A 57,671-nucleotide genomic window follows, 5' to 3' on the forward strand; every position below is an offset into this window, starting at 1 on the left:
GAACGGACGAACGGGCGAATTGACGAGCGGACGAACCGACGAACCGACGAACGGTCACCCGGAAAGCCACCCGAAAGGTCACGTGCGATGAGGCGACTGCCGACCAACGAGCCCGTGTGGGACCTCACCTTCGACGAGAAGGGGGTGCTGACCGCACCGGCGGCGGGTGACTTCCTCGACGAGGTGACGGCCGAGGAGGTGACGGACCTGTTCGTGTTCAGCCACGGGTGGGGCAACTCCGCACAGCAGGCCCGCGAGCTCTACGACGCGATGTTCCCGCTGATCCGGGAGGCCGGAAGCGGCGCGGCGAAGCTCGGCACGGTGGGGTTCGCGGGCGTCTACTGGCCCTCGCTCTGGTTCCCGCCCACCCCGGCGACCCCGCCGACGGCGGTCGCCGCGCCCCAGGCCGGCGGCGGCGCCGTGGCGGGCCCCGACGCCGGAACGGCCGCCGTGTCCGGGACGGACATCGCGCTGTCGCTGGCCGAGGGCTTCGCCGACCCGGTTCAGCGGCGGACGGTGACGGAGATCGGCCGGCTCATCGACGAGGGGGAGGCGGCGGCCGGTACCGGGGAGACCGACCCGGCCAAGGAGCAACGCCTGGCGCGGATCCACCAGTTGATCCAGTCCCTGGTGCCGCCGCCCGCGCCCCACGGCGAGTTCGAGGACTCGGGCGAGACCGCGCTGCTGCTGGACACCGATCCGAAGACGGCGTACCAGGCCGCCGCCGAGGCCTTCGGCAGCGCGCCGCCCGGCTCCTCCACCCAGGGCGTCGGCGACTGGTTCCGCAACGCCGTGAACGGGGCGAAGGACGCGCTGCGGGTGCTCTCGTTCTCGATCATGAAGGCCCGGGCCGGGGACATCGGCCGGGGCGGCCTCGGGCCGCTGCTCGGCACCCTGCACGGCCGCTCGCCCGGCCTGCGGGTGCACCTGGTCGGCCACAGCTTCGGCGCCCGGCTGGTCTCCTTCGCCCTGGCCGGCGTCGGCGCGGCAGCCGACAGCCCGGTGGCCTCGCTGCTGCTGATCCAGGGCGCGTTCTCGCACTGGTCCTTCGCCCACGCCCAGGACAACCCGTTCGGCAGCGCGGGCGCCCTGAACACCCTCGCGGACCGGGTGCACGGCCCGCTCGTCGCCACCCACACCGTCCACGACTGGGCGGTCGGCGTCTGGTACCCGAAGGCCTCCTTCCTCGCCCGGCAGGACTCCGAGGCCGATGTCGCCGGGCGCTGGGGCGGCATGGGCGCGGACGGGTACCAGGCCGTGGCGCCGGCCGAGGACCGGCTGATGCCGGCCGACGGCGGCGGCGACTACGGCTTCGCGCCCGGAACCTTCTACCGGGTGAACGCCGCCGCCGTCATCAACGACGTGGAGGGCCAGCCCTTCGCGGGGGCGCACTCCGACATCCGCAAGCCCCAGGTGGCCGCGCTCGCGGTGGCCGCCGCGACGGCGGGCGCGTAGCGGGGGCCGTGGCGGCGGGGGCCGGGGCATCAGAGGGTCTCGGGAGGGGGCGACCGGGTGAGCGCGGCCCGGCCGGGCGGCCCCGGACCGGTTCAGCCGGATGCGGGGGCGAGGGTGCCGGTGAGGTGGTCGAGGGCGACGTGGGCGTGCAGCCGGACGCCGGTGACCAGGGTGTCGTCGTCCACGTAGAAGCGGGGGTTGTGGTTGACGGCCGCGCCGCGGCCGCCGGGGGTGGGCCGGAGCCCGCCGTCCGAGGTGAACTCCAGGTCCTGGACGCCGAGGAGGACGTAGAGGCCGCCGTAGGCGTTGACGAATTCGGAGACGTCGTCGTAGCCGAGCGTGGGAGGGGTCGGTACGACGCGGTCCGGGCCGACGACGCGGCGGAAGGTGGGCAGCGCGGCGTCGAGCCACTCCCTGCGGTTGTGCACGGCGGGCACCTCCTGGAGGTAGTCCACGGTAGCGGTGCAGTGGTAGGCGGCGGCGGTGTTCTCGGCGAGGGTCGTCAGCCGTTTCCGCAGGTCGGCCATGTCGGCCTCGACCGAGCAGCGGATGGTGCCCCACAGGGTGACGGTCTCGCCGATGATGTTGAAGCGGCCGACGTCCTCGATGTGGCCGATGGTGACGGTGACCGGGTCGACGGCCGGCACCTGCCGGTAGAGCTGGCCGATGCCGGTGAGCACCGCGCCGGCGGCCGGCATCGGGTCGATGCCCTCCCACGGGGTGGAGCCGTGGACCTGCCGGCCGCTGATGACGATCTTGACAAGGCAGGAGGCGCCGAACTGGTTGCCCTCCCGGTAGCCCACGTACCCCTTGGGCAGCGGGACGACGTGCAGGCCGAAGACCATGGTGGGGGCCGGGTCGGTGAACACGCCCTGGCGCAGCATCTCCCGCGCCCCGCCCGGCTCGTCCACCGGCGGCCCCTCCTCGGCGGGCTGGAAGACGAACACCACCGTGCCCGGCAGCTGCTCGCGGACCCCGGCCAGCACCGTGGCGGCGCCCAGCAGCATCGCCGTGTGCGCGTCGTGGCCGCAGGCGTGCGAGACCGGGAACGGGCCGCCGGGGTAGTCCGCGTCCACCAGGGCGGAGGCGAAGGACTCCCCGCACAGGTCCCTGACCGGCAGCGCGTCGGTGTCGGCGCGCAGCGCCACTACGCGTTCCCCGGGCGCTCCACCGCGCAGGACGCCGACGACGCCGTGACCGGCGATGCCGGTGCGCACCTCGTCCAGGCCGAGGGAGCGCAGGTGCTCGGCGATGAGGCCGGCGGTGTCGCTCTCGCGGTTGGAGAGCTCCGGGTGCTGGTGCAGGTGCCGCCGCCAGGCCACCACCTGGGCGGCTCCCCGGGCGGCGCGGCGGTCCAGCTCGGCGTGGACGGCGTTGATCGGGTCGGGCATCTGCGGCCTCCGGCGGGGGTTGGCGGTCGACTCGACGCTAACCGAGCGCGCCGCCCCCGGCACTGCCGGAGGCCGCTCGACGTGCGGGGCCTCAGGATGCCCTGGGGTGATTGGTCCAGACCTCAAATGGTCCAGACCTATTGACGCGCCTTGCCGCCCCTCCTACGATCCGGACCGGCACAGCCCCACCTGTTTCCCCCACTTCACCCAGAGCCGGGCGTCACGCCCCCACGCGTCGGTCATGTCCATGACGCTCGGCGGAAAGGGAGCACCATGTTCCGTCGGAGGTCGCGCACTCCACGCCCGTCGGGCGGGTTCCGCCCCAGCTCGGACCCCGGCCGCCTCGACGCCGACCAGGCCGGCGGCGGGCCGCTCCCGGCTCCTCGCCCGCGGCGGGCGGCCGTGGAGCGCGCGGCGCGGGTGAACCGGACCGGTCGCGCCGCGTCCGGGCCGACCGTCCTGCGGCGCTCCCTCGCCGGGGTGAGCGCCGCCGCCCTGATCGGGGCGGGCATCGCCGTGGCCGGGACCGTCACGGCCGGGGCCGCCACCCCCGACCTGGTGGCCAACCCGGGCTTCGAGAACGGGCTTTCCGACTGGAGCTGCACGGGTGGCTCCGGCACGGCCGTCGGCAGCCCCGTCCACTCCGGGGCGTCCGCGCTCAAGGCCACGCCGACCGGCCAGGACACCGCCCAGTGCACCCAGACCGTCAGCGTGCAGCCCAACTCCCAGTACACGCTGAGCGCCTACGTCCAGGGCAGCTACGTCTACCTGGGCGCCACCGGCACCGGCGTCACCAACGCCTCGACCTGGACGGCGAACAGCGCGTCGTACGGCCGGCTCAGCGTCGGCTTCACCACCGGGGCGAACACCACCTCGGTGACCGTCTACCTGCACGGCTGGTACGGGCAGCCCGCGTTCTTCGCGGACGACGTTTCGCTCACCGGCCCCGGCGGCAGCAGCCCCTCGCCGACCACCACGCCGACCAACACGCCGACGGCGACCGCCACGCCGACCACCACGCCCACGCCGACGGCGACCGCCACGCCGACCACGACCGCCACGCCCACGTCGACGCCGACCACCACGACGCCGCCGAACGAGACCTGCCCCACGAAGCCCAAGCCGTCGGGCAAGGTCCTCCAGGGCTACTGGGAGAACTGGGACGGCGCCCTCAACGGCGTCCACCCCGGCATGGGCTGGGTCCCCATCACGGACAGCCGGATGGCCGCGCACGGCTACAACGTCATCAACGCCGCCTTCCCGGTGATCCTCTCGGACGGCACCGTCCTGTGGCAGGACGGCATGGACGCCAACGTCAAGGTCTCGACGCCCGCCGAGATGTGCCAGGCCAAGGCGGCAGGCGCGACGATCCTGATGTCGATCGGCGGCGCCGCCGCGGGCATCGACCTGAGCTCCAGCACCGTCGCCGACCGGTTCGTGGCGACCGTGGTCCCGATCCTCAAGAAGTACAACTTCGACGGGATCGACATCGACATCGAGACCGGCCTGTCCGGAAGCGGCAACATCAACACGCTCTCCGCCTCCCAGGCCAACCTGATCCGCATCATCGACGGCGTACTCGCCCAGATGCCCGCGGGCTTCGGCCTGACGATGGCCCCCGAGACCGCTTACGTCACCGGCGGCAGCGTCAACTACGGGTCGATCTGGGGCGCCTACCTGCCGATCGTCAAGAAGTACGCCGACAACGGGCAGCTGTGGTGGCTGAACATGCAGTACTACAACGGCAGCATGTACGGCTGCTCCGGCGACTCCTACCAGGCGGGCACCGTCCAGGGCTTCACCGCGCAGACCACCTGCCTGAACAACGGCCTGACCATCCAGGGCACCACGATCAGGGTGCCCTACGACAAGCAGGTGCCCGGCCTGCCGGCCCAGCCCGGCGCGGGCGGCGGCTACATGGATCCGGGGCTGGTCGGCCAGTCGTGGAACGCCTTCAGCGGTTCGCTGAAGGGGCTCATGACGTGGTCGATCAACTGGGACGGCTCGAAGGGCTGGAGCTTCGGCGACAACGTCAGGCGCCTCCAGGGCCGTTGAGGTCCCATAGGCCGTCCCCCGGCCGACCACTGATCCACTGATCCACCGCTGACACGCATCCCGCGCCCCGGCCGCAGCCGGGGCGCGGCCGTGTTCAGGGTGCGGGCGGGCGCTCGAAGAAGGTCTCCAGGACGACGGTCGCCTGGGTGCCGCTCACGCCGTCGATCGCGTAGAGCCGCCGCAGGACGCCCTGGAGCTGTTCGGTGGTCGCCGTCCGCACCTTCACCAGCACCGAGGCGCTGCCCGCGATGACGTGGGCCTCCTCGATCTCGGGTATCGCGGTGAACGCCTGCGCCGAATCGCCCATCCAGGCCGTGGAGTCCACCATCACGAAGGAGAGCACCCCGAGCCCGAGGCTCTTCGGGTCGACCTCCACCGTGGTGCGGCGGACCACGCCGCGTTCGCGCAGCTTGCGCACCCGCTCGTGCGCCGCCGCCGTGGAGAGCCCGACGGCCCTGCCCAGCGCCGCGTAGGGCTGTCCGGCGTCCTCCTGTAGCAGGGCGAGCAACGCGCGGTCCGTGTCGTCGAGCTGATCGGAAGTCATGGTGGGACCATACCGCGTTCTGTCATACTGCGACTCGCCGGAACAGATCCGGCAGAAGTCGAAACGTGGTGAACGATGTCTGGCTCCACCGAGTTCGGGCTGTACGAGGTACTGGACGACCGCTTCCGCCGCTGCGCCAACGGCGACATCCGGCTGGAGAAGCTGTACGGCGACTGCCGGTGGGCCGAGGGCCCGGTCTACCTGCCGGCCTGGCGCCAGGTGGTCTGGAGCGACATCCCCAACGACCGGCTTCTGCGCTGGGACGAGGCCACCGGAACGGTCGGCGTCTTCCGCTCCCCGGCCGGCCACCCCAACGGCAACACCCTCGACCGCGAGGGCCGACTGATCAGCTGCGAGCAGGGCAACCGCCGGGTGACCCGCACCGAGCACGACGGCCGGATCACCGTCCTCGCCGAGCGCTACCGGGGCAAGCGGCTCAACTCGCCCAACGACGCGGTGGTCCGCTCGGACGGCGCGATCTGGTTCTCCGACCCGGACTTCGGCATCACCTCCGACTACGAGGGCCACCAGGCCGAGTCCGAGATCGGCGCCCGCAACCTCTACCGGATCGACCCGCACAGCGGAGAGGTCCAGCTCGCCGCCGACGGCTTCGACGGCCCCAACGGGCTGGTCCTCTCGCTCGACGAGCGGCAGCTCTACGTCAACGACAGCCGGGCCGGGCACATCCGGCTCTTCGACATCCAGGAGGACGGCACCCTCACCGGCGACCGGATCTTCGTCAAGGGCGTCGGCTGCCGCTTCGACAACATCCGCTTCGACCGCGACGGGCGGCTCTGGGCGGCGGCCTTCGGCGACGGCGTCCACTGCTACGCCCCCGACGGCACCCTCATCGGCCGCCTCCTCGTCCCCGAGCCCGTCTCCAACCTCACCTTCGGCGGCCCGAAGAACAACCGGCTGTTCATCACCGCCACCACCTCGCTCTACTCCCTGGTGGTGTCCGTGACGGGCACCCACCGGGTCTCCTTCCGGTAGGGGACAGGCCCGAGGTTGTTCGGCGTTTTGTTCAATGACCGAGGGCCGAACCAGAACAACCCCGGTGCGCTACACCGGTAGCGCGCGCCACACCCGTGTCGCGCGTCGGACACCGGCCCATGGGGATTTCACCAGATGACGACGCTCTGCATCGCGAACAACCGCACCGAGGAGATGGTCGGGGACCTCACCGGCATGACGCCGCTGGAGCAGCTGCTCGCCGGATGCGGGGCGCAGCGGATGCTCTGGTGGGCCCGGGACGGCGACGTCCTGGTGCTGCCCTGGGGCCCCGACCCGGAGTTCCTGGCGTACGTCACCGGGCTGACCGGCGTGCGGGCCGACAGCCTGACCTTCGTGGTGCCGCCGCCGGGCGCCCGGGGCGACCAGGTGCTCACCACCGACCGGCTGGCCGACCCGGGCTTCCGCGCGGAGCTGCGCCGCGCCCTGAAGGGCCGCTCCGTCGACGAGGTGCTGGCCATCTCGCCGAACGCCGCGGTGGCCGAGCTGGCGGCCGCGCTCGGCGTGGCGCACGCCATGCCGGGCCTGCCCTTCGCCGCGCAGGGCGGCAACGCCCTGGTGAACAGCAAGGCCGGGTTCCGGGCGCTGGCCGCCGGCGCCGGGGTGCCGATCCCGCCCGGCACGGTGGCCGGCTCGCCCGCCGAGGTCGAGGCCGCCGTCGAGCACCTGCTGGCGCAGGGGCACAGCGTGATGGTGAAGGTCGAGTACCAGGCGGGCGGCCTGGGCAACGAGATCCTGGCCCGGGACGAGCGGGTGGAGGCGGTCGGCGCCGAGCGGGTGGTGCCGCTGCCGGACCGGGCGGCGGTGGCCGCGTACGTGGCCGAGCGGTGGACCTGGCTGACCGGCGGGCGTGGCCAACGGGTGGTGGTGGAACGGTACTTCGCCGACTCCGCGCCGCTGTACGCCCAGTTCCTCCTCGACGACGCGGCCGTGGTGCTCGCCGGCTGCGGCGAGATGGTGATGCGGCCGGTGGTGGCCGGGGAGATCACCCCGCCGGTGACCCCGGACGCCGACGCCAGGGCCGAACTCGTCCACCAGGGCGCCCGGTTGTGCGAGGCGCTGCGGGCGATCGGCTACCGGGGCACGGTCAGCGCGGACGCCGTGCTCACCCCCAAGGGCGAGATCTACTTCCACGAGACCAACGCCCGGCTCACCGGCTCCAGCCACCTGCACGACGTCTACCTCGGCCGCCTGCTGCGCGAGGAGCACCGCGGCTCGCGCTCCTTCCTGGAGCTCGGCGGCCTCCGGGTGCCCTCCTTCGCCGAGGCCCTGGCGGCGGTCGGCGCGGCCGGGCTGGCCTTCGACCCGCGGTCCGGCACCGGGGTGCTGTTCAGCAGCGACTTCGGGCCCGCCGACGGCTCGGTGATGTACTGCGTGGTCGCCGAGAGCCCGGAGGGCGCCCGCGCCCTGGAGACCGCGCTGCTCGCGCTGTTCGCCGGGACGGAGCCCGTGGCGGACGGGGCCGTGGTGGACGGGACCGAGTCGGAGGCGTCCGAGGCGGCCGTGGACGGGGTGGCCGTGGCGGACGGGGGCGGGACCGGGACCGGGATGCGCGCCGTGGTGATCCACCGCTACGGCGGCCCGGAGGAGCTCCGCACCGAGACGGTGCCGGAGCCGGTGGCCGCCCCTGGCCGGGTGCTGGTGGACGTCACCCTGGCCGGGCTCAACTACGCCGACCTGGAGATCCGCGCCGGCGAGTACCTGCGGCTCCCGCTGCCGGCGGTGCTCGGCGTCGACGTGGTCGGGCGCCGCCGCGCGGACGGGAAGCGGGTCGTCGCGCTGCTGCGCACCGGAGGCGGGTACGCCGAGGCGGCCGTCCCCGAGGCGGCGCACACCGTGGAGGTACCGGACGGCGTGGACGACGAGCAGGCGCTCGGGCTGCTGGAGCAGGGGGCGACGGCCTACGGCGCGCTGACCCTGGCGGGGCGGCTGCGGGCGGGCGAGTCCGTCGCGGTGACCGCGGCCGCGGGCGGGGTCGGCCACCTCGCGGTGCAACTGGCCAGGGAGCTGGGCGCGGGCCGGATCGTCGGCCTGGCCTCCACCCCGGAGAAGCGGGAGTTCGTGCGCGAGCTCGGCGCCGACCTCGTGCTCGACCCGGCGGACCCCGACCTGGCCGCGCGGCTCGCGGAGTCGGGCGGGGTGGACCTGTACCTCGACTCGGTCGGCGGCCCGCTGCTGCGCGCCGGGCTGGCCGGGCTGGCCCCCTTCGGGCGGCTGGTGTCGGTCGGGGCGCGGGGCGGGGTGGAGGACGGCTTCACGATGAACGAGCTGACCGAGCGCTCGGCGGGGGCGCAGGGCTTCTGGCTCAAGCACGTCCTGGCGGACCGGGCGCTGTTCGAGCGCGTCGCCGACCACATGTTCCGGCTCGCCGCCGAGGGCCGGCTGGTGGCGCGGATCGACCGGACCGTACCGCTGTCCGGGGTGGCCGCGGCGCACCGGGCGATGGCCGCGCGGCAGACCATGGGCAAGGTGCTGGTGGACGTCCGCCGCGAGGCGTGAGTGACCCGCGGGGAGGGCGGTCGGCCGCCCTCCCCGCAGGTCGCGGCCGCCGTCCCCGTGGACGCGACCGGGCCCGACGGCGGAGACCGTCGGGCCCGGTGGTGCGTCAGTACCCGGCGACCTCGTCCAGGCCGTGGCCGCGCAGCGGGACGAGGAAGCTGCGCTCGAACACCACCACGGCCTCGCCGGTGGACTTCGTCCCGGTGGTGCGGCAGCGGACGATGCCCTGTCCGGGGCGGCTCTCGGACAGCCGCTTGGCGAGGGTCTCGGTCTCCGCGTAGAGGGTGTCGCCGGCGAACACCGGGTGGGTCATCCGGATGTTCTCCCAGCCCAGGTTGGCGATGGTGCGCCCGCTCGTCGAGCGGGCGGTCATCCCGCCGACGATGCTGAGCGTCACCAGGCTGGAGACGATCGGCTTCCCCCAGGGGGTGTGCGCGCTGTAGGCGGCGTCGATGTGCAGCGGGGCGTCGTTCATGCTCAGCATGCTCATCAGCACGTTGTCGAGCTCGGTGACGGTCCGTCCGGGGCGGTGCTCGACCACCTCGCCGACCTCGAACTCCTCGTAGTAGCGGCCGACCACCTCGCGGTAGCGGCGATCGCCGATCCGTCGGTAGCCGGCGGGTTCGGTGCTGTCCATCGCGGCTGCTCCCAGGTCCTAGAGGTCGGCGGTGAGTTCCTTGACGTGGCCGGCGAACTCGCGGATCAGCCGCTCGTCCATGTCGGCGCGCAGCATCAGCCGCAGCCCGGCCTCGCCCTTGGGCACGATCGGGAAGAACACCGCGGAGCTGTAGAAGCCGCGCTCGAAGAGCTGGGCGGACAGCTTGACCGCCCGCTCGCCCTCCCCGACGTCGACCCGGCGCACCGGCAGGCCGTTGCCCGCGAAGGTGGTCGGCAGCAGCTCGTCGAAGAGCTCGATGTTGCGGGCCAGCTTCGCCTGCAGCTCGCCCAGTTCGGGGGAACGGTGGATGGCGGCGCTGGCCAGCGAGGCGCCGACCATCGGCAGCGGGATGTTCTGCGACCAGCCGATCGGGCCGGCGTGCCGGTGCAGGAACTCGAACTGCTCGCGGTTGCCGAGCATCGCGACGCCGCCGCTGGTGCCGAAGGCCTTGCCGAGGCTCGCGGTGATCACCGTCAGCGGGTTCATCTCCAGCCGGGAGCGGACGTAGCCCTCGCCGCGCTCGCCCGCGATGGACAGCGAGTGGGAGTCGTCGATGTAGAGGAACAGCCCGTAGCGGTCCTGGAGTTCGAGCAGCCCGTCGAGGGCCGCGGTGCCGCCCATCGAGTAGGCGCCGTCGGCCACGTAGGCGACGCGCGGGTACTTGCGGCAGACGTCCTCGAGGTAGTTCAGGTCGTTGTGCGGACAGGTCAGCACCAGCGACTCGTCCCCGCAGACCGGCTTCATGTACGCCATGCAGAAGTGGCAGAAGCGGTCGAAGACCATCACCCGGGGCCCGCCGCCGCCCTGACAGGTGCCGTCCAGGTGGCCGGAGGCGATCAGCGGCAGGATGCCGGCGGTGAGCGTGGTACAGGACGCTCCCGGCAGGATGTGGGCGCCGAACAGCTCGCCGAGCTCCTCTTCCAGCCGCACCAGCAGGTTGTGCCGGATCCGGGTGGTGGAGAGGACCAGCGAGGTGCTGCGGGTCTCGGTGAGCGCGTCCACCGCGCCGGCCAGGACCGCGGGGTGGTTGTTCAGGCCCAGGTACGAGCAGGAGACCATGTTGGCGAACTCGTGGCCGGTCTCGCGGACGATCAGCCGGTTGTTGGACTCCGAGTCCGCGGTGATGCCGATCAGGCCGTTGGCGGCGGCGGCCTGCCAGACCGGGTCGGCGGCGGCCAGCATGGCCTCGGCGTTGCGGTACCGGCGCGGGCCGAGGACGGTTTCTTCGGTCATCGTCACTTCTCCGTCATGGTCGGGATGTCGGTTGGCGGGTCGCCCTGAGGGTGGTGCGGACCGTCGGGCCGGGCCGGGACGCCGGACTGGGCCGGGATCTCGGGCCGCGGCGGGTCGAACTGCTCGATCAGCCGCTGCGAGGCCTCGAAGAACGGCATGCCGACCATCACCCCGTCCACCACGGTGACCGAGCGGCCGTTCTCCAGGCCCGCCGCGACCACCCGGCGGGCGCGTTCCAGCAGTGCCTCGTCCGGGCTGAACATCTCGTTGATCAGCGGTAGCTGGCGCGGGTGGACGGCGATCTTGCCGCTGAACCCGAAGTCCCGGGCGAGCCCGGCCTCCCGGCGCAGCCCGGTGAGGTCGGAGACCTCGAAGAACGGCGCGTCCATCGCCTCCACCCCCGCGGCGCGGGCGCTGTTGACCACCCGGGCGCGGGCGTGGGCCAGGGCCTCCCAGGAGAGCCGGGCGCCGACCGCGAAGGCGTAGTCCGCGGAGCCGAAGACCAGCCCGCGCAACCGGTGCCCGGCGGCCGCGATGGCGGGCGCGTGCTCGATGCCCAGCGGGGTCTCCACGACGGCCAGGAACTCCGTCTCCGGGCAGTCGGCGGCGAGCGCGCCGGCGGCGATCTCGACGTCCCGGGGGGACTCCGCCATCGGGATCAGCACCAGGTCCGGTTTGACCCGGTACCGGGCGATGGCGATCAGGTCGCGCAGGCCGTCCGGCCCGGACAGGGTGTTGATGCGCACCGCACTGCGCGCGAGCTTGGTGGACGGGAGCGCGAAGAACTCCTCGGCGAGCCGACGGGCCTGCTCCTTCCGGGTGGGTGGGACCGAATCCTCCAGATCGACCATGGCGATGTCGGCCCCGGACTGGTGGCTCTTGGTGTACCGCTCCACCGCCATCGCGGGTGTGGACAGGAGGGAACGGCAGTACCGCGTGAACCTCATGGATATCTCCGAAGTCAGCGAGGGCTGCGGGTTCCGGTTCTATCCCACCGGCTTTGTTCGGCGCCGTGCGGCTGGACATTGAACATCAACTCGGAACAACCGACCCGCACGCACCATTGTTTGATGCCAATGGTGCTGTGCATGATGAATCAACGGGGGGGATGGAAACGAGGCATGCGCGTCGTGTGTGGCGCGTGTGGTGTGTGTGGCATGTGTGGCGAACGGGAAATCCGGGGTTTCAGGACACAGCTTCAACGGAGAAGGGGGGCCGTAGTGCCGCGTCGGGAGAGTCCACTGGACCCTGGGGACGGGCCGCTGCTGCGCTTCGCGGGCGACCTACGGGCTCTGCGGGCGCGCGCCGGGAGTCCGCCGTACCGTCAACTCGCCCTCCGGGCGCACTGTTCGGCGGCCAGCCTGTCGGTGGCGGCGGGCGGCCGGCGGCTGCCCAGCCTCGCCGTCACCCTCGGGTACGTCCAGGCCTGCGGCGGGGACGTGCGGGAGTGGCGGCACCGCTGGCAGCTGCTCGCCGCCGAACTGGCCGCCGACACCGCCGCCCGGCGGCGCGCCCAGGACGTCGGACGGGCCCCCTACCCCGGTGCGGCGGCGTTCGAGGCGGTCGACGCCGAGCGGTTCTTCGGCCGCGAGGCGCTGCTGGAGCGGCTGGTCGCCCTGCTGGCCGAACGGCGGCTGGTGATCCTCGCCGGGCCGTCCGGGGCGGGCAAGTCCTCGCTGGTCAGAGCCGGTCTGCTGGCCCGGCTCGGCGGGGCCCCGGCCGCCGCCGGTGCGGCTGCCGCGAGAAGCGGGGCCGGGGGCGGGACGGGCCGGCCCCCGGCCGAGGGCGGTGTCCCGGTGGCGCTGCTGACCCCCGGTGAACGGCCCATGGAGGCGTACACCCTCGCGCTCGCCCGGCTCGGGCAGCGCGCCGGGGAGGCGCGGCGCGGCGCGTCCGGACCGACGGCCGGCGACCCGGTGCTGGTGGTGGACCAGGGCGAGCAGCTGTACACCCGCTGCCGGGACGGTGCCGAGCGGGCGCGCTTCCTGGACGCCCTGGTGGCGACCGCCGGAGGCGGCGCGGGCGAGGCGCCGGACGGGCTGCCGGTGGCGGCGCCGGCCCGCTGCCGGGTGGTGCTGGTGCTCCGCTCGGACCACTGCGGGCCGCTGTTCGCCGAACACCCCGGACTGGCCGGGGCCGGCCGGCACGCGGTGCTGTCGGTGGGGCGCCCGGCGCCGGACGAGTTACGGCGGGCGATCACCGAGCCGGCGTTACGGTCCGGCTGCACCGTGGAGGGTGCGCTGCTGGCGGTGCTCATCTCGACCGCCGCGCAGCAGCCGGGCGCGCTGCCGCTGGTGTCCACGGCCCTGCTGGAGACCTGGCGGCGGCGCAGCGGCAACGCGCTGACCCTGGCCGGGTTCCAGGCCACCGGAGGATTCGAGGGCGCGCTCGCCCGGACCGCGGAGTCGCTGTACAACGGGCTGGAGGCGTCCGACCAGGCCCGGGCGCAGGCGGTGTTCCTGCGCCTCGGGGGCGAGTTGCTCGGCGCCGGGGAGGAGGCCGCCGGCGGGGCGACGGCCCTGGGCGACGGGCTGGGGCCGGCCGGCGACCTGGGGCCCGGTGGCGACGAGGGCACCCGCAAGCCCGTGCGGCGGGCCGAGTTCGACGACCCCGGGGTGCCCGAGGTGATCGAACGGCTGGTCCGGGCCCGGCTGGTGGTGGTGGACCGGGACACCGTCGAGCTGTCCCACCACGCGCTGCCGCAGGCCTGGCCCCGGCTGCGCGGATGGCTGGCGGAGGACCGCGCGGCGCTGGGGGAGCAGTGCAGGCTCAGCTCGGCCGCCCGGGGCTGGGCGGCCGCCGACCGGGATCCGGAACTGCTCTACCGGGGCGTCCGGTTGGAGCAGCTGATGCGGCGGGTGGCGGCCGGGGAGCTGGCCGCGGCCGGGGTCGAACGGGCCTTCCTGGCGGCCTCGGCCCGGGCGGCGGTCGCCGACCGGCGCCGGGCGCAGCGCCAGAACCTGGCGGTGGCCGGCGTCGCCGCGGCGGGCGGGGCGCTGCTGGCGCTGGCGGGCGGGAACCGGATCCGGCGGGCCTGGCGGTGGTGACGCCGGAACCGGGCCACCCGGGTGTTGATCGGCCTCGGACGGGGGGAGTTGAACAACGGGCGGCCCCTCGCGGGCTCGTCCCGGCGGCGCGTCCGGTGCCGATCACGGTCCTTGCGCCGCCGTCGGTCGTCCGGGTAGCTTGACAGGCGATCCCGGCCCTTCGAAAAGCGAATTCGGCTGCCCGGCCGGGGATTTACCGTACGCCGTGGTCGGCCGGAGCCGGCCGGGGATCAACGGGTTCCGATTTCCGTCGCCGGCTCCGCACGCCCAGGGGGGGGATCTCACCGCGCCGACGGCTCGCGGTGGTTCGGCGCCGACCGGGCCCCGTCCGTCCTGCGGTGCGGTTCGAAACCGTCGTGTTCGCAGTCCTTTCTCCGCGTTTCCTCGACCCTTGTCAAGGGGGAGTCATGTCCGATTCGGCCCGTCCGGTCCACAGCTGGGACGAATTCACCACACTGCGGGAGATCGTGGTCGGGACCGCCGTCGGCGCCCGGCTGCCCGAGCAGACCGAGCCGTCCTCCTGGCTGTCCTGCTTCCCGAAGACCAGTGCCGCCGAGCTCGCCTCGATCGAGGCCGGCCCCTACTCGCGGCAGGTCGTGGAGGAGACCGAGGAGGACCTGGACGCGCTGGTCGCCACCCTGCGCGGCCTCGGCGTCACCGTCCACCAGCCCGGAACGGTCGACCACGCGGCCGAGTTCGCCTCCCCGCTCTGGCGGGCCGACGGCGGCTTCCACTCCTACTGCCCGCGGGACCTGACGCTGGTGGTCGGCGAGACGCTGATCGAGGTGGCGAGCCCGATGCGGCAGCGCTACTTCGAGGTCTTCGGGCTGCGCGGACTCTTCCAGGACTACCTGCTCCGCGGCGCGCGCTGGCTGGCCGCTCCCCGGCCGCAACTGGCGGACGAGCTGTTCGAGTTCGACGCGGACGGGCTCCCCCTGCTGGGCGAGGCCGAGCCGGTCTTCGACGCCGCGAACGTGCTGCGGCTCGGCCGGGACGTGTTCTACCAGGTCTCCCGCAGCGGCAACGAACTCGGCCTGCGCTGGCTGGAGTCCACCCTCGGCCTGCTCGGCGACGGCGGGCTGCGGCTGCACCCGCTGCGCGACGTCTACGGCTACACCCACATCGACAGCACCATCGCGCTGCTGCGGCCGGGGCTGGTGCTGCTCAACCCGGACCGGATCAGTCCGGAGACCGTCCCGGAGCCGCTGCGGGGCTGGGACGTCCTGTGGTGCCCGCCGGCCGAGCCCTCGGGTGACGCGCCGGAGCACGCGCTCAGCGAGAGCTGGATCAGCATGAACCTGCTGATGGTCTCGCCGGACACGGCGATCGTCGAGGCCGGCCAGGAGGGCCTGATCAAGCTGCTGGAGCACGCCGGGATCACCGTCCTGCCGCACCGGCTGCGGCACTCCCGGGTGCTCGGCGGCGGCTTCCACTGCGTGACCCTGGACATCCGGCGCGACGGCGGGCTGGAGGACTACCTGTCCTGACCCAGGTCCGCGCGGGGCCCGGTCGGCGGCCGAGGGCGGGCGGCCGGGCCCGCGCCGGTCAGGGTTTGCGGGCCAGCCCGCAGGAGATCAGCCGCTCCCACACCGGCAGGTCGCCCTCGCCCACGGGAACCGCCCGCGCCGCTTCGGTCCCCGTGTCGGGTTCCGGTTCCGGACGCCACAGCGGGCAGGGGACCAGCCCCGGTTCGAGCAGTTCCAGGCCGTCGAACAGCGCGAGGATCTCCTCGTCGGTGCGCCAGCGGCCGCGGCCGAAGCTCTCCTGCAGCTTCCGTTCCGCGCGTCCGACCTCCGTGTTCCCGCCGGTGTCCCCCGGGGAGCGGAAGTGGGAGAGGTAGACCAGGCTGCCCGAGGGCACCCGGTCCACCCACCAGCGCACCAGGTCGGCGGGCCGCTCGGAGTCCTCCAGGTGGTGCAGGACGGCGCTGAAGACCACCCCCACCGGCTCGTCGAAGTCGATCAGCCGCCGGACGTCGGGGTGCCGGTGGATCTCCGCCGGCTCGCGCAGGTCCGCCCGGACCAGCGCGGTGCGGGGGTCGGCGGCCAGCAGGGCACGACCGTGGGCGAGGACGGTCGGATCGTTGTCGACGTAGGCGACCCGGGCGCCGGTGTCCTGCCGCCGGGCCGCCTGGTGCACGTTCTCGGCGGTGGGCAGACCGCTGCCCAGGTCGACGAACTGGTGGATGCCGTCGCGGGCCATGGCGCCCACGGCGCGGATCAGCGCCCGGCGGTTGGCGAACGCCATGGCCGCCGAACCGGGCAGCTGCCGGAGGAAGAAGTCGCCGACCTCGCGGTCGACGGCGTAGTTGTCCTTGCCGCCGAGCAGGTAGTCGTAGACCCGGGCGATGCTCGGCTTCGACTGATCGATCCTGGCGGTGTGATCGGGCATGGGAACCAACCCGTCCCTGGGAGCCGTTGTCGCCTCGATCGTAGGAGAGCCGTCCCGGCCCGGCTCGTCGGCGGCGGGTGGCCGGGTGAGGCCGCCGGGCCGCCGCGGGACGGGACAAACCGCGAGCGACCACCCGCCCCCGTGGCGCAGACTGGGGGAGATGACTTTCCGGAGCGAAGGATGGACCACATGGCTGACCGGCCGTTGACCCTGATGGCGGTGCACGCCCACCCCGACGACGAGGCCACCGGGACCGGAGGTGTCCTCGCCCGCTACGCGGCGGAGGGCATCCGCACGGTGCTCGTCACGTGTACGGACGGCAGGTGCGGTGACGGACCGGGCGGGGCCAAGCCGGGCGAGCCCGGCCACGACCCGGCGGCCGTCGCCGCGATGCGCCGGCAGGAACTGGAGGCCAGCTGCGAGGTGTTGAAGGTCAATCACCTGGAGCTGCTGGAGTACGCCGACTCCGGGATGATGGGCTGGGCCAGCAACGACGAGCCCGGGTCGTTCTGGCGCACCCCGGTGGCGGACGGCGCCGCCCGCCTCGCCGAACTGATGCGGCACTACCGGCCCGACGTGGTCGTCACCTACGACGAGAACGGGTTCTACGGCCACCCCGACCACATCCAGGCCCACCGCATCACGATGGCGGCCCTGGAGCTGACCGACCTGGCGCCGAAGGTCTACTGGACCACGGCGCCGCGTTCGGCGATGCGGCGCTTCGGGGAGGTGATGCGCGAGTTCGGCGCCGGCGGGGAGCAGCCGGATCCTGCGGAGGCGGAGGAGATGCCGGACATGTCCGAGATCGGCCTGCCCGACGAGGAGATCACCACCTGGGTGGACACCACCGCCTTCGGCGGGCAGAAGTTCGACGCCCTGGCCGCGCACGCCAGCCAGGGCGAGAACATCTTCTTCCTGAAGATGGGGAAGGAACGGTTCACCGAACTGATGGGCGTGGAGACGTTCCTGCGGGTCAGGGACACCACCGGCGCGGCCGTCCCCGAGAACGACCTCTTCGCCGGCCTGCGCTGACCCCGGGCCTCGGCACGGTGCGCCGGCCGCGGGGTGGAAGGGCCTCGCGGCCGGCGCGGCGCGGACTCGGTGTCCGCGGGTGGATCCCGTCAGAGCAGCAGGCCGCCGGCGATCGGGGCCACCGTCTTGACGACGCTCCAGGCGTCGTCCCAGAAGCTGTCGGCCTCGACGCCGGGGGAGTCGCCCAGGGCGCCGCCGGTGCGGCCGGTGCGGTCGATCGGCGGGGCGAGCCTCGGGAGCTGCGGGGTGGGGGACCACGCCCGGTGTTCCGCGCGGACGTCTTCCATGGTCATGGTCGTTCTTCCCTTCGTGTGTGCGGGGACCGCCGGCAGGGGTCAGTGGAGGCCTCCGATGGCGGGGGGCGGTGGCGGCATGCAACCGGGGGTGGGGGCACCGCCGCAGGCCCAGGGGGACGGGTCCGCGAAGCTGGGGCCGTAGAGCCCCCCGGGGCCGTCCATGATCAGTGTGGTCGGGTGCGCGGTGGACGCCGCGCCCGCCCGCGAGACGGGGGCCACGACGGCCGCCGGCCGCGGGCCACCGGTGAATCCGACCATCGCCCTCATCGGCGACCTGGCCGCGTTCCGGTCCTCGCCGACGTCGACGGTCTCCTTGTACACCTTCAGGTACGCCTCGTAGCCGACCGTGCGGTCGATCGACGGCACCTGGGGCGGCGGCTGCTCGTACATGGTCGTGCCTCTCCTGTCCGGTGCTCCGGTGAGCGGTCGTGCGTGGCCGTGTCACCGGGCGGGGTGGCCGGCGCCGGACCCTTTGGGGCCCGTCGCCGGCGCTTGGGCGGGTCATCAGAAGAGCGTCCCGAGCAGGTCCGCGCCGCCGCTGATGAGCTTGCCCCAGTTGATGTCGGCCTCGACGCCGGGGGAGTCGCCCAGGGCGCCGCCGGTGCGGCCGGTGCGGTCCACCGGCGCGGCCAGCTTCGGGAGCTGCGGGGTGGGGGACCAGGCCCGGTGCTCCTCACGGAATTCTTCGTTGGTCATTTCTGCTCATCCCTTCTCGTCGTGCTGGTTGCACCCCGTCCTGCGGCAGGCCCGTCGGGGCGGGCCGTCAGAGGGCGGCGTAGCACATGCTCCTGGCCGGGCCGGTGAGACCGGCGCAGGCGGACCGGGCCGGAGCGACGCCCGGGTCGGCGGGCAGCCGGCCGGCCTCGTCCCGGCCGTCCCTGCGGACCGGTGCGGCGAGGACCGGCAGTCTGGGTGTGGGCCTGGGGGGTGCTGCGGGGGTTCTCATGATCCGCCTCCTCCTGACGGATGGCGTGGGGTCGTCCCGTCGGCGTGGGCACCGACGGCGCCGGGTGTTCAGGACTCGAGGAACTGGTGGGCCGGTGCCAGGGTGACGGGGAACTCGTCGCTGACGTCCACCGTGAACAGCATGCTGACCCGCGCGTGCCGGTCGTCCTCGGGGTCGAAGAAGGTCACCTTCACGTCCTGGCAGTCCGATCCCATGCGGCAGTACGGGCTCTTCGCGACCGAGATGGTGTCGATGCAGTAGAGCGAGACCGGGGTGTCGGGACGCCTGACGTTGCTGGGGACGCTCTGGCCCAGCAGCATGGCCTTGCTGATCGGGCCGGCGATCGAGAACGCGTTCGTCCCGGCCGAGTTCAGCGCCCGGTCGGCGGAGGTCTGCCCGAGGTTGCGGAACTGGTAGTAGACCTTGTCGAGGAACGCGTCCATGGTCTTGCGGACGTAGTCCTCGTCGATCGTCAGCGACTCGTGCACCGCCTGGCCCAGGACGGCCTTCACCACGGCGTCCACCAGCTGCTTCTGGTACCAGATGTAGACGCCACGGCTCTTCACCTCGACGACGGGCACGACCTGTCCGGAGAACAGCCGGACGGTCCGGTCGGTCAGTCGGCCGGGTACCGAGATCCGGGAGATGTAGCCGTCCTCGTCCTGGGTGTACCTGTTCTGGCCGAGGTACGCGTCCCGGAACGACCGGTAGACCGTGGACACGGGCGGGGCGGGCGAGGCGAGTGCCATCAGGGCGTCCGCGAGCTTGCCGCGATCGTTGATCATCGCCTCCACGTCCGCCTTCGTGGCCCCGAGCTGCACGAGGGGCGTACCGCTCCAGTCCATGCCCGCCGCGGGTTCGGCCTCCAACGCGTAGACCGGCGTGCTCTCCAGGTTCAGGGTCCAGGTGACCTTGTCGGAGGCCCACGGGTTGACGGTCAGGTACCTGTGCAGCTGCTCGGCGTCGTAGGGGTTGGCGGGCACTTCCCTCGTCACGCCCGGCTGGCCCTCGACGGGCTTCTCGACCGGGTCCATCAGCTGGCGGAAGCTGTCCCGGCGGGCCTCGGTCCGGAAGTCCACGCCGACCTGGCCGATCGCGAACACCAGCGGGCGGTTGTTGGTGGAGGCACAGGACGGCCGGACGCCGCCGCCGGCCGGTGCGCCGCCCGACGGCCCGGCCCCCGCGGCCCCGCCGCCCTGGCACGCGCAGGGGGCCGCCGGGGCCTGGCCGAGCGCCGTGGCGCCGACCGGCGGCGCGGGCGCGGCCGGGGCGGGCGGTGGGACGGGGACGGGGCTCACGGGCGGCACGCCCGCGGCGGTGGCGCCCGTCACCCCGGCGGCTGCGGCCGGGGCGACGGCTTCGAACGGTGCTGCCTGAGCTGCCGGTACGGCCTGGAGGGCCTGGACGGCCTCCTGGCCCGGTGCGGCCTGGGCGACAGGGGCCGGCTGCGCGGCCGGTGCGAGCTGGGCGGCCTGAACGGCCTCTGCGGTGGCGGCGGGAACACTCTGGGTGTCCATGGTGCTGGCTCCCTCGTGCGAGTCGTAAGGGGAGGTCCCGAGCAGCGAGGGTGCGCCGGCCGTGGCGACCCCGACCTCGGGGGAGAGGGTGGTGCGGCGGACGCCGTCCGCCGTGGGCCCGGTGCCGGCCGGACGTTCCGTCAGGTCTCCACGGGTGATCAGCTCGTACGCCCGGGCCGCGTCCAGGTGGCCGACCAGCCGGCGCCGGCACTCCGGCGCGTCGGCGGGTGCGCAGGGTACGGACCGCGCGCCCCGCAGCAGGGCCTGGCCGGCCGCCCGCGGGTCGGGCCGGTGCCCCGCCCGCAGCTGCGCGCCGACCAGCAGGGCGGCGACCCCGGACACCAGCGGTGTGGCGAAGCTGCTGCCGGTCAGGACCGCGGTTCCGCCGCCCGGGGCGGCGCCCTCGACGTCGCGCCCGGGGGCGAGCAGGCCGTGGGCCGCGTACGCGGAGCCCCAGTTGCTGATGTCCAGCGGCTCGCCGTCCGGGCCGGCCGCGCCGACGGCGAGCACCGTCGGGACGGAGGCCGGCACCTGGGCGCAGTCGCAGCCGTCGTTGCCGACGGCCGCGACCACCAGGACCCCGCTTCCGTCGCACAGCCGCAGCGCCCGCTCCAGCATGGGGTCCGGCTGGGTGTCCCGGCCGAGTTCGCCCCCGCTGATGTTGATGATGTGCGCACCCTCCTGCACGGCGCGTTCGACGGCCCGGGCCAGGTCGAGTTGGGGCACCCGGCCCTCGCCCGCGTCCGTGAAGACCGGCAGGACCAGTCCGCGGCAGCGCGGGGCGATCCCGGCGACCGGGCCGCCGGGCCGGCCGAAGAGCAGGCTCGCGACATGGGTGCCGTGCAGGGACATCGGGCCGTTGCCGGCCGGTTCGGCGACGAGCGTGTCCAGCCGGGTGAGGTCCGCGCCGTCGAAGCAGGGGTGTGACAGGTCGACGGGACCGTCCAGGACGGCGATGCACACGGCCGGGTCGCCGAGGAGTCCGTCCTCGGGGGCGGGGACACCGCGCAGCACCGATCTGGCCTTCATGGGGGATCGCCTTCCGATGGCGGGCGGGGCGTCGGGTGCGCTCCGCCGTTCAGCAGGTGCTGCCAGTCAACGGGCCGGCCGTCGCGCGGGTGTGCCGGGGAGCGTCACAGCCGGTGCGGGGGCGCCGTCGCGGACGCGTCGCGTCCTCGTGGCGGATCCGCCGTGGCCCTTGTCCGCGCCACGGGCCGGTGGATGCACGCACCGTGACCGCCGGCGCGTCCGCGGACCGGACGGTGTGTTCGCGGTGGACCGACGGTTGCTCCAACACCCGTTCGGGGGCGGCCCATTAGGGTGTCGGGCGGTCGGTCGCGGGGCGTGGTCGTGACGGTCGGCGACGACGGCCGTGACGTCCGGGCGGCGTCACGGCGACGTGGTCGCAACATCCGTGCGACGCACGCGCGACGGAGGACCGGGGCCGGACGGACACCGTCGTGACGGGCCCCGGCCGCAACCGGATCGCGTCCGAACGGGTGCGGGCGGCGGTGTGCCGCGCCAGAGTGGGGGTGTGTTGTGGGACGGTCCGAGCATCGAACTGCTCCGGGGCTTCGAGGCCACCGGTGAGGGACACCGCATCGCCCTCCCGATGAGTGCGCAGCACCTGCTGGCCTTCCTCGCCCTGCACGACGACGGTGTGCCGCGCGGCGCGGCCGCCGAGCGGCTCTGGCCGGACTGCACCCAGCGCCGCGCGGCCGCGAACCTGCGCACCGCCCTCTACCACGTGCGGCGGCGCGCGCGTGCCGTCCCGGTCGAGAGCCCGGGGCAGTGGCTGCGCCTGGCGCCGTCGGTCCGGGTGGACCTGCGCGCCGCCCGCCGCTCGGCACGGCAAGTCGTCGCCGGGCTCGACCAGTTGCCGACGAGCTGTGACACGATCGTGGACGACCTCGCCGCCGAACTGCTGCCGGGCTGGGAGGAGGAGTGGCTGACCCTGGAACGCGAGCGGTGGGATCAGCTGCGGCTGTACGCCCTGGAGAGCCTGGCCCACCAACTGTGCGACGCGGAGCACTACCTGTCGGCGTTGCAGACCGCGCTGGCGGCGATCGCCATCGACCCCGTCCGGGAGACGGCCCACCGGATCGTGGTCGAGGTGCACCTCGCCGAGGGCAACCTCGCCAGCGCGCTGCGCTCCTACCAGCACTACCGCTCGTTCCTGCAGCGGGAGCTCAACGTCGCCCCCTCGCCGAAGATGACCGGGCTGGTGCGGAACCTCCTGCGGATGTGAGCGGCGCCGGGCCCGGCGCCGCCACGACCCGGCCCGGACGGAGTCGCTACAGCCCGGCCAGGACGGCGAGCAGGCGGTCGACCTCCTCCGGGGTGTTGTAGACGTGCAGGCTCACCCGCACCGAGCTCTCGCTCTCCCCGGCCCGCCCCTGGCAGTGCCCGTCGGCGCGCACCATCAGGCCGTGGCTGGCGAGGACGAAGCCCAGGTCGTTGGAGCCGATCCCGTGGTGCCGGAAGGTGACGATGCCCTCCCGCCGCTGGACCACGGAGTCGGCGGCGAGGCTCAGTTGGCAGCCGAGGACCTCGTACGGGGCCAGCGTGCGCAGCCCCTCGGTGAGCCGGGCGGCCAGGGCGGTGTTCCACCGCTGGATGCGCTCCGGCCCGGCGTCGTCGAGCCAGTCCAGGGCGGCCTCCAGGCTGGCGATGCCGCAGGTGTTGGGCGTGCCGCTCCAGCCGCCGGGGGTGAACTCCGGGCCCCGGGTGTTGCGGGCCCACACCGCGCCGGTGCCGGGCAGGGCCATCGCCTTGTGCCCGGAGAAGACCACGAAGTCGACGTCCAGCGTGCCGACGTCCACCGGCAGGTGGCCGACGCTCTGCGCGGCGTCGAGGCAGATCGGCACCCGCGGCCCGACGGCGGCCCGGACGCGGTGGACGTTCATGTCGCCGCCGTACACGTGGTGCACGTGGGTGGCGGCGACGAACGCCGTGCGGTCGGTGACGAGTCGGGCCAGCGCGACGTGGTCGTAGTCGTGCGAGGCCGGGTCGTACGGCAGCTCGCGGATCGTGATCCGCACGCCCTGACGGGCCAGCAACCGCTGGGCCTCCAGCCAGGGCAGGGCGTTGGCCTGGTGGTCGGCGAACGGCACGATGATCTCGTCGCCGTCCCGCAGGTGGTGGGGCAGCCAGTCCCGGGCCACCGTGCGCAGCCCCTCGGTGGCGCCGCTGACGAAGTGGACGCCGGAGCGCTGCTGCGGGGCCGGGTCGCCGAGGAAGCGGGCGACCCGGGCGCGGGTGCGGTCGACCAGGGCGGTGGTGGCGTTGGCCCAGGTGTAGGTGCCGCGTCCGGCGTTGGCGTTGGCGGTGGTCAGGTAGCGCTGGACGGTGTCGAGCACCGCCCGGGGCTTCTGCGAGGTGGCCGCGCTGTCCAGGTACGCCTGGTCCGGGTTGCCGGTGACGATGGGGAACTGCGCCCGCAACCCGCGGTGCCAGTCGTGGAGTTCGGCGAGCGGTCCGTCGATGGTGGTCATGGCCGTCCCCGCTCAGTCCCGGACCAGCGGGGCGCCCGCGTCCCGCCAGGCGATGACGCCGCCGGTCAGGCTGCGCGCGTCCCGGTGTCCCATCCGGGTGAGCAGCGCCGCGTACCGGACGGACTTCTCGCCGACCGGGCAGGCCAGCAGGACCGGCTGGTGGGTGCCGAACGGCAGCCCGCCGTAAAGGAGTTCGTCGAAGAGCTCGTCGACGATGTTGATCGATCCCTCGATGTGCAGCGCCGCGAAGGCGTGGGGGCCGCGCAGGTCGACCACCAGCGGCCGCTCCTCGGCGATCCACTTGCGCGCGGCGTCGACCTCGACGGTCCGGGCGGCGGCCAGTTCGGCCGGGGTCACCGTCTGCACCGAGTCGGGCCGGGCGGGCCGGTGGAACAGCTCGGGCCGCCGGTGGCGGACGTAGCTCAGGTAGCTCTCCACCCGGTCGCAGACGATGAAGACCGCCGTGTGCCGTTCGCCGGTCGCCCGGGCCGCCAACTCGGCGTCCACCGTGCGCAGGTGGCGCAGCGCGCCGTGGAAGGCGCCGCCGCCGGTCGGGCCGGCCGGCAGGCCGCAGCGGCGCACCAGGGTGAGCATGCCGTCGATGGCCTGGTCGGCGGTCACCGACTCGATGGCGTCGTAGGTGGCGGGGTCGAACAGCCCGACCTCGTGGACCTCGTCGATGGTGCGGATGCCGGGGATGAAGTCGGACTTGTGGGCGACCAGTCCGAGCACGTCGACGGCCGGGTTGTGGGCGCGCAGCACGGCCGCCACGCCGGTGGACGAGCCGGCGGTGCCGACGCAGGCGATGAAGTGGTCCGGGGCGCGGCCGTCGAGGTCCCGGACGATCTCGGGGCCGGTGCCGGTGAGGTGGGCGTCGACGTTGAGCCGGCTGTAGTACTGGTCGGTGTGCAGGTAGCCGGAGTCGGCCTCGGAGAGCATCCGGTGGATGCGGGTGAGCGGGTCGTCGGTGTCGGTCGGGTCGAGGCACTCGGTGCGGCCGGGCAGTTCCTCGATCTCGGCGCCCAGCAGCAGGAGCAGGTCCTTGATCTCGGGGACCCGCATCCGGTTGGTGACGCTCCTGAACGGCAGTCCGTGCAGGCCGGCGATCAGCGCGAGCGCCTTGGCGGTGTTGCCGCTGGACAGCTCCACGACGGTGTCGCCGCGTTCGACGGCGCCGGGGAGCGCCTCGCGGGTCATGTTCCAGGCGGCCCGGTCCTTGACGGAGCCGAAGGGGTTGAGCATCTCCAGCTTGGCGTACAGGTCGATGTGCCGCAGGCCGGTGACCGCCGGGTCGATCCGGAGCAGCGGGGTGTTGCCGATCGCGTCGGTGATGCTGTCGTACCTCATGCCCGTCCGTCCCCCCGGTGTCCTGCGGCCGCCGTCGCGTCGACGGGCCAGTACTGCTCGTCCAGGCGCCACCGCCAGGCGCCGTCCTGCCGGTACGCGGCGACCTTGCGCGCCACGGGCTGGCGGAGCGCCCGGCCCGCGCTGAAGTCCATCAGGTAGCCCGCGGTGTTGGCGAAGGCGAGCAGGTCGCCGGGGGCGGGGAGGCGGGGCAGGAAGACAGTCCGGCGGGTGATCAGGTCGGTCTCCAGGCAGAGGTTGCCGATCAGGTACACCCCCACCGGGCCGTCCGGGCCGTCCGGGCCGTCCGGTGCGGCCGGGCCGCCGGGCCGGGGGATCAGCAGCGGGTCCATCAGCACCCCGTGCTCCTCCAGGCCGACGTCCCGGGCGTTCATCTCCAGCCGGACCAGGCACTCGCCGGCCGGGGTGTGCCGGACCTCCAGGACCCGGGCGAGCGTCGCCCCGCACTGGTCGGCCAGCGCCCGGCCGGGTTCCACCACCAGGTCGTACAGGTTCTCCAGCAGCAGGGTTCCGAGCGGCCGTCCGAGCGTGGGCGCCGGGTACGAGAGCAGCTCGTCCAGGTAGGCCTCGGCGGCCACCGGGCGGTGCGCCGGGTAGAGGCCGAGGGAGCCGCGCAGCCGGCCGGACTCGGCGCGCAGCCCGTAGCCGTGGCCCTGCCAGGTGAGCGGGGGCCGCCGGCCCAGGACGGCTTCGGTCAGCTCGGTGGTGTACCGCTCCCACTGGGCGGCGTCGGCCAGGTAGTCGACGCCGAAGCCGCCGCCGATGTCGATGGTGCGCGGTCGCAGGCCCCGGCGCCGGCACTCGTTCAGCACCGTGACGCAGGTCTCCAGGGCGACGGCCTTCTCGGCCACGCCGGTGGTGTCCAGGTGGTAGGCGACGCCGGTGGTCTCGACGGCGTCCCGGTGGCGTTCGAGCGCGTCGAGCAGCTCGTCGAGCTCGCCGACGTCGGTGCCGAACCGGCTCGGCCGGGTGAGCACCGTGACCCCCGGTGCCCGGAAGCCGGAAAGCCGCGGCAGGACGCGCACCGGCGGCAGGGCGTGCTTGCGCACCAGGTCGGCCAGGTCGTCGAGTTCGGCGCGGGAGTCCAGGTGGACGGTGACGCCGGTGCGGGCCGCCAGCCAGAGGTACTCGCGGTTCTTGGGGCCGGTGGCGATGATCCGGTCGGGCGGGCAGCCGGCCCCGAGCACGTGCTGGAGTTCGGCGAGCGAGGCGACGTCCAGCCCGGCCTCGGTGGCGGCGAGCCGGCGGACGAGGGCGCTGGAGCGGTTCGCCTTGTGGGCGAAGTGGATCCGGCCGGTGAGCCGGTGCTTGCGGTAGACGGCCTGGAAGCGTGCCAGGTTGTCCGCGATCTGCTCGGGCAGGAGCAGGTTGAGCGGGGAGCCCAGCGCGTCGGCGAGGGTGTGCAGGAGCTCGCGTTCCTCCAGGAGGGAGCGGAGCGGGGTCTCCAGCCGTGGTTCGAGATACAGCGGTAGGGGCCGCATGCGAAACCAGCTCTCCATGAGAAGTCGGCATGAGGGGGGCCGAGCCGAGGGAAACGGTAACCGTTTCCCCGGGTGATCAAAAGGGCGCTTCTGTCACACCATCGCAACGACTGTGCCGATCGGGAACCGGGCGTTCCGGCTGGGGTTCTGACGGATCGTCAGCGAAGCGCGACCAGGACGGAACTGGTGCCGTACTGCCACACCGGGCCGGCCTGGCGGAACCCGGCCTCGCGCAGCAGTTCGCAGTGCCGGGCCGCCGAGAGGCCGTTGCCGGGGCCGTCGGTCGGGGGCAGCTGCCGCTCGCGGGCCGTCAGCAGGTCGGCGAACTCGGGGACCTGGCCGGCCGCGGCCCACCACTGGGACCAGTCCTCGGCGGCGCCGGTGCCCCGGCGCTGGGCGCGGCGCCGGCCGATCGCCAGGGCGAGTTCGGCGAGCGGCCGGTCCTCGGGGATGAGGTGGTCGCCGTTGACCAGGACGCCGCCGGGCCGCAGCAGGCCCGCGAGGTCGCGGTAGATCCCGAGCAGCGCGTCCGGCGGCGGGTAGTGCAGCGCGGTGGTGGACATCACGGCGTCCAGCGGGCGGTCGAGTTCGAGCGCCTCGACCCAGCCCGGGCGGCCGATCAGGGTCTCCACCCAGCGCGCGATCCGGGGGTGCCGGGCGCGGCCGAGGGCGAGCAGCAGCGGGTCGATGTCGACCGCGAGGATCTCGGCGTGCGGCAGCCGGGCCGCGACGCGCGCGGACAGCGAGCCGGGGCCGCTGCCGAGGTCGGCGACGAGCGGGCGCCCGCGGTGGCCGACGGTCTGCTCCAGCACGTCGGCGATGACGGTGAACCGCTCCTCGCGCTCCACCGCGTACCGCTCCTGCTGGCGCTCCCAGCGGTCCACCCAGGCGCCGGCCAGGGCGGCGTCCACTCGCATCCCGACTCCCGCGGTGTCCCGTGCGCGTTCGAGGCTTGACTTACCGACAATGTTTGTCATGTTCATCCAGATCTGCAACCGGTTCGGCGCGGGTTTTCTGGCGAAACGATATCCGTTTTCATCTGAAGGTTTCCACCGGGCCCCGTCCGGACCCGCCCGGACTGCGCGCCCGGTGCGGTCGGTACCAGGCTGGACCCCGAGCCCGGTGACGGCGGGCCACCGCCCGGTGCGATCCTCCGCCGCCGTCGAGTCGAGGAGGAGACATGGCCGACCAGCCTGAGGAGAAGCGCCGGATCGTGGTCGGGGTGGACGGCTCGGAGCCGTCCGAGCGGGCGCTGCGCTGGGCCGTGCGCCAGGCGGAGCTCACCGGCGGGGCGGTGGTGGCGGTGATCGCCTGGGAGTACCCGACCTACCACGGGGCGCGCGGCTGGTTCCCCCCGGGGATCACCGACGAGGCGGCGCTGGAGAGCCGGGCGCGGCAGGAGGTCGCCCGGGCCGTCCGGCAGGCCGTGGGCGAGGACCCGCCGGTCGAGGTGCGCACCGAGGCGCGCTACGGCTCCCCGGCGGGATCACTGGTCGAGGCGGCCCGGGGGGCGGACCTGCTGGTGGTCGGCAGCCGGGGCCTCGGGGGCTTCGCGGGGATGCTGCTGGGCTCGGTGGCCCAGCACTGCACCCGGCACGCCACCGTCCCGGTCGTGGTGGTCCGTGAGGAGGAGTGAGCGAGCGGGTGTCCGGGCCCGGCCCGGGCACCCGCCCTCAGTCGAACAGGACCGCCGAGGCCGAGGGGACGGCCAGCGAGCCCGCCCGGCGCGGGACGCCCGTCACGGCGTCCACGTCGAACCAGGTGACGTCGCCGGAGTGCTCGTTCGCCGCGTACAGGCGGGTGCCCGTGGGGCCGAGCACCAGGTCGCGCGGCCAGCGGCCCCCGCAGGGCACCGAGGTGACCACCCGGGCGCCCTCGCCCGTCCCGTCGAGGGCGAGCACCACGATGGTGTCGGTGCCGCGCTCCGCCGCCCACAGGAACCGGCCGTCGGGGGAGACCACCGGGGCCGACGGGGAGACCGGGCCTTCGACGCCGTCGGGGAACAGCGGGACCTCCTCGACCGGGTCGAGCGCCCCGGCCGCCGCGTCCCAGCGGCAGACCGTCACGACCGGGCGCAACTCGCCGAGCACGTACGCGTGCCGGCCGGAGGGGTGGAAGGCGAGGTGCCGCGGACCGGTGCCGGGCGGCAGCGCGGCCTCGGCGTGCGGGGCCAGCTCCCCGGTCGCCGGGTCCAGGGCGCAGACCCGTACCGAGTCGGTGCCGAGGTCGACGCTGAGCACCCAGCGCCCCGACGGGTCGGGGAGCACCTGGTGGGCGTGCGGGGCGAGTTGGCGGTCCGGGTGCGGCCCGCTGCCCCGGTGGCGCAGCACGTCGCTCGGGGGCCGCGGGGTGCCGTCGGCGGCGAGCGGCAGCACGCTGACGCTGCCGGAGCCGTAGTTGGCGGTCAGCAGGTGGCCCTGGTCGAGGCTCAGGTGGGTGGGGTGGTCCCCGTCCACCGGCACCGGGGCGCCGAGCGGGCGGGGGACGGGGCCGGCGATGTCGTAGGCGGTGACGGCGCCGGGCTCCGTCTCGGACACGGCGTACAGCACTGGCCCCTCCGCGGCCTGCCCGACGGCGAGGTAGGACGGGTCCACCGCGTCGACGGCACCGGTGGCGGTCAGCGCCCCGGTGTCCGGGTCCAGCGAGGCCAGGACGATCCCGCGCCCGCCCGTCGAGGTGAACGACCCGATGAAGGCCCGCTCCGCGCCCCTGTCCACCACCGCAACCTCCGCAGTCCGCCGTTGCGCTCGGACCCTAGCAGGTACCCGCGCGGTCCGGCCGGACCACACGGACGGCGGTCCGGTACCGCGGCCGCGCTCTTTCACTGGAAAGCACCGCTGCCCGGGCGGTCGGATCGCGGACCGGCCCGGTTCCCGGGAAGGTGGGAGCCGTCGGCCGCGCGGCCCGTCACCGGTCGCCGCGGGTGTCGGCGGGGGAGGGAACCGCATCGATCCGCACGCCCGTGGTGGTGGTGCGACGGCAGGAGGGAACGGCCGGTGAAGGCCTTCGTGATGAAGGAGATCGGGCAGGTGGGCTTCCTGGAGAAGCCCGTACCGAGGCCCGGTCCGAACGACGCCGTGGTGCGGACCACCAAGGCGCTCATCTGCACGTCCGACTCCCACACCGTCAAGGGCGGCATCGGCCCGCGGGAGAACCTGACCCTCGGGCACGAGGCGGTGGGCGTGGTGCACGAGGTGGGCGGCGAGGTGAGGGACTTCCGCCCCGGCGACCGGGTGCTGGTCGGCGCCATCACGCCCGACTGGGGCGACCGGGCCTCCCAGAACGGCCATCCCTCGCAGTCGGGCGGCCCGCTCGGCGGCTTCAAGTTCGCGAACCTCAAGGACGGGGTCTTCGCGGAGTACTTCCACGTGAACGACGCGGACGCCAACCTCGCGCTGATCCCCGACGCCATCTCCGACCAGGACGCGGTCTACTGCGCCGACATGCTCTCCACCGGCTTCATGGGCGCCGAGCACGGCGCCATCCCGATCGGCGGGACGGTCGCCGTCATCGCGCAGGGGCCGGTCGGCCTGATGGCGACGGTCGGCGCCAGGCTGCGCGGCGCCGGGCTGGTCATCGGGGTCGAGTCGGTGCCCAGCCGGCAGAAGCTCGCCCGGACGTACGGGGCGGACGAGATCGTGGACTTCACCGAGGAGGACGTCGTCGCGCGGATCCTGGAGTTGACCGACGGGCAGGGCGTGGACACCGCCATCGAGGCGCTCGGCGCGGACGCGACCTTCCAGACCGCGGTCAAGGTCACCAAGCCGGGTGGCACGGTCTCCAACACCGGCTACTTCGGCGAGGGCGAGTTCGTCCGCATCCCGCGCGTCGAGTGGGGCGTCGGCATGGCGGACAAGACCATCGCGACGGGGCTCTGCCCGGGCGGCCGGCTGCGGATGGAGCGGCTCCTGAGGGTGCTCGCCGGCGGCCGGGTGGACCCCTCGCACCTGACGACCCACGAGTTCCGCTTCGACGACATGGAACGGGCCTTCGAGGTGTCGGACAAGAAGCTGGAGGACGTCGTGAAGGTGATGATCACCTTCTAGCTCCGGCACCCCCCGACCGACCCACCGACACCGCGGAAGCGAGGCGGCATGCACGACCCCGACCCACCGTTCCGGCCGGTCCGCCGGCGCAAGGGCTACCCGCCGCTGGAGGACCTCGGCCTGATCGGGAACGGCACGACCGCCGCGCTGGTCGGCCTGGACGGCGCCATCCCGTGGATGTGCCTGCCCCGGTTCGACTCCGAACCGCTGTTCTGCGGCCTGCTGGACCACGCGCGCGGCGGGCACTTCACCCTCGCCCCCGAGGACCTGGCGGAGGCCAGGCAGCGCTACGAACCGGACACCGGCGTGCTGACCACCGAACTGCGGAGCCCCACCGGCCTGGTGCGCGTCACCGACGCGCTGGCCCTGCGCTCCGGCGCCGACCTCACCGACGACGCCCCGGCCGACCGGGCCGAACTCGTGCGCTCCGCCGTGGTGTTGGACGGGACCGTCCGGCTGCGCGCGGAGCTGGAGCCGCGCGGCGGCGCGCAGACCCGGGCCCTGTTCAGCGGGCTGGAGGTGCGCCCGAACCGGCGCCCGGACCTGCGGCTGCACCTGCGCTCCAACCGCCCGCTGACCGGCCTGCACAGCACCCACGAGCTGCGCCGGGGCGAGCGCCTGGACCTGGTGCTGTCCTGGGGCCGCTTCCACCGCCACCACCGCTTCGACACCGACGCGACCCTGCGGGGCACCATCGAGGCCTGGCGCCGCTGGATGGGCCACTTCGCGTACGACGGCCCCCAGGAGCCGCTGGTCCGGCGGGCCGCGATCACCCTGAAGCTCTGCGACGACTGGGCCAACGGCTCGCTGGTCGCGGCGCCCACCTCCTCGCTGCCCGCGCCGGTCGGCGGGGTCCGCAACTGGGACTACCGCTACAGCTGGATCCGCGACGCGGCGTTCGCCGTGTTCGCGCTGCGCCGGATCGGCTTCCGCGGCGAGGCCGACGCCTTCCTCGGCTGGGTCCTGGACGCCTTCGAGTCCGGCCGGCGGCCCCGGATCATGTACGACCTGCGGGGCGGCCCGGTGCCGGACGAGGTCGAGGACGGGGAGCTGGAGGGCTACCAGCGCTCCGCCCCGGTGCGCTGGGGCAACGGCGCGGCCGACCAGCGCCAGCACGACGTCTACGGCGAGATCCTGGACTGCGCCGACCAGTGGCTGCGCGCCGGCGGCGAGATCCAGCCCGCGCTGTGGGCCGGCCTGGCCGGACTGGCCGACACCGCCGGGCAGGCCTGGCGCCAGCCTGACCAGGGCATCTGGGAGGTGCGCAGCGAGGGCCGGGTGTTCACCTACTCGGCGGCCCTGTGCCAGGTCGCCCTGGACCGGGCCGCGCAGATCGGCGAGCGGCTCGGCCTGCCCGCCGGGACGGCCCGGTGGCGCGCCTCGGCCGACGAACTGCGCCGGCTCATCCTGGAGCGGTCCTGGGACGAGGACGCCAAGACCCTCAGCGCCCACCTGGACGGCGGCGGGGCGCTGGACGCGAGCCTGCTCGCGCTGCCGCTGCGCCAGGTGGTGCCGGCCGGCCACCCGCGGATGGTGGCCACCGCCGCGGCCGTCGCCGAGCGGCTGTCGGCGGGCGGCGGGCTGCTCCACCGCTACCTGCACGAGGAGTCACCGGACGGCCTGCCGGGCGACGAGGGCGCCTTCGTCCTGTGCAGCTTCTGGCTGGTCGACAACCTGGTCGGCCAGGGCCGGATCGAGGAGGCCGAGGAGCTGTACGCCTCGCTCTGCTCCCGGGCGAGCCCCCTCGGGCTGCTGTCCGAGCAGATCGACCCGTCCACAGGAGAGTTCATGGGCAACTTCCCGCAGGCGTTCAGCCACATCGGGATCATCGCCAGCGGCGTCAACCTCGGCCGGGCGAGGGCGGGTGGCCGGGGATGATCGACCGGCTCGCGATCCTCGGCGCGACGGGGGACCTCAGCGCCCGCTTCCTGCTGCCGGCGCTGGCCGCCCTGCGCGCGGCCGGACAGGTCGGCGACGCGCTCCGGGTGACCGGCGCGAGCCGGGAGGACTGGGACACCGGGCAGTACCGCACGTGGGCCGCGACCCGACTCGACCGGCACGGCGGCGACCTCCCGGCCGAGGCCAGGGAGGCGGTGCTGAACGCCGTGAGCTACCTGCGGGCCGACGTCACCGACCCGGCCGACGTCGCCGCGGTGGTCGCCGGCGAGGGGCCGGTGGCCGTCTACCTCGCCCTGCCGCCGGCGCTGTTCCCCGCCGTGATCACCGCCCTGCACGCGGCGGGCCTGCCGGCCGGCAGCCGGATCGTCCTGGAGAAGCCGTTCGGCGAGGACCTGGCCGGCGCGCGGGAGCTGAACCGGCTGCTCGCCGACCTGGTGCCGGAGCGCGCGGTGTTCCGGGTGGACCACTTCCTGGCCATGACGACCGTCCAGAACGTGCTCGGCAGCAGGCTGGCCAACCGGGTGCTGGAGCCGATCTGGAACAGCACCCACATCGCCGAGGTGGACATCGTCTGGGACGAGACGCTGGCGCTGGAGGGCCGGGCCGGGTACTACGACCAGGTCGGGGCGCTCAAGGACATGGTGCAGAACCACCTCCTGCAACTGCTCTGCCTGGTGGCCATGGAACCGCCGCTCACGCTCGGCGAACGGGACCTGCGCGACCGGAAGGTGGACGTGCTGCGCTCGGTACGGCCGCTGACCGAGCACGACGTGGTGCACCGCACCCGGCGGGCCCGCTACCGGCCCGGCCGGATCGGGGACCGCGAGGTTCCCGCCTACGCCGAGGAGGAGGGCGTCAGCCCGGAGCGCCGCACCGAGACCTTCGCCGAGGTGGAACTGGAGCTGGACAGCTGGCGGTGGGCCGGGACGCGGTTCCGGCTGCGCAGCGGCAAGGCGCTGGGGGAGGACCGCAAGGAGGTCGCGGTGCACTTCCGCCCGGTGCCCCACCTGCCGTTCGGCCACAGCGGGGAGGCCCACCCCAACGTGCTGCGGTTCGAGCTGGAGCCGGAGGGACTGACCCTGGACCTGACCGGCATCGGCGCCCACGCCCACGAGCTCGTCCCGGTGTCGCTGACCGCGCGGATGGACCCGCAGGAGCTGCCCGCCTACGGCCGGCTGCTGCTGGACGTCCTGACCGGGGATCCGGCGCTGTCCATCCGCGGCGACGAGGCCGAGGAGGCCTGGCGGGTGCTGGAGCCCGTGCTGTCCGCCTGGGAGCGGGACCTGGTGCCGCTGGAGGAGTACCCGGCCGGCTCGCCGGGGCCGCCCCCGCGGTGGTGGTAGGTGCCGCGATGACCCTCGGCTCCGAGCGCCGGGCCCCGTGCGTGGTGGTGATGGGGGTGGCAGGTACCGGCAAGTCCACGGTGGCCCGGCTGCTCGCTGAGCGGCTGGAGGTCCCCTTCGCGGAGGCGGACGACTTCCACCGGCCGGCCGACATCGCCCGGATGGCGGCCGGTGTCCCGCTGGACGACGCCCGGCGCCAGCCCTGGCTGCGGGCCGTCGGGCGGTGGCTCCGCGAGCGGGACGCGGCGGGCGGGGGCGGTGTGGTCACCTGCTCCGCGCTGAAGCGGCGCTACCGGGACACCCTGCGGGAAGCCAGTCCGGACGCCTTCTTCCTGCATCTGACGGGCAGCCGCGAACTGCTGGCGGACCGGATCGGCCGGCGCAGCGGGCACTTCATGCCGCAGTCGCTGCTCGGCTCGCAGCTCGCCGCGCTCGAACCGCTCGAACCGGACGAGCGGGGTGCCGCGCTGGACGTCGGCCCGGCCCCCGGCGTGCTCGTCGACGCGGCCCTGGAGCTGCTGTCGGCCCCGGGTGGTTTCACTCGCGGCCCATCCGACTGATTCCGTCGCGTTCCGTCACAGCTGTCACAGCCGTCCGGGAAATCACTCGGATATTTCCGCGAATAGTTGTTCGAGTGGATGGTGAGGTCTGAACCCCACATTTTCGGCCAAAGAATTCGCACTCGTCATCGGGCGTTCCGGGGCGCGGCTGGGAGGCAACCAGGGATTTTGTGGTTCCGATTCCCGGTGGAGTCGCTTTCCGTTCAATCGGAAGGGGTTGCGAGCGGCTGAGCCGCCATGAAGACTGTTGCGCGTTCGTCGTCCGGACGTTCGGGACGGCAAGGATTCCGCGACTCCCCGGTCGTGTCGGCGCGTTCCGCGCGACGGTTGCGGGGGCGGATCGCGAATAAGGGGGATGGACATGCCGGATACGGGCATTGCGCAGGTGGAGGCCGGAAGAGTGGCCGGTCGGCGGCGAGCGGATTTCTGTTCGAGCGTTCCGGCGGGGTAAGGGTATTCGGCCGTTCCCGGTGAACCGTGCGCCGTTCCCCGCTCCGCCGGTCACCGATCCGCCGGTCACCGGGTCGCGGGGAATTCGGGTCGCATTCGCACCGTCCGGGCCCGGACGCGCCGAGGCGGCTCGGAACGGCTCCGGAACGGCTCCGCGAGGGCGGGGATTCCCGTTCCCGGACCCGCCCGGCAGCCGTGGCCGACCGGTCCCGCGCCGATTCCGCCTCGTTCCGCGCGTCCCGGAGCGGGCGGCGCCGGCGGCCGGAAATTCCCCACCGTGCCGTGACGACCCGATCCGCGATTCCGCCCCGGGCGCCCGTGCGCCCGCACCCGAGAACCAGTCGACGGGAGCTACCGCCATGCCGTACGCCAGTCCGGCGCCCACCCGTGAGCGGGCGCCTGTCCTCCCGCGCCGCGAACTGCAGCACCGCCTCGACGTCCTCGCCCGCGCCCACCGGGTGCCCGGAGCCCAACTGGCGCTGGACACCGGTGCGGAGGCCGTCGTCCTGCACACCGGGGTGGCCGACACCGGCACCGGGGCGCCCTTCACCGGGGAGACCGCCGTCCCGGTCGGGTCGCTCACCAAGCCCTACACGGCCGCCCTGGTGATGCTGCTCGCCGACGACGGCGACCTCGACCTCGACGAACCGGCCGCCGAGCACCTATCGGAGCTCCGGCAACTGCCCGCAGTAACGATTCGTCACCTACTCGGCCACACCGGCGGCCTGCCCACCGGACCGGATTCCGACGCCGCCGCCCGCACCACCGTGACGCGCTACCTGTCCGCCGTGTGCACCGCCCGGGACGCGCTGTTCCCGCCCGGGACGGACTTCTCCTACTCCAACGCCGGCTACGTCGCCGCCGGGCGCCTGGTCGAGGCGGTGACCGGGATGCCCTGGCACGAGGCCGTGCGCGCCCTGCTGCTCGAACCCCTCGGCACCGGGCCGGTGTTCGTCGACACGGCCGCGCCCGGGCGGCCGGTCGCCGCCGGGCACGCCCTCAACGCGGCGACCGGCCGGGCCCGGGCCGTCCGGCAGAACCTGGCCCTGCTGGAGGCCCCGGCCGGCGCCCTGCTGGCGAGCGCCGCGGACCTCGCCGCGCTCGGCGCCGCCCTGGTCGGCCGGGCCGGAGCGCTGCCCCCGGACGTCGCCGAGCGGATGCGCCGCCCGCAGCCCGGCGCCCGGCCCGGAACGCTCGCGGACGGCTGGGGCGCCGGAGTCGCGCTCTACCGGCGAGACGGGCGGCTGTGGTGCGGCCACGACGGCAACGCCATGGGCACCTCCTGCCACCTGCGGGCCGACCCGGACAGCGGCGTGGTGGTCGCCTTCACCGGCAACGCCGGCGCCGCCACCGGCCTGTGGCGCGAACTCGCGGCCGATCTCGACGAGTTGGCCGGGATCCGGGTGCCCGCGTCGATCGCGCCGGTGGGCGCCGGCGGGCCCGTGCCGCTCGCCGGACCCGCGACCCTCGCCGAGTGCGCGGGCACCTACCGCAACGGCTCGATCCACTACCGGGTCGAGTCGACCGGCGACGGACCGCCGACCCTCGCGGTGGACGGCGACCTGCCCATCCCGCTGCGCTGCCACGCCGACCTCCGCTACGACCTGATCGCGCCGGACACCGGCCGCCCCGAGCCCGGCGGACGCTTCCACCGGGACCCGGCCACCGGACGGATCGACCGGGTGCAGGTCTCCGGACGCACCGCCCGCCGGACCGCCGCCGGCTGAGCCGGCCGGCCCGCCGCCGGAGAGCCACCACCGCACCACCGCCGTACAGCCGCCACCGCACCGTTCCCGGGCCCGAGGGCCGGCTACCGCCTGCCCCGGTGCCCGCGTCGTCGCCCCCCTCGGAAGGACCTTCCGCCATGGCCGACCGGCCTGCCCAGCCCGTGCGTCCGTCCGCTCCGCCGCAGGCCGGCGGCGCCTCCGCGACCCCGGGGGACGGCGTCCCCCGGACCCTCGCCGCGCTGTTCGCCGACCAGGCCGCGCGCACCCCGCACGCGCCCGCGCTGACCGACGGCCGGCGCAGCTGGAGCTACCGCGGCCTGGCGGAGCGCGTCGAGCGGCTGGCCCGCGAGCTGAGCCGGCGCGGCGCCGGACCGGAACGGACGGTGGCACTGGTGCTGCCGCGCTCCATGGAGCTGATCGCCGCCGAACTGGCCGTCGCCCGCGCGGGCGCCGCCTTCCTCCCCGTCGACCCGGCCTACCCCGCCGAGCGCCGGGCGCTGATGCTCGCCGACGCCGCCCCCGCGATCGTGCTGGACGACCCGGGCTGGGCCCGCAGGGTCCTGGAGACGCCCGCGACGGATGAGCCGGGTGGCCAGGACGCCCCGGCCACGGCCGCCGCCGACCACCCGGCGTACGTGATCTACACCTCCGGCTCCACCGGCACCCCCAAGGGCGTGGTCGTCACCCACCGGGGGATCGCCGGCTTCACCGCGGCCGCCGTCGGGAACTACGCGGTGGGCCCCGGGGACCGGGTGCTCCAGTTCTCCTCGCCCAGCTTCGACGCCTCCGTGCTGGAACTGTTCGTCTCCGTCCTCACCGGCGCCACCCTGGTGGTCCCCCCGGACGGCCCGTGGCTGGGCGAGGAGCTCGCCGCCGTCCTGGACGAGCACCGGATCACCCACGCCCTGATACCGCCCGCCGCCCTGGCCACCGTCCCCGCCGGCGCGGGCCGCCACCTGCGCACCCTGATCGTCGGTGCCGAGGCCTGCCCCGCCGAACTGGTCGACCGCTGGGCCCCCGGCCGACGCATGGTCAACTCCTACGGCCCGACCGAGGCCACCATCGTCGCCACCTGGACCGGCCCGCTCACCGCCGGCACCGGATCGCCCACCATCGGCGGCGCCCTGCCGCACGCCCGGGCGTACGTGCTCGACGAGGCCCTGCGGCCCCAGCCGCCCGGCACCGACGGCGAGCTCTACCTCGGCGGCGAGGGCGTCGCCCGCGGCTACCTGGCCCGCCCCGGCCTGACCGCCGCCCGCTTCGTCGCCGACCCCTTCGGCCCGCCCGGCGCCCGGCTCTACCGAACCGGCGACCGGGCCCGCCGGAACGCCGACGGGGAGCTGGAGTTCCTCGGCCGGCTCGACCGGCAGGTCAAGGTCCGCGGCTTCCGGATCGAGCCCGGCGAGATCGAGGCCGCGCTGCGCGCCCACCCCGCCGTCGACCAGGCCGTCGTGGTGGTCCGCGAGGACGAACCCGGCCACCCCCGGCTGGTCGGCTACGCCACCCCCGCCGACCCGGAGCGCGCCCCCGACCCGGCCGAACTGCGCGCCGCCCTGGCCGCCGCGCTGCCCGCCCACCTGGTGCCCGCCGCCGTCGTCGTGCTGGCCGCGTTCCCGCTCACCCCGCAGCTCAAGGTCGACCAGCGGGCGCTGCCCGCGCCCGCCCGCCAGGGCGGCACCGGACGGCTCGCCCCGCGCACCGAACGGGAACGCGCCCTGGCCGCCGTCTGGGCCGAGGTCCTCGGCCTCGACGCGGTCGGCGCCGAGGACGACTTCTTCGACCTCGGCGGCGACTCGATCCTCGCCGCCCGCACCCTGACCCGGATCGCCGAGCGGCTGGGCGTCCGGCTCACCCTGCGGGACGTCTTCACCGCCCGCACCGTCGCCGCCCTCGCCCCGCTGCTCGACCGGCCGGCCGCCGCCCCGGCCGGTCCGATCCCGCCCGCCCCGCGCGGCGAGCCGCTGCCGCTGTCCAGCGCCCAGCGCCGACTCTGGTTCCTGGACGACCTCACCCCCGGCGGCACCGGGAACAACACCGGCGTCGCCCTGCGGCTGCACGGCCCCCTCGACCGGGACGCCCTCGGCCGGGCCCTGCGACGGCTCACCGCCCGGCACGACTCGCTGCGCACCACCGTCGTCACCGTCGACGGGCAGCTGGTGCAGCACGTCGACGACCGGGCGGAGCTGCCGCTGCGCACCGAGGACCTCGCCGACCGGCCCGTCGGGGAGCGCGCCGAGGCCGCCGAACGGCTGCTGGCCGAGGAACTGGAGCGGCCGTACGACCTGACCCGGGGCCCGCTCGCCCGGGTGCTGCTGGTCCGGCTCGCCGCCGACGAGCACCTGCTGCTGCTGGCCCAGCACCACATCGTCACCGACGGCTGGTCGGTGGGCGTCCTCACCCGCGAACTGGCCGCCCTCTACCGGGCGGAGGCCACCGGCGAACCCGACGGCCTGCCCGCCCCCGCCCTCCAGTACCCCGACTTCGCGCACTGGGAGCAGCACCACCGCACCGACCACGCACCGGACCTCGCCTACTGGAAGCGCACCCTGGCGGACCTGCCGACCCTGCGGCTGCCCACCGACCGCCCCCGGCCCGAGCGGCGCACCGGCAACGGCGCGGCGCACCGCCACCACCTCCCGGCCGACCTGGTCGGCCGGCTGCGCCACCTCGCCGCCGGCCGCGGCACCACCGTGTTCACCCTGTTCGCCGGGGCGTGCGCGCTGCTGCTCTCCCGCCACACCGGCCAGCGGGACGTCGCCTTCGGCACCGTCACCAACGGACGGGACCGCCGCGAACTGGAGGAGGTGACCGGCTTCTTCGTCAACACCGTGGTGCTGCGCGGCGACGTGGACGAGCGGGCCACCGTCGACCGCTTCGTGGAGGGCATGCGCACCACCCTGCTGGACGCCTTCGCCCACGCCGGGGTGCCCTTCGACCGGGTCGTCGAGGAACTGGCCCCGCCGCGCGACCCCAGCCGGACCCCGCTGGTCCAGGTCGTGGTCGTCCAGCAGACCCCCGCCGCCCCGGCGCCCACCGGAGGCCTGCGCTTCACGGACCACCCGCTGCCCCGCCCCGCCGCCCGCTTCGACCTGGTGCTGGAGTTCACCCCGGAGCAGGCCGGCGGCTGCACGCTGACGGTGGAGTACAACACCGACCTGTTCGACCGGCGGACCGCGACCGCGCTGGCGCGCCACCTCCACCGCCTGCTGGCCGGGATGGCGGACGGGCCGCAGCGCACCCTCGCCGAACTGCCGATGATCCCGCAGGACGAGCAGCGCGCGCTGCTGGACTCCAGGAACGCGCCCGTACCGCCCGAAGGCGTCACCCGGCCGGGGTGGACCCGCGGTTACGTCCTCGACCGCGCGCTGCGCCCCCAACCCGACGGCGTCCCCGGCGAGCTGTACCTCGCCGGCGGCCTCCCGCAGCAGCCGGGGGAGAGCGCCGAGCACTTCGTCGCCGACCCGTACGGCGCGCCCGGGGAGCAGCTGTACCGCACCGGGGAACTGGTCCGGTGGACCGCCGACGGCGAACTGGAGCACCTCGGCCGGGTCGAGCAGTGGGCCAGGCCCCGCCACCAGGAGACCGACCCCGAGGAGGTCGCCGAGGCGCTGCGGCGCTGCCCGGGCGTGGCCGAGGCGGCCGCCGTCCTCACTGAGGGCACCCGGCGGCTGGTCGGGTACGCGGTGCCCGCCCCCGGCGGCCGGATCGAACCCGAGGCGGTGCGCCGCACCCTCGCCCTGACCCTGCCCGACCGCCTCGTCCCCGCGGTCGTGGTGCCGCTGCCCGCCCTGCCGCTCGGCCCCGACGGCACGCTCGACCGCGGCCGGCTGCCCGACCCCGGCCCGGCCGCGCCCGCCGTCCGCCACGTCGCCCCCCGCACCCCCGCCGAACGCGCGCTGGCCGGCATCTGGGCCGAGGTGCTGCGGCTGGAACGGGTCGGCGCCGACGACAACTTCTTCGACCTCGGCGGCGACTCCATCCTCGGCATCCAGGTGGTGGCCCGCTCCCGGCAGGCCGGGCTGGCGGTGACCTCCCGCGACCTCTACCGCCACCAGACGGTCGCCGCCCTGGCCCGCGCCGCGGAGGACGCCGAGGCCCCGGCCGCCCCCGCGCCGGTGGCCGCCACCGGGGAGGCCGTGCCGACCCCGATCCAGCGCTGGTGGCTCGGCCGCGCCGGCGACCGGGCCGGCCACTTCGGTCAGGCGCTCTCCCTGCTGCTGCCCGGCGACCTGGACCGGGCGGCCCTGGAGGAGGCCCTGAACGACCTGGTCGCCCACCACGACGCGCTGCGCTCGGCCTTCACCGCCCCGGACGGCGCCGGGGCCGTGCGCTGGCACATCCAGGAGCCGGCGCGCCGGATCACCCTGGCCCGGCACACCGGCCCGGACGAGGACACCCCGCACTTCGGCCCGTACGACCTGGGCGGCGGCGCACCGCTGCTGCGCGCCGTGCTGCACGAGCGCGCCGGGGGCCGGCCGCCGGTCCTGCACCTGGCCGTGCACCACCTGGTGGTCGACGGGGTCTCCTGGCGGGTGCTGCTGGAGGACCTCGACACCGCCTACCGCGCCCGCCGCGAGGGCCGGGACGGCGCACGGGCCCTGCCGGCGAAGTCCTCGCCGCTGCGGCAGTGGGCCGAGCGGCTGAGCGCCTTCGCGGCCGCGGGCGGCTTCGAGGAGGAGTGCGCGTACTGGGCGCGGGCGATCCCCTCGCAGAGCGGCGCCCTCGAAGCCTTCCCCGCCGAGCCCTTCCCCGCCGAGCTCGACGGCCCCGACACCTACGCCTCCGAACGCTCCGTCACCGTGCGGCTGAGCCCCGCCGACACCGCCGCCCTGCTGCGCACCCTGCCCGACACCTACCGCACCCAGGCCAACGACGTGCTGCTGAGCGCGCTCGGCCGGGCGCTGTGCGGGGCGAGCGGGCTGGAGCAGGTCGTGGTGGACGTCGAGGGTCACGGACGCGAGGAGCTGTTCGCCGAGCTGGACCTCGGCCGGACGGTCGGCTGGTTCACCACCCGTCACCCCGTCGCCCTGGCCGTCCCCGTCGGAGCCGACTGGGACACCGTCCTCAAGCAGGTCAAGGAGCAGCTGCGCGCCGTCCCCCGGCGCGGCCTCGGCTTCGAGGCGCTGCGCCACCTCGGCCGCCCCGGCACCGCGCCCGCGGCCTCGGACGCCCGGATCGGCTTCAACTACCTGGGCCGCATCGCCCTGCCGGACGACCCGGACGGGCTGTTCCGCGGCACCTTCCGGCCACTGGAACTGGACGCCGACCCGGCCGTCGAACGCCCCCACCCGCTGGAGGTGGTCGGCCGCCTCGACGGCGACGCGCTGGAGTTCACCTGGTTCCACTCCGCCGCCGTCCACCGCCGCGCGACCGTCGAGGCGCTGGCCCGGCGCTTCGCCGAGGAGCTGGCCGACCTCGCCCGCCACGCGGCCCGGCCCGGCTCGGCCGGGCGCACCCCGTCCGACTTCCCGCTGGCCCGGCTCGACCAGGCGGCGGTGGACCGGGTCACCGGCTCCGACCCGGGCGCGGTCGAGGACGTCCTGCCGCTCACCCCGACCCAGTCCGGCATGCTCTTCCACGGCCTCGCCGAGGAGGACAGCGGCGCCTACTTCCAGCAGCTGGACTTCGTCCTGGACGGGGTGCCCGACCCGGCGCGGCTCGCCGAGGCCTGGCAGTGGGTCACCGACCGCACCGCGGTGCTGCGCGCCCACGTCCGCTGGCAGGAGGTGCCCGAGCCGCTGCTGGTGGTGCACCGCCGGGTGGCCGTGCCGGTCACCCACCTGGACTGGCGAGAGCTGCCCGAACCGGAGCGCCGGGACCGGCTGGCCGAACTGCTGGACCGCGACCGGGCCCGCGGCCTCGACCTGGCGCGGGCCCCGCTCCAGCGGCTGCTGCTGATCCGCCTTCCGGAGGACCGGGTGCGGGTGCTCTGGTCCTTCCACCACCTGGTCCTGGACGGCTGGAGCCTGTTCCAGGTGCTCTCGGACGTCTTCGCGGCGCACGCCGCCCTGGCCCGCCCGGGAGCGGACGGCGAAGTCCCGTACGGCACCGTGCCGGAGCGCCGGCCCTACCGCGACTACCTGGCCTGGCTGGGCGAGCGCGACCACGCGGAGGCCGAACGGCACTGGCGCACCCGCCTCGCCGGGCTGGCCGAGGCGACGCCGCTGCCGTACGACCGCGAGCCGGTGCAGGACCACCGCGCGGAGTCCACCCGGGCCGTGCCGTTCACCCTGCCCGCCGCCGCGACCAGGGCGCTGGAGGACCTCGCACGCGGCTCCGGGCTGACCCTCAACACCCTGGTGCAGGGCGCCTGGGCGGTGCTGCTGGGCCGCCAGGCCGGACGGGCCGAGGTGGTCTTCGGCACCACCTCCTCCGGGCGGCCGCCCGAGCTGCCCGGCGTCGAGACGATGACCGGCCTGTTCATCACCACGCTGCCGACCCGCACCACGGTGCCCGCCGACGGCACCCTGCTCGACTGGCTCCGGGCCCTGCAACGGGAGCAGAGCGAGGACCGGCGGCACGGCTTCGTCCCGCTCACCCGGCTGCGGGCCGGCACCGCGCTGCCCGAGCGGACCGCCCTGTTCGACAGCCTGGTGGTCTTCGAGAACTACCCGGTCGACGAGGACGCGGCCGACGCCCACGGCCTGCGGCTGCGCGACCTGGACGGCATCGAGACCACCAACTACCCGCTCGCCCTGCTGGCCTACCCGGGCCCGGAGCTGTCCCTGCGGCTCTGCTACGACCCCCGGCTGTTCGACGGGTCCACGGTGCGGCGGCTGGCCGGGCAGCTCACCGCCGCGCTGACCGCCCTGCCCGAGGGCGCCCACCGGCCGCCCGCGCGGCTGCCGCTGCTGACCGGGGAGGAGCGCCGGCGCGTCCTGGTCGACTGGAACGCCACCGCCGCCGAGGAGCCCGCCGCCGACATCGCCGAACTGTTCGCCGCGCAGGTGCTCCGCACCCCAGGGGCGGTCGCCCTGGAGACCGCCGACGAGCGTCTGACGTACCGTGAACTCGACGCCCGCGCAGCCGCGTTGGCCGCACGGCTGGCCGCGCTCGGAGTCCGGGTGGAGCAGCCGGTCGGGGTGCTGACGGAGCGCTCCGTCGAGCTGGTCGTCGCCCAGCTGGCGCTGGTCCGCACCGGCGGGGTCCACGTGCCGCTGGACGGCCGGGCGCCGCGCGAGCGGCTGCACCGGATGCTGGCCGAGGCCGGCGCCGACCTGCTGCTCACCGACGCCCACCGGGCCGAGCAGGCCCTCGAACTGCTCCCCGCCGAGCGGGTGCTGCGGGTGGACCGGCCCGACGGCCTTCCGCCGGCGGCCGCTCCGGCGGCACCGGCGGCCCCGTCGGCCGTCCACCCCGACAACGTCCAGTACCTGATGTTCACCTCGGGCTCCACCGGCACCCCCAAGGGCGTCGCGGTGCGCCGCCGGGACGTCGCCGCGCTCGCCCTGGACCGCGCCTTCACCGGCCACGACCGGGTGCTGGTGCACTCCCCGCACGCCTTCGACGCCGCCACCTACGAACTGTGGGTGCCGCTGCTGCGCGGCGGCACCGCGGTCCTCGCCCCGCCGCAGGACCTGGACGCCGCCGCCGTCCGGCACGCCGTCACCGCGCAGGGCGTGCGCTGCCTGTGGCTGACCGCCGGCCTGTTCCGGCTGCTCGCCCAGGAGGACCCGGGCTGCCTGCGCGGCGCCCGCGAGGTGTGGACCGGCGGCGAGGCGGTGCCCGCCGCCGCCGTCCGCAAGGTGCTGGCGGCCTGCCCCGGCCTCACCGTGGTCGACGGCTACGGGCCGACCGAGACCACCACCTTCGCCACCCGCCGGGCCTTCCGGTCCGGCGACGAGCTGCCCGCCGTCCTGCCGATCGGCCGCCCGCTGGACAACACCCGGGTGTACGTCCTGGACGACGCGCTCCAGCCGCAACCACCGGGCATCACGGGGGAGTTGTACATCGCCGGGGCCGGCCTCGCGCGCGGCTACGCGGGCCGCCCCGGCGAGACCGCCGCCCGCTACCTCGCCGACCCCTTCGGCCCGCCCGGCGAACGGATGTACCGCACCGGCGACACCGTCCGGTGGAGCGAGGACGGCGAACTGCACTTCGTCGGCCGCGCGGACGACCAGATCAAGATCCGCGGCTTCCGGATCGAACCCGCCGAGATCGAGGCCCGGCTCACCGCCCACCCGGCCGTCGCCGAGGCCGTGGTCTCGCTGCACCAGGACGCCGGGCGCAAGCGCCTCGCCGCCCACCTGGTGCCGGCCGAGGGCGCCGAACCGCCCGGAGCCGCCGAACTGCGCGCCCACCTGGCCGCCGACCTGCCCGACTACATGCTGCCCGCGGCCTTCGTCACGCTGCCCGAACTCCCGCTCACCGCCAACGGCAAGGTGGACCGCCGACGCCTGCCCGCCCCCGACTGGTCGGCGGGCGGCGACCGCCCCCACCGCGCCCCCGGCACCGCGCGCGAGCGGCTGCTCGCCGCGATCTGGGCGGACCTGCTCGGGGTCGAACGGGTCGGCCTGGACGACGACTTCTTCCTGCTCGGCGGCGACTCCATCCTGAGCATCCAGGTCGTCTCCCGGGCCCGCGCCGCCGGCCTCGCGCTCTCCCCGCGCGACCTGTTCCGGCACCCCACCGTCGCCGCCCTGGCCGCGGCCGCCGGCAGCGCCGTCACCGTCGCCGGGACCGAACCGGTCAGCGGCGAGGTCGGCCTGACGCCGATCCAGCACTGGTTCCTCGACCCGAACCCGCCGTCCGCCGGGCACTTCGACCAGTCCCTGGTGGTCGAGGCCCCCGGCGGGGTCGACCCGCGGGCCCTGCGCCGCGCGCTGGCCGCCCTGTGGGCCCACCACGACGCGCTGCGCTCCTGCTTCACCCGCTCCCCGGACGGGACCTGGCGCCAGCACTGCGCCCCCGCCGACGAGGCGGCCCCCGACCTGCTGGAGGTCCACGACCACGGCACGGAGGAGGAGGTGACGGCGGCCGCCCACGCCTCCTTCCGGCTGGACGGCGGCCCGCTGCTCACCGCCCGGCTCTTCACCGCGGCCGCCGGCGGCCCCGACCGGCTGCTGCTGGCCGTCCACCACCTGGTGGTCGACGGCGTCTCCTGGCGGGTGCTGCTGGAGGACCTGGAGACCGCCTACCGGCAGGCCGTCGAGGGCCGCCCGCTGCGGCTGCCCGCCCGCACCAGCTCCGTACGGGAGTGGACCCGCAGGCTGGCCGAGCACACCGCGGCCGGCGGCTTCGCCGGGCAGCGCGACCACTGGGCCGCCGCCGCCCGGGCCTGCGCCCGGCCGCTGCCGGTGGACGGCGACGGCGGCAACACCGCCGCGGACCTGCGCGAGGTGACCGTCCGGCTGGACCGCGAACGCACCGACGCCCTGCTGCGCGAGGTCCCCGGGGTCTACCGCACCCGGATCGACGACGTGCTGCTCACGGCGCTCGGCCGGGTGCTCGCCGAGTGGACCGGCCACACCACCGTCGCCGTCGGCCTGGAGGGCCACGGCCGGGAGGACCGGCTGTTCGACGGCCTCGACCTGTCCCGTACGGTCGGCTGGTTCACCTCGCTGTTCCCCGTCGCCCTCGACGTCCCGGCCGGGGACTGGGGCACCACCCTGAAGGCCGTCAAGGAGCAGCTGCGGGCGGTGCCCGACCGCGGCCTCGGCTACGGTGCGCTGCGCCACCTCGCCCGCGACGAGGCGCTCGCCGACGCGCCCGCCCCCGGCATCAGCTTCAACTACCTGGGCCGCTTCGACTGGTCCGCCGACGGCGCCGCCCTGGTCCGCGCCGTCCCCGGCGGCCTCGGCGGTGCGCAGGCCCCCGGCGCCGAGCGCCCCCACCTGCTGGACGTGGTCGCCCGGGTCGAGGACGGCCGGCTGGAGATCGGCTGGTACTACAGCGCGGGCCGGCACCGTCCGGGCACCGTCGAGGGCCTGGCGCGGGCCATGCTGCGCGCGCTGGAGGAGATCGTCGCCCACTGCGCCGAGCCCGGCGCCGGCGGCCGCACCCCCTCCGACTTCCCGCTCGCCCGCCTCGACCAGGCGGCGGTGGACCGGATCGCCGGGGACGGCCGGTCGGTCGCCGACGTCCACCCGCTGACGCCGATGCAGGCCGGGATGCTCTTCCACAGCCTGCTCGACCCGGACGGCGACACCTATGTCAACCAGGTCCAGCTGGTGCTGACCGGCGTCACCGACCCGCACGCGCTGGCCGAGGCCTGGCAGCAGACCGCCGACGCCAACGCGATCCTGCGCACCCGGCTCAGCTGGCAGGACGGCGCCGAACCGCTCCAGGTCGTCCAGCACCGGGCCGCCGTCCCGGTGACCCACCACGACTGGACCGGCCGCCCCGCCGAGCAGGTCGAGCGGGACACCGCCCGGCTGCTCGCCGAGGACCGGGCCGCCGGGATCGACCTCGGCGCCGCGCCGCTGCTGCGGCTGACCCTGATCCGGCTGACGCCGACCCGGGTGCGGGTGGTGTGGACCTTCCACCACGTGCTGCTCGACGGCTGGAGCGCCGCCCAGGTCTTCGACGAGGTCTGCGAGCGCTACGCCGCGCTGACCGCCGGACGCCGCTCCGCCCAGGTCGAGCGCGCGCCCTACGCCGACTACCTGCGCTGGCTGGCCGGCCAGGACCGGGCGGGCGCCGAACGGTACTGGCGGGACACCCTGGCCGGCTTCCCCGCCCCCACCGAACTGCCCAGGGACCGCCGCCCGGCCGGCGCCCACCGCGCCTCCTCCTCGGCCTCGGTACGGGTCGCCCTCGGCCCCGAGCTGTCCGAGCGGCTGCGCGCCACCGCCCGGCAGGCCGGACTGACCGTCAACACCGTGCTCCAGGGCGCCTGGGCGCTGCTGCTCTCCCGCTACGGCGGCGGGGACGACGTGGTGTTCGGCACCATCGTCTCCGGCCGGCCCGCCGAACTCCCCGGTGTCACCTCGATGGTGGGCCTGTTCATCAACGCCCTGCCGACCCGGGTGCGGATCGACGCCCGGCGCCCGCTGCTGGAGTGGCTGAGGGAGGTGCAGGACCACCAGTCCGAGGCCCGGCGGCACGACGCCGTCTCGCTGGCCCAGCTCCCGGGCTGGAGCGAACTGCCCGGCGGCACCGCCCTGTTCGACAGCATCGTGGTCTTCGAGAACTACCCCTTCGACGCCCAGGCGCTGACCCGGCACGGCCTGGACGTGGAGACCGAGCACGTGCTGGAACCGACCAGCTACCCGCTCAGCGTGGTGGTGGCGCCCGGCGAGTCCATCGAGGTCGCCCTGGACCACGACCCGGCCGCCTTCGACACCACCACCGTCGAAGGGCTCGGGGCGAGTCTGCGCACCCTGCTCGCCGGGATGGCGGCCGGCCTCGACCGGCCGACCGGCGAACCGCCGCTGCTGGACCTGGCCGAGGGGCGCGCACTGGTGGCGCGCCTCGGCGGGACGGTGCGCGAGGCGCCCCGGGACACCCTGCCCGCGGCCTTCGCCCGGCAGGCCGCCCGCACCCCCGACGCCCCGGCGGTCCGCTCCGGCGCCGAACAGCTGACCTACCGGGAGCTGGACGAGCGCTCCGACCGGCTGGCCCGGCTGCTGATCGAGGCCGGGGCCGGCCCCGAGCGGTTCGTCGCCCTCGCGCTGCCCCGCACCGTCGAACTGGCCGTGGCACTGCTCGCCGTGCTCAAGAGCGGCGCCGGCTACCTGCCGGTCGACCCCGGGTACCCGGCCGAGCGGATCGCCTACCTCTTCGAGGACGTCCGGCCCGACGCCGTGGTCACCCGCGCGGCGACCGCGGAGCGGCTGCCCGACGGCCCGTCCACCCGGATCGTGCTGGACGACCCGGCGTGCCGGGAACGGCTGGCCGCCGCCCGCGCGGGCGCCGTACACGACCGGGAGCGGCACGGCGCCCTGCGGCCCGAGCACCCCGCGTACGTCATCCACACCTCGGGCTCCACCGGCCGGCCCAAGGGCGTGGTGGTCACCCACGCCTCGGTGCTCGCCCTGACCGACTGGGCCGCCGCCGAGTTCACCGGCCGGGGCCTGGAGCACGTGGTCGCCGCCACCTCGCTCAACTTCGACGTCTCGGTGTTCGAGATCTTCGCACCGCTGCTGTCCGGCGGATGCGTGGAACTCCTCCGCGACCTGCTCGCCCTGGCCGAACGCCCCGCCGACGCGGGGCCGGAGCCCGGCCCCTGGCGGGCCGGCCTGCTCAGCGCGGTGCCCTCGGCGCTCGACGGACTGCTCGCCGACGGTGCCGTCCGGCTCGACGCGGACACCGTGGTCCTGGCCGGCGAAGGACTGCCCGCCCGCACCGTGCGCCGGGTGCGCGAGGCCGTCCCCGGCTGCCGGGTGCTGAACGTCTACGGCCCCACCGAGGCCACGGTGTACGCCACCGCCCACCTCTGCGACCCCGCCGATCCGGACCGCGACCCGCCGATCGGCCGGCCGGTCGGCGGCGCCCGGGCCTACGTCCTGGACGAGCGGCTGCGCCCGGTGCCCGTCGGCGCGCCCGGCGAGCTGTACCTGGCCGGCACCGGTGTGGCGCGCGGCTACCTGCGCCGCCCCGGGCTGACCGCCGGGCGCTTCCTGCCCGACCCGTACGGCCCGCCCGGCAGCCGGATGTACCGCACCGGCGACCGGGTGCGCTGGAGCACCGACGGCGGGCTCGACTACCTCGGCCGCGCCGACGACCAGGTCAAGGTGCGCGGCTTCCGGATCGAACTCGGCGAGGTCGAGGCGGCGCTCGCCCGCCACCCCCGGGTGTCGGCGGCGGCCGCCCGGGTGGTCGACCAGGACGGCCACAAGCGGCTGGTGGGCTACGCGGTGCCCCGCGACGGCGCCCTGCCCGACCCGGCCGAGTGGCGCGCCTTCCTCGGCCGTACCCTGCCCGACCACCTGGTGCCCGCCCTGGTGGTGCCGCTGGAGCGGCTGCCGCTCGGCGCCACCGGCAAGCTGGACCGGCGCGCCCTGCCCGTCCCCGTCCCCGCCGCCGGGAGCACGGGCGGCGAGCGGCCGCCGAGCACCGACACCGAGCGCGCCCTCGCCGGGATCTGGCGTGAGGTGCTCGGCGTGCCCGACGTGCACGCGGACGACAACTACTTCGCCCTCGGCGGGGACTCGATCCTCGGCATCCGGATCGTCTCCGCCGCCCGCCGGGCCGGCCTCGCGCTGACCCCCCGGCACCTGTTCGCCCACCAGACGCTGGCCGAACTCGCCCGCGCCGCCGAGCGGGCGCCGCTCCCCGGCGCGGACGCCGAACAGGGCGCCGTCACCGGCGAGGCCCCGCTCACCCCCGTCCAGCACTGGCTGCTGGACACCCTCGACGGCGACCCGGCCCGGCTCACCCAGTCCGTCTCCTTCACCCTCGCCCCCGACACCGACGAGGGCACCCTGCGGGCCGCCCTGGCCGCCGTCCTGGACCACCACGACGCGCTGCGGCTGCGCTACGAACCGCTCGCCGACGGCCGGTGGCGCCAGTACGGCAGCGAACCCGGCCAGGCTCCCGAACTGCGCGTCCACGAGGCGGCCGAGGGCGAGGAGCGCGCGGCCGTCCTGCACGAGCTGGCCGAGCGGCTCGCCGAGGGCTTCGACCTGGCCGCCGGACCGCTGCTGCGGGCCGCGCTCTGCCGCTTCGCCGGCGACCCCAGCCCGGTGCTGCTGCTGGCCGCCCACCACCTGGTGGTGGACGCGGTGTCCTGGCGGATCCTGCTGGAGGACCTGGAGCGCGCCCACCGCGCGCTGGCCGCCGGCGAACGCCCCGACCTCGGCGCCAAGAGCACCTCCTTCCGGGCGTGGGCCGAACGGCTCGCCGCGCACACCGCGGCCGGCGGCTTCGACGCCGAACTCCCGTACTGGCAGGGTCTGGTGGACGACGACCTGCCGGTGGACCTGGACGGTGCCAACACCGCCGACACCGAGGAGTCGCTGACCGTCGCGCTGGGCGCCGAGGACACCCGCCGCCTGCTCCAGGACGTCCCGGACGCCTACCGCACCCGGGTCAACGACGTCCTGCTCTGCGCCCTCGGCCGGGTGCTGACCCGCTGGACCGGCCGGCCCCGGGTACTGGTCGCCCTGGAGGGCCACGGCCGCGAGGACCTCTTCGACGGCCTCGACCTGTCCCGCACGGTCGGCTGGTTCACCGCCATGTACCCCGTCGCCCTGGAAGTGCCCCGGGCGGCGGGCACCGGCACCGCCCTGAAGGCCGTCAAGGAGGCGCTGCGCGCCGTCCCGGGCGGCGGCCTCGGCCACGGCGCCCTGCGCCACCTCCGGCAGGCCCCGGGGCTGGACCTGCCGCGGATCGGCTTCAACTACCTGGGCCGACAGGACCGCAGCGCCGCCCCCGGCAGCCTGCTGCTCGCCCCGGCCGGCCCGCTCACCGGCGGGATGGACCGCACCGCCTGCCGCCCCCACCTGCTGGACGTGCTCGGGCAGGTCGCCGACGGCCGGCTCTCCTTCACCTGGTCCTACTCCCGCGCGGTGCACCACCGCCGGACGGTTGCCCGGCTCGCCGCCGAACTCCGGGACGAACTGCGGGAGATCGTCCGCCACTGCGCCGAACCCGGCGCCGGCGGGCGCACCCCCTCCGACTTCCCGCTGGCCGGCCTGGACCAGGCCGCCGTCGACCGGCTGGCCGGCACCGGCCGGGAGGTGACGGAGATCCAGCCGCTCACCCCCACCCAGACCGGCATGGTGGTACACGGCCTGGACGAGGCCGAACACGGCCTGTACGTCGAGCAGATCACCTTCGTCCTGGACGGCGCCCGCGACCCGGGCCTTCTGGCCGCCGCCTGGCAGCACGTCGTCGACCGCACCCCGGTGCTGCGCACCTCGGTGGTGCTGCGCGACGTCCCGGTGCCGCTCCAGGTGGTCCACCGCCACGCGGTGCTCCCGGTCACCGAGCACGACTGGAGCGGCCTGACCGAGGCCCGGCGCGAAGCCCGGCTGGAGGAGCTGCTCGCCGACCGGCGGGCCCACCCGCCGGCCCTGGACCGCGCCCCGCTGCTTCGGCTCGACCTGATCCGGCTCGGCCCGGACGCGGTCCGCGTCGTCTGGGCCTTCCACCACGTGCTGCTGGACGGCTGGAGCGTCTTCCACGTCCTCGCAGACGTGCTCGCCGCCCACGCCGCGCTCGCCCGGGGCGAACGGCCGGCCCTGCCCGAGCGCCGGCCCTTCGCGGACTACGTCGGCTGGCTCGCCGCCCGCGACCCCGGCGCCGCCGTCGAGCACTGGCGCGGCGTGCTGGCCGACCTCACCGCCCCCACCGCGCTGCCGTACGACCGCCGGCCCGCCCCCGGCGACACCGCCCGCTCCGAGGAGTGGCTCTCGCACCGGCTGGACGAGGCCGAGACCGAACGGCTCCAGGCGTTCGCCCGCCGCCACCGCCTCACCCTCAACACCGTGGTGCAGGGCGCCTGGGCGCTGCTGCTGTCGCGCTGGAGCGGCGAACGGCGGGTCTGCTTCGGCACCACCGTCTCCGGTCGGCCCGCCGACCTGGCCGGCTCCGACGGCATCGTCGGCCTGTTCATCACCACCCTGCCCGCCCGGGTCACCGTCGACGGCGCCCGGCCCTGCGCCGACTGGCTGCGCACCCTCCAGGAGGAGCAGGCCGAGGACCGCCGGTTCGACCACCTGCCGCTGGCACGGATGCACGGGCTGAGCCGGGTCCCGCCGGGCACCGAGCTGTTCGACAGCCTGGTGGTCTTCGAGAACTACCCGGTCGGCGACGCCACGGCCGGCGCGCACGGCCTGCTGGTGCGCGAACTGGACGCCCGGGAGGCCACCAACTACCCGCTCACTGTGGTCGTCTCGCCCGGCGAGCGGCTCGCCGTGGAACTCGGCCACGACCCCCGGCACCTCGACCGGGAGACCGCCGGGCGCCTCGCCGACCAACTGCTGCACACCCTGTCCGCGCTGGCCGCCTCGGACGGCACCACCCGGCTGGACGACCTCGACCCGCTGCCGCCCGGCGAACGGGAGCGGCTGCTGCGCGGCCCCGCCCGCCCGGCGCTCGCCCCGGTGCCCCCGGCGACCCTGCCCGCCCTGGTCGAGGCCGCCGTGGACCGGTGGCCCCAGGCCGTCGCCCTCAGCGCCGCCGACCGGCGGCTGACCTTCGCCGAGGCCGAGGCGCACGCCAACCGGCTGGCCCACCGGCTGATCGCGCGCGGCGCCCGCCCCGGGGAGACCGTCGCCCTGCTGCTGCCCCGCTCGGCCGACACGGTGCTCGCCGAACTGGCGGTGGCCAAGACCGGCGCCGCGTTCCTGCCCGTCGACCCGCACCACCCCGAGGAGCGGATCGAGGCGATGCTGCGCGACGCGGCGCCCGCGCTGACCCTGGACGCCAAGGAGGTCGCCGAACTCCTGGCCGCCGACCCGGCCGGCGCCCCCGGCCACCGCCCCACCGACACCGACCGGGGCCGCCCGCTCGACCCGGACGACCCGGCCTACGTCATCTTCACCTCCGGCTCCACCGGCACCCCCAAGGGCGTCGTGGTCACCCACCGAGGGCTCGCGGCCTTCGCCGCCGCCGAGGCCGAGCACTACCAGCTCGCCCCCGGGGACCGGGTGCTGACCTTCGCCAGCCCCGGCTTCGACGCCTCGGTGCTGGAACTGTGCCTGGCCCTGCCGCACGGCGCCCGGCTGGTGGTGCCCGAGCCCGGCCCGCTGCTCGGCGCCCCGCTGGCCGGGCTGCTCCGGGCGGAGCGGATCACCCACACCCTGCTGCCGCCCGCCGCCCTCGCCACCCTGCCCGCCGACACCCCCGGCAGCCTGCCCGCGCTGAAGACCCTGATCGTCGGCGCGGAGGCCTGCGGCCCCGACCTGGTCGCCCGCTGGGCCCCGCACCACCGCATGGTCAACTCCTACGGCCCCACCGAGGCCACCGTGGTCGCCACCTGGTCCGCGCCGCTGACCGCGGACGGCGCCGCCCCGCCGATCGGCCGCCCGCTGCCCGGCACCGGCGCGTACGTCCTGGACGCCCGGCTGCGGCCGGTGCCCGACGGCGTCCCCGGCGACCTGTGGCTGAGCGGACCGGCCCTGGCCCGCGGCTACCTCGGCCGCCCGGGCCTGACCGCCGCCCGCTTCACCGCCGACCCGTACGGGCCGCCCGGCACCCGGATGTACCGCACCGGGGACCTGGTGCGCCGCGACCGCCACGGCGAACTGCACTACCTGGGCCGCACCGACCACCAGCTGAAGCTGCGCGGCCACCGGATCGAGGCGGGCGAGGTGGAGGCCGTCCTGACGCGCCACCCGGCCGTGCTGGACGCCGTGGTGAGCGTCCGGGAGGACGAACCCGGGCTGCCCCGGCTGGTCGCCCACCTGCTCGCCGCCCCCGGCACCGAACCGCCGACCGGCGCCGAACTGCGCGCCCTGGCCGCCCGCTCGCTGCCCGGCCACATGGTCCCCGCCGCCTTCGCGGTGCTGGAGCGCTTCCCGCTCACCGCCAGCGGCAAGACCGACCGCGCGGCGCTGCCCGCTCCCGGCCCGGGCGAGGCCGAACCGGCCGGACGGGTCGAACCCCGCACCCCCACCGAGGAGGCGGTGGCGGAGATCTGGGCCGAAACCCTGCACACCGCCGTCGGCGCCACCGACGACTTCTTCCAGCTGGGCGGCGACTCCGTGCGCGCCCTGCTGATCGCCTCCCGGGCCAACGATGCCTTCGGCGTCACGCTCACCCCCCGCGACGTGCTGGTCTCCCGCACCGTGGCCGCCCTGGCGGACCTGGTGGAGGACCTGGTGCTGAGCGAGCTCGAAGCCGCCGCGCCGGGTGGCCCCGACGAAGCCGCCGCCTCCGGCAGCCCCGACGATGACGAACGCTGAGGAGCCGACCATGACGCCTTCGACGCCCTCGACGCCGCCGACGCCCTCGACGCCCTCGAAGCGGGACCGCGCCGCCGCGCTGCCCGCCGACCTGCGCGAGGCCCTGCGGCAACGGCTGGCCGGCCGGGCCGGCGGCGCCCGGGCCGCTGCCGAGCGGACCATCCCGCGCGCCGACCGCGGCCGTCCGCTGCCGCCCTCCTTCGTCCAGCAGCGGCTCTGGTTCCTGGACCGGCTGCGCCCCGGCGACCCGCGCTACAACAGCGCCGTCGCCCTGCGCTTCACCGGGCCGCTGGACCGTACGGCGCTCGCCGCGGCGCTGACCGCCGTGGTCGCGCGCCACGAGGCGCTGCGCACCGTGTTCGCGGAGCACGACGGCCGGCCGGTGCAGACCGTCGAGCCGGCCGGGCCGGTGGAGCTGCCGGTCCTGACCCCGGCCGCCGGGGAGAGCCTGGACGACGTCCTGCTCCGGGAGTACTCCCGGCCCTTCGACCTCGCCCGGGGGCCGCTGCTGCGCGCCCTGCTGGTCGCCGAGGCGGAGCACTCCCACGTGCTCCAGCTGACCGCCCACCACATCGTCACCGACGGCTGGTCGATGGGCGTCGTCCTGGACGAACTGTGCACCGCCTACGACGCCCTGGCCCGCGGCGACGAGCCGCGGCTGCCCGAAGTCGCCGCCCAGTACCCGGACTTCGCGCTCTGGCAGCGCGAACAGCTCTCCGGCGACCGGCTGGAGCGGCAGCTCGCCCACTGGCGGGAGAAGCTGGCCGGCGCGGTGCCGCCCGAACTGCCGCTGGACCACCCCCGGCGCGGCGAGGAGGCCGGCCCCGGCGGCCTGCACACCTTCACCGTCCCCGCGCCGCTCACCGCCCGGCTGCGCGAGCTCGCGGCCGAACGGCAGGGCACCCTCAACACGGCGCTGGTGGCCGGCACCCAGGCCCTGCTGGCCCGCTGGTCCGGCCGGCCGGACGTCACCGTCGGCACGCTGATGGCCGGGCGCTCCCGCACCGAGCTGGAACGGGCCGTGGGCTGCTTCGTCAACACGGTGGTGCTGCGCACCCGGGTGGAGTCCGGCGGCTCCTTCCGCGACCTGCTCGCGGCCGCCACCGAGACCGGCAACGACGCCCTCGCGCACGGCGACACGCCCTTCGAACAGCTCGTCGAGGCGGTCGGCGCGCCCCGCGAGGCCGGCCGCAACCCGCTGTTCGACGTACTGGTGCTGCTGCACCCCGCCCCGCCCGCGGCCGGCGACCCGCACGGCCTCGCCACCGCCCCGGTCACCGTGCCCCGGCAGGCCGCCACCTTCGACCTCAGCGTGGAGTTCGTCCCCGACGGCGAGGCGCTCACCGGCGTCCTGGAGTACCGCGCCGACCTCTTCGACGCACCCACCGCCCGCCGGATGGCCGACCAGCTGCTGCGGCTGCTGGAGGGCGCCGCCGCCGAACCGGACCGTCCGCTCGGCACCCTGCCGCTGCTTTCCGCGCGGGAGACCGCGCAGGTCACCGAGGAGTGGAACGGCACCGAGCTGCCCGTCGAAGCCGTCAGCCACCCCGAACTGTTCCGCCGCAGGGCCGCCCTGACGCCGCACGCCCCGGCCCTGGTCGCCGGGGACGAGCGGCTCGACTACGCCACCCTCGACGCCCGCGCCGAGCGGCTCGCCCGCCACCTCGCCGCCCGCGGCGCCGGCCCCGAGCGGCTGGTCGCGCTGCGGCTGCCGCGCACCGCCGACCTGGTGGTGGCCGTCCTCGCGGTCTGGAAGGCCGGCGCCGGCTACCTGCCGCTGGACCCGGCGCTGCCCGAGGAGCGCGTCCGGCTCCTGCTGGAGGACGCCCGCCCGGCCCTGCTGCTGGACGAGGAGACGCTGAACGCCCTGCGGGACAGCGACCCGCAGGACAGCGACCCGGAGGGCACCGGCCCGCAGGACGCCGGCCCGCTCGCCCCGCCGGACCTGTCGGCCACCGCGTACGTGCTCTACACCTCCGGCTCCACCGGCCGCCCCAAGGGCGTCACCGTCCCGCACCGCGCCCTGGCCCACCTGCTCGCCGCCCACCGGGCCGGCTTCGTCGCCGACGCCGGCGGCGGGCCGCTGAACGTCGCGCTGACCGCCTCCTTCTCCTTCGACACCTCGCTGGAGGGCCTGCTGCTGCTGGCCGACGGCCACCCGCTGCACCTGGTCGACGAGACCACCCGGATGGACCCGGCCGCCCTGGTCGAGTACGTCGTGCGCCACCGGATCGACTTCCTCGACCTCACCCCCTCCTACCTGCGCCAACTGCTGCCCGCCGGGCTGCTCGACGACCCCCGCCACCGCCCCCGGGTGCTGATGCTCGGAGGCGAGGCGGTCACCCCCCGGCTCTGGCGCGAACTCGCCGCCCGCCCCGAGGTGGCCGCCTACAACTACTACGGCCCCACCGAGTGCACCGTCGACGCGCTCGCCTGCCGGATCGACGGCGGCGACCGGCCGCTGGTGGGCCGTCCGCTGCCCAACGTCCGCGCCTACGTCCTGGACGGGCGGCTCCAGCCGGTGCCGCCCGGGGTGAGCGGCGAACTCCACCTGGCCGGCGAGCAGGTCGCCCGCGGCTACGCCGGCCGCCCGGGCCTGACCGCCGCCCGCTTCACCGCCGACCCGTACGGCCCGCCCGGCAGCCGGATGTACCGCACCGGCGACCTGGCCCGCTGGACCGCCGACGGGCGCCTGGAGTACCTCGGGCGCGCCGACGACCAGGTCAAGGTGCGCGGCCACCGGATCGAACCCGGCGAGGTCGAGGCCGCCCTGCTCGACCTGCCGGAGGTCGCCGGAGCCGCCGTCCGCGCCGTACCCGACGCCCGGGGACACCACCGGCTGGCCGCCTACCTGGTGTTCGCCGACGGCGCCGCCCGTCCCACCGCCGAGCTGCGCGCGGCCCTGCGCCGGGTGCTGCCCGACCACCTGGTGCCGTCCTCCTTCACCGTGCTGGACGCGCTGCCGCTCACCAGCAGCGGCAAGCTGGACCGCCGCGCCCTGCCCGACCCCGAAGTCGACGGCCGGGCGGGGGAGTTCATTGCTCCGCGGACCCATGAGGAGGAGGTCCTCGCCGCCATCTGGGCCGAGGTGCTGGGCGTGCCGGGAGTGGGTGTCACCGACAACTTCTTCGAACTCGGCGGAGACTCGATCCTGAGCATCCAGGCCGTCTCCCGGGCCCGCGCCGCGGGCCTGCGGATCGGCTCCCAGGACGTCTTCCGCCACCAGACCGTCGCCGACCTCGCCGCCGCGGCCCGCACCGCAGGGTCGCCGGCCGCCGTCGAGCGCCGCCGCGAGGAGGGCCCCGCCCCGCTCACCCCCGTCCAGGAGTGGTTCCTCGCCGCCCACGGGCCGCTGCGCCACTTCACCATGTCGATGCTGCTCGACCTGCCGCACGACCTGGACGAAGCCGCCCTGGAACGGGCGCTGACCGCCGTGGTG

General features: G+C 75.3%; 32 protein-coding genes (1 of these 32 running past the window's edge). 16 read left to right on the forward strand and 16 right to left on the reverse strand.

The window, feature by feature from the left end; translation table 11 throughout:
* Window positions 1-87 precede the first annotated feature (87 nt).
* The gene (locus ACZ7RU_RS24630; protein ID WP_470343115.1) at window positions 88-1,455 is read left to right on the forward strand and encodes a hypothetical protein; all 1,368 of its coding nucleotides are present in this window, start codon (window positions 88-90) and stop codon (window positions 1,453-1,455) included.
* Window positions 1,456-1,547: 92 nt separating this feature from the next.
* On the opposite strand, the gene ACZ7RU_RS24635 is transcribed toward ACZ7RU_RS24630, so the two are convergent.
* On the reverse strand, window positions 1,548-2,846 hold the full coding sequence (locus ACZ7RU_RS24635; protein WP_470343116.1) for a M20 metallopeptidase family protein: 1,299 nt from the start codon (window positions 2,844-2,846) through the stop codon (window positions 1,548-1,550).
* Window positions 2,847-3,266: 420 nt separating this feature from the next.
* On the opposite strand from ACZ7RU_RS24635, the gene ACZ7RU_RS24640 reads away from it, so the two are divergent.
* Entirely contained in the window at window positions 3,267-4,901 is a 1,635-nt protein-coding gene (locus ACZ7RU_RS24640; protein ID WP_470343117.1) for a carbohydrate binding domain-containing protein, read from the forward strand.
* Between the two features lie 94 nt (window positions 4,902-4,995).
* Here the strand turns inward: ACZ7RU_RS24640 and ACZ7RU_RS24645 are convergent, their stop codons facing one another.
* Window positions 4,996-5,445: an Lrp/AsnC family transcriptional regulator gene (locus ACZ7RU_RS24645; protein WP_470343118.1), complete on the reverse strand. Its 450-nt coding sequence runs from the start codon at window positions 5,443-5,445 to the stop codon at window positions 4,996-4,998.
* Window positions 5,446-5,520: 75 nt separating this feature from the next.
* Here ACZ7RU_RS24645 and ACZ7RU_RS24650 point away from each other — a divergent pair, with 75 nt between their 5' ends.
* Together ACZ7RU_RS24650 and ACZ7RU_RS24655 are read left to right on the forward strand one after the other, a co-directional pair.
* Complete coding sequence (locus ACZ7RU_RS24650; RefSeq protein WP_470343119.1) at window positions 5,521-6,438, forward strand: SMP-30/gluconolactonase/LRE family protein; 918 nt, start codon at window positions 5,521-5,523, stop codon at window positions 6,436-6,438.
* 135 nt (window positions 6,439-6,573) lie between these two features.
* Window positions 6,574-8,955, forward strand: coding sequence for a preATP grasp domain-containing protein (locus ACZ7RU_RS24655; RefSeq protein WP_470343120.1), 2,382 nt, complete (start codon window positions 6,574-6,576; stop codon window positions 8,953-8,955).
* 106 nt (window positions 8,956-9,061) lie between these two features.
* Here the strand turns inward: ACZ7RU_RS24655 and ACZ7RU_RS24660 are convergent, their stop codons facing one another.
* Genes ACZ7RU_RS24660 through ACZ7RU_RS24670 form a run of 3 tightly spaced genes read right to left on the reverse strand, consistent with a single transcriptional unit; the run spans window position 9,062 to window position 11,793 of the window.
* Window positions 9,062-9,592, reverse strand: a complete 531-nt coding sequence (locus ACZ7RU_RS24660; protein WP_470343121.1) for a MaoC family dehydratase — start codon at window positions 9,590-9,592, stop codon at window positions 9,062-9,064.
* 18 nt (window positions 9,593-9,610) lie between these two features.
* A complete protein-coding gene (locus ACZ7RU_RS24665) occupies window positions 9,611-10,846 on the reverse strand; it encodes an 8-amino-7-oxononanoate synthase family protein (RefSeq protein ID WP_470343122.1) in 1,236 nt (411 codons plus the stop codon).
* Between the two features lie 2 nt (window positions 10,847-10,848).
* Complete coding sequence (locus ACZ7RU_RS24670) at window positions 10,849-11,793, reverse strand: HpcH/HpaI aldolase/citrate lyase family protein (protein ID WP_470343123.1); 945 nt, start codon at window positions 11,791-11,793, stop codon at window positions 10,849-10,851.
* Window positions 11,794-12,066: 273 nt separating this feature from the next.
* Here ACZ7RU_RS24670 and ACZ7RU_RS24675 point away from each other — a divergent pair, with 273 nt between their 5' ends.
* Together ACZ7RU_RS24675 and ACZ7RU_RS24680 are read left to right on the forward strand one after the other, a co-directional pair.
* Window positions 12,067-13,893, forward strand: a complete 1,827-nt coding sequence (locus ACZ7RU_RS24675; RefSeq protein WP_470343124.1) for an nSTAND1 domain-containing NTPase — start codon at window positions 12,067-12,069, stop codon at window positions 13,891-13,893.
* A gap of 407 nt (window positions 13,894-14,300) precedes the next feature.
* Window positions 14,301-15,380: an inosamine-phosphate amidinotransferase 1 gene (locus tag ACZ7RU_RS24680; RefSeq protein WP_470343125.1), complete on the forward strand. Its 1,080-nt coding sequence runs from the start codon at window positions 14,301-14,303 to the stop codon at window positions 15,378-15,380.
* 58 nt (window positions 15,381-15,438) lie between these two features.
* Here the strand turns inward: ACZ7RU_RS24680 and ACZ7RU_RS24685 are convergent, their stop codons facing one another.
* Complete coding sequence (locus ACZ7RU_RS24685; RefSeq protein ID WP_470343126.1) at window positions 15,439-16,284, reverse strand: SAM-dependent methyltransferase; 846 nt, start codon at window positions 16,282-16,284, stop codon at window positions 15,439-15,441.
* A 189-nt stretch (window positions 16,285-16,473) separates the two neighbouring features.
* Here ACZ7RU_RS24685 and ACZ7RU_RS24690 point away from each other — a divergent pair, with 189 nt between their 5' ends.
* Window positions 16,474-17,316, forward strand: a complete 843-nt coding sequence (locus ACZ7RU_RS24690) for a PIG-L family deacetylase (protein WP_470343127.1) — start codon at window positions 16,474-16,476, stop codon at window positions 17,314-17,316.
* Between the two features lie 89 nt (window positions 17,317-17,405).
* Here ACZ7RU_RS24690 and ACZ7RU_RS24695 read toward each other — a convergent pair whose 3' ends face one another.
* The 5 genes from ACZ7RU_RS24695 to ACZ7RU_RS24715 form a co-directional block, all read right to left on the reverse strand.
* Window positions 17,406-17,609 carry a hypothetical protein gene (locus tag ACZ7RU_RS24695; RefSeq protein WP_470343128.1) on the reverse strand — a complete coding sequence of 68 codons (204 nt, stop codon included), beginning with the start codon at window positions 17,607-17,609 and terminating at the stop codon, window positions 17,406-17,408.
* Between the two features lie 42 nt (window positions 17,610-17,651).
* Entirely contained in the window at window positions 17,652-18,002 is a 351-nt protein-coding gene (locus tag ACZ7RU_RS24700; RefSeq protein ID WP_470343129.1) for a hypothetical protein, read from the reverse strand.
* Between the two features lie 114 nt (window positions 18,003-18,116).
* Window positions 18,117-18,308, reverse strand: coding sequence for a hypothetical protein (locus ACZ7RU_RS24705; RefSeq protein WP_470343130.1), 192 nt, complete (start codon window positions 18,306-18,308; stop codon window positions 18,117-18,119).
* A 67-nt stretch (window positions 18,309-18,375) separates the two neighbouring features.
* The gene (locus ACZ7RU_RS24710) at window positions 18,376-18,558 is read right to left on the reverse strand and encodes a hypothetical protein (RefSeq protein ID WP_470343131.1); all 183 of its coding nucleotides are present in this window, start codon (window positions 18,556-18,558) and stop codon (window positions 18,376-18,378) included.
* 68 nt (window positions 18,559-18,626) lie between these two features.
* Window positions 18,627-21,104 carry a cyanobactin maturation protease PatG family protein gene (locus ACZ7RU_RS24715; RefSeq protein ID WP_470343132.1) on the reverse strand — a complete coding sequence of 826 codons (2,478 nt, stop codon included), beginning with the start codon at window positions 21,102-21,104 and terminating at the stop codon, window positions 18,627-18,629.
* Window positions 21,105-21,609: 505 nt separating this feature from the next.
* Here ACZ7RU_RS24715 and ACZ7RU_RS24720 point away from each other — a divergent pair.
* Window positions 21,610-22,323, forward strand: coding sequence for an AfsR/SARP family transcriptional regulator (locus tag ACZ7RU_RS24720; RefSeq protein WP_470343133.1), 714 nt, complete (start codon window positions 21,610-21,612; stop codon window positions 22,321-22,323).
* A gap of 46 nt (window positions 22,324-22,369) precedes the next feature.
* Here ACZ7RU_RS24720 and ACZ7RU_RS24725 read toward each other — a convergent pair whose 3' ends face one another.
* From ACZ7RU_RS24725 to ACZ7RU_RS24740, 4 genes are all read right to left on the reverse strand, one after another.
* Window positions 22,370-23,569 (reverse strand): aminotransferase class V-fold PLP-dependent enzyme, encoded by a 1,200-nt coding sequence (locus ACZ7RU_RS24725; RefSeq protein WP_470343134.1) that lies wholly within the window; start codon window positions 23,567-23,569, stop codon window positions 22,370-22,372.
* A 12-nt stretch (window positions 23,570-23,581) separates the two neighbouring features.
* Window positions 23,582-24,916, reverse strand: a complete 1,335-nt coding sequence (locus ACZ7RU_RS24730; protein ID WP_470343135.1) for a pyridoxal-phosphate dependent enzyme — start codon at window positions 24,914-24,916, stop codon at window positions 23,582-23,584.
* Complete coding sequence (locus ACZ7RU_RS24735) at window positions 24,913-26,415, reverse strand: Y4yA family PLP-dependent enzyme (protein ID WP_470343136.1); 1,503 nt, start codon at window positions 26,413-26,415, stop codon at window positions 24,913-24,915. Before ACZ7RU_RS24735 ends, ACZ7RU_RS24730 begins: the two co-directional genes overlap by 4 nt.
* Before the next feature lie 158 nt (window positions 26,416-26,573).
* Window positions 26,574-27,332 carry a class I SAM-dependent methyltransferase gene (locus ACZ7RU_RS24740; protein WP_470343137.1) on the reverse strand — a complete coding sequence of 253 codons (759 nt, stop codon included), beginning with the start codon at window positions 27,330-27,332 and terminating at the stop codon, window positions 26,574-26,576.
* Window positions 27,333-27,595: 263 nt separating this feature from the next.
* Between ACZ7RU_RS24740 and ACZ7RU_RS24745 the strand changes: the two genes are divergently transcribed.
* A complete protein-coding gene (locus ACZ7RU_RS24745; protein WP_470343138.1) occupies window positions 27,596-28,051 on the forward strand; it encodes a universal stress protein in 456 nt (151 codons plus the stop codon).
* A 37-nt stretch (window positions 28,052-28,088) separates the two neighbouring features.
* On the opposite strand, the gene ACZ7RU_RS24750 is transcribed toward ACZ7RU_RS24745, so the two are convergent.
* Window positions 28,089-29,132, reverse strand: a complete 1,044-nt coding sequence (locus ACZ7RU_RS24750) for a lactonase family protein (protein ID WP_470343139.1) — start codon at window positions 29,130-29,132, stop codon at window positions 28,089-28,091.
* A 279-nt stretch (window positions 29,133-29,411) separates the two neighbouring features.
* On the opposite strand from ACZ7RU_RS24750, the gene ACZ7RU_RS24755 reads away from it, so the two are divergent.
* The 7 genes from ACZ7RU_RS24755 to ACZ7RU_RS24785 form a co-directional block, all read left to right on the forward strand.
* Complete coding sequence (locus ACZ7RU_RS24755) at window positions 29,412-30,461, forward strand: NAD(P)-dependent alcohol dehydrogenase (protein WP_470343140.1); 1,050 nt, start codon at window positions 29,412-29,414, stop codon at window positions 30,459-30,461.
* 48 nt (window positions 30,462-30,509) lie between these two features.
* Window positions 30,510-32,339 carry a glycoside hydrolase family 15 protein gene (locus ACZ7RU_RS24760; RefSeq protein WP_470343141.1) on the forward strand — a complete coding sequence of 610 codons (1,830 nt, stop codon included), beginning with the start codon at window positions 30,510-30,512 and terminating at the stop codon, window positions 32,337-32,339.
* On the forward strand, window positions 32,336-33,703 hold the full coding sequence (locus ACZ7RU_RS24765) for a glucose-6-phosphate dehydrogenase (protein ID WP_470343142.1): 1,368 nt from the start codon (window positions 32,336-32,338) through the stop codon (window positions 33,701-33,703). Before ACZ7RU_RS24760 ends, ACZ7RU_RS24765 begins: the two co-directional genes overlap by 4 nt.
* An 8-nt stretch (window positions 33,704-33,711) precedes the next feature.
* A complete protein-coding gene (locus tag ACZ7RU_RS24770; protein ID WP_470343143.1) occupies window positions 33,712-34,263 on the forward strand; it encodes a gluconokinase in 552 nt (183 codons plus the stop codon).
* Window positions 34,264-35,072: 809 nt separating this feature from the next.
* Window positions 35,073-36,440, forward strand: coding sequence for a serine hydrolase domain-containing protein (locus tag ACZ7RU_RS24775; protein WP_470343144.1), 1,368 nt, complete (start codon window positions 35,073-35,075; stop codon window positions 36,438-36,440).
* A gap of 137 nt (window positions 36,441-36,577) precedes the next feature.
* Window positions 36,578-54,232, forward strand: coding sequence for a non-ribosomal peptide synthase/polyketide synthase (locus ACZ7RU_RS24780; RefSeq protein WP_470343145.1), 17,655 nt, complete (start codon window positions 36,578-36,580; stop codon window positions 54,230-54,232).
* Window positions 54,233-54,242: 10 nt separating this feature from the next.
* On the forward strand, window positions 54,243-57,671 hold the start of the coding sequence (locus ACZ7RU_RS24785) for a non-ribosomal peptide synthase/polyketide synthase (protein ID WP_470343146.1). 16,446 nt of this gene lie beyond the right edge of the window; only the first 3,429 of its 19,875 coding nucleotides appear in the window; its start codon is at window positions 54,243-54,245; its stop codon lies beyond the right edge, outside the window.

The organism is Kitasatospora sp. NPDC114501 (assembly GCF_055633695.1).

Excerpts from the sequence above, each read along its gene's own strand:
- ACZ7RU_RS24700 (WP_470343129.1), bottom strand. The coding sequence starts at position 18,002 with ATGTACGAGCAGCCGCCGCCCCAGGTGCCGTCGATCGACCGCACGGTC.
- ACZ7RU_RS24745 (WP_470343138.1), top strand. The coding sequence starts at position 27,596 with ATGGCCGACCAGCCTGAGGAGAAGCGCCGGATCGTGGTCGGGGTGGAC.
- ACZ7RU_RS24685 (WP_470343126.1), bottom strand. The coding sequence starts at position 16,284 with ATGCCCGATCACACCGCCAGGATCGATCAGTCGAAGCCGAGCATCGCC.
- ACZ7RU_RS24650 (WP_470343119.1), top strand. The coding sequence starts at position 5,521 with ATGTCTGGCTCCACCGAGTTCGGGCTGTACGAGGTACTGGACGACCGC.
- ACZ7RU_RS24630 (WP_470343115.1), top strand. The coding sequence starts at position 88 with ATGAGGCGACTGCCGACCAACGAGCCCGTGTGGGACCTCACCTTCGAC.
- ACZ7RU_RS24635 (WP_470343116.1), bottom strand. The coding sequence starts at position 2,846 with ATGCCCGACCCGATCAACGCCGTCCACGCCGAGCTGGACCGCCGCGCC.
- ACZ7RU_RS24655 (WP_470343120.1), top strand. The coding sequence starts at position 6,574 with ATGACGACGCTCTGCATCGCGAACAACCGCACCGAGGAGATGGTCGGG.
- ACZ7RU_RS24765 (WP_470343142.1), top strand. The coding sequence starts at position 32,336 with ATGATCGACCGGCTCGCGATCCTCGGCGCGACGGGGGACCTCAGCGCC.
- ACZ7RU_RS24760 (WP_470343141.1), top strand. The coding sequence starts at position 30,510 with ATGCACGACCCCGACCCACCGTTCCGGCCGGTCCGCCGGCGCAAGGGC.
- ACZ7RU_RS24665 (WP_470343122.1), bottom strand. The coding sequence starts at position 10,846 with ATGACCGAAGAAACCGTCCTCGGCCCGCGCCGGTACCGCAACGCCGAG.
- ACZ7RU_RS24725 (WP_470343134.1), bottom strand. The coding sequence starts at position 23,569 with ATGACCACCATCGACGGACCGCTCGCCGAACTCCACGACTGGCACCGC.
- ACZ7RU_RS24775 (WP_470343144.1), top strand. The coding sequence starts at position 35,073 with ATGCCGTACGCCAGTCCGGCGCCCACCCGTGAGCGGGCGCCTGTCCTC.
- ACZ7RU_RS24695 (WP_470343128.1), bottom strand. The coding sequence starts at position 17,609 with ATGACCATGGAAGACGTCCGCGCGGAACACCGGGCGTGGTCCCCCACC.
- ACZ7RU_RS24690 (WP_470343127.1), top strand. The coding sequence starts at position 16,474 with ATGGCTGACCGGCCGTTGACCCTGATGGCGGTGCACGCCCACCCCGAC.
- ACZ7RU_RS24715 (WP_470343132.1), bottom strand. The coding sequence starts at position 21,104 with ATGAAGGCCAGATCGGTGCTGCGCGGTGTCCCCGCCCCCGAGGACGGA.
- ACZ7RU_RS24680 (WP_470343125.1), top strand. The coding sequence starts at position 14,301 with ATGTCCGATTCGGCCCGTCCGGTCCACAGCTGGGACGAATTCACCACA.
- ACZ7RU_RS24645 (WP_470343118.1), bottom strand. The coding sequence starts at position 5,445 with ATGACTTCCGATCAGCTCGACGACACGGACCGCGCGTTGCTCGCCCTG.
- ACZ7RU_RS24730 (WP_470343135.1), bottom strand. The coding sequence starts at position 24,916 with ATGAGGTACGACAGCATCACCGACGCGATCGGCAACACCCCGCTGCTC.
- ACZ7RU_RS24710 (WP_470343131.1), bottom strand. The coding sequence starts at position 18,558 with ATGAGAACCCCCGCAGCACCCCCCAGGCCCACACCCAGACTGCCGGTC.
- ACZ7RU_RS24780 (WP_470343145.1), top strand. The coding sequence starts at position 36,578 with ATGGCCGACCGGCCTGCCCAGCCCGTGCGTCCGTCCGCTCCGCCGCAG.
- ACZ7RU_RS24660 (WP_470343121.1), bottom strand. The coding sequence starts at position 9,592 with ATGGACAGCACCGAACCCGCCGGCTACCGACGGATCGGCGATCGCCGC.
- ACZ7RU_RS24670 (WP_470343123.1), bottom strand. The coding sequence starts at position 11,793 with ATGAGGTTCACGCGGTACTGCCGTTCCCTCCTGTCCACACCCGCGATG.
- ACZ7RU_RS24770 (WP_470343143.1), top strand. The coding sequence starts at position 33,712 with ATGACCCTCGGCTCCGAGCGCCGGGCCCCGTGCGTGGTGGTGATGGGG.
- ACZ7RU_RS24740 (WP_470343137.1), bottom strand. The coding sequence starts at position 27,332 with ATGCGAGTGGACGCCGCCCTGGCCGGCGCCTGGGTGGACCGCTGGGAG.
- ACZ7RU_RS24705 (WP_470343130.1), bottom strand. The coding sequence starts at position 18,308 with ATGACCAACGAAGAATTCCGTGAGGAGCACCGGGCCTGGTCCCCCACC.
- ACZ7RU_RS24735 (WP_470343136.1), bottom strand. The coding sequence starts at position 26,415 with ATGCGGCCCCTACCGCTGTATCTCGAACCACGGCTGGAGACCCCGCTC.